Source organism: Bacillus sp. MYb78 (assembly GCF_002975115.1).
Taxonomy (GTDB): domain Bacteria; phylum Bacillota; class Bacilli; order Bacillales; family Bacillaceae_G; genus Bacillus_A; species Bacillus_A cereus.
In genome coordinates, this window is record NZ_PCOB01000009.1 from 1 (window position 1) to 57,671 (window position 57,671).

Genomic DNA, 57,671 nt, shown 5'->3' on the forward strand with positions numbered 1-57,671 from the left:
ACCTTTGACAACTTTAAACTTTGTTATTTCTCAGTTGACATACTACCGCAGGTCTTTATACTGCATACTCGCTTCTATTCATTCAAATGTAAAGCCTCAAGTTTGTAGACTGAAGGTGATGGGGCAGCAAATCCGTTTTCCAAGATTTCAATATTCGTTACCGCTTCTTCGTCTTTCACAAGTTTTGGTGCACCATTTACAATTGTGTCATAAGCTGCATCATAGAAACGACCATAATCACCAAGCGGTGTTTTAATTTGTTTTTCAATCCAGTCACCATTTGCATTACGATACTTAGCAACTCCATAGTACATCGGTGAATCTTCACCAAACCCTGCACTCTCAGGCATAATCCCCGCTTTCAAATCATTTTCTTGCTGATCTTCACCGTATTTAATAAATGATCCATTTGTTCCATGAACGATAAAGCGTGGATAATCTTTCGCTACGATATGGTTCGTTTTCAGCTTAATCTTCAACTGATTTCCATAATGTAGACCAACATCGAAATAGTTATCAACCGCACCTTCCATTTCATTATTACGAATATCGTATGTCACTGTATTTGGACGGCCGAATAGTGAAATCATGCGGTCCATCGTATGAATACCTAAACTGTAAAATGAACCTTCTTCTTTTGGAGCTTCATGAGTGATTGAACCAGGACGGAAATAATCAATATGTGATTCAATCTCAATAATATCACCAAGGAATCCTTGTTCAACTACTTGCTTTACAGCTAAAAAATCACCATCAAAACGACGGTTTTGATAAGGCATAACGACTACACCTTTCTCTCGTCCTAAAGCTAATAATTCTTTCGCATGTTCTACTGTATCGCAAAATGGTTTTTCAACGATAACTGATTTTCCGGCTAGTATAACTTTTTTTGCTAATTCATAATGCGTATGTGCTGGCGTACAAATCGTCACTACTTGAATTTCTTTGTCATTCAACAATTCGTCCAAATCAGTAGTGAAGTAAACACCTTTTTCCTCATATGGAGCCGCTAATTCTTTATTTATTTGACGCACAAAAATCGTTTTTACTTTTATATTTTTACGTGTCTTCAGATAAGGTAGGTGATAACGGTTAGCTGATTTTCCAAATCCAATAAAGCCCATTGTTAATGTCATGTTCTTCAACTTCCTTGCTCATAAATTTTCGTTTCTACATTTATTATATATTTTTTCTTTAAAAGTATATAGTTTTGATTTTAAAATTATATATCAAAAAGTCGAGATAGAAATCATTTTCTGATCCCCATCTCGACTTTACGTTATAGACTTATGTCCTATCATCATTTTATTTACACTCGATGACTAGAGAGCTCCTTGGTTACATGCTCTTATTCATACATATAAGAACGTGTCATCGGAATTGTATCATTAATCCCTTTTGTAAATACAAATTGATGTAAATCAATATTACCTGTAAAGAATGAAGCTGCACATGCATTTAAATATAAACGCCACATGCGGATAAATCGCTCATCTTTCGTTTTGCGAACTTCCTCTAGTACGTTTTCAAAATTTTGAGCCCAATGTTGTAATGTATTCCCGTAATGTCTACGTAAGCTTTCCACATCAACAATGAAAAATTGTTCGTTTGTCATGTTCGTGATTAATTCGTTAACAGCAGGAACATACCCACCAGGGAATATATATTTTTCAATCCAACCATTCGTAGCACCACCATTAGCCGGAGAAGTAATACAATGCAGCAGAGAAATCCCGCCATCATTTAGTAGTTTGTTAACTGTTTCAAAGTATTGCGTAATGTTGTCTTTTCCTACATGTTCGATCATACCTACACTAACAATTTTATCAAATTTACGATTCCTAATATCGCGGTAATCAAGTAAAGATACTTCAACTAAATCCGTAAGTCCCTCTTGTTTAATTCGCTCGGAAGTCTTTGCAAATTGTTCCTCACTTAACGTTACTCCCATCGCTTTCACACCGTACTGCTTAGCGGCAGCTGTAATGAGCTCACCCCACCCGCAACCGATGTCTAATAGCGTATCACCTTTTTGAAGGTTCAACTTTTTCAAAATATGATTCACTTTATTATGTTGAGCTGTCGTTAAAGAATCTTGCTCATTTTGGAAATATGCACAAGAATATGTCATTGTTTCATCAAGCCATAATTTATAGAAATCGTTCCCAATATCATAATGATGAGCAATATCATCTTTATTTTTTTGTTTTGAGAAATTCCATTTACTTTTGAAATATTGCAACTTACTATCACCTAAAAAGCTATCCTGCCTTTTATAAATAGATTGAATTGCTTTTTCAAGGTTACCCTCTATTTCAAGGTCTCCATTCATATATGCTTCACCGAATGCAATAGAAGGATCCTTAGCAATTTCTTTTTTTGAGAGCGGCTTATGGAATGTTATATGAAATTGAGGTTCCCCTTCGCCATATTGTATTGTTTCTCCATTCCAAAGTGTAATTTGAACTGGATCTGAAAACAGATTTTTAAGTATTTTTTTATAAAAAAGTTCTTCAACCATAAAAACATCTCCTACTAAAAAATTGAACAAAAAACTATACTAGTTAATAAGTCTTTTTGAACATAGCTTAAAATCTTTATGACTTCTTGCTACGAGTGTCATTATAAAACGGTTATATTATGAAGCATAGTACGTACTTTAAAGTGATGTAGGCACTTTTAAGTACCCATGACTGAAACAGGTCCTCAAAAATTTTACTTTTCATCATAACAACTTTCTAAAGTTTTAAAACGAAAAACACCACCTCTTCATTAGGTGGTGTTTTCAATATTACATATAGAGATTTCACTTAACTTCTGTGTTTTTTCTATCTATGCATCGTTCTCCCCATGCGGTTAATTGATTTAATACATTTTGTAAAGACCACCCATAATCGGTTAGGGAGTATTCTACTCGAGGGGGAATTTCTTTGTAAATTTCACGTGTAATCACACCATCTTCTTCCAGCTCACGTAGTTGCTGCGTTAACATTCTCACAGAAATTTCAGGAATTAGACGTTGCAACTCACTCGTTCTCTTCGTCCCTTTCGTTAAGTGACATAAAATGACGACCTTCCACTTTCCACCGATAATTTCTAAAGTTGCTTCTATAGGTATATTATATTGTTTCACGCGATCTCCTCTCCTTTTTTATAAATTCCTTATCTATTGTTACGTAAAAATAAATAATTTTCTATACGGCACATTTTAGTTCCTACAGCACAAAAAAGTACCTATATTACAAAAAAGTAATTATGCTGCTTAAAAATCTCCCTCTATACAAAAAGAAAAAACGAACGTATTCTCGTTCGTTTTTTCTTTCTTTATTCAGCTGCGGTTATAAGCATAGACGTGTTACCATTCTTTTCAAGATGATTTTCTCCCCAGTTACAAAGAGTATCGAGTATAGAATCTAAAGAATGACCGTAATCAGTTAAAGAGTATTCTACTTTTGGTGGCACTTGGTTATACACTTTTCTCTCGATTACACCATCTTCTTCTAATTCACGTAATTGTTGCGTTAACATCTTTTGTGTAATACCAGACATTAATTGTTTTAATTCGCACGTTCTCTTTTTGTCTTTCTTTAAATGACAAAGGATAACTACTTTCCACTTTCCACCGATAACCTCTAAAGTTGCCTCTACAGGAATATTGTATGTTTTCATATAAAAATCTCCTTTAATAATTTTATAAGACAAATAAGCTAAAATATTTAAATATTACTTTTAAGTATCTATAGCACCTTAAAGTACGTACTTTTTATTGTGTTAAACATGTTTCATAATAGCATACGTAAACAGCAGATGAGTAGTACGGCACCAAAAAGTACCTGTATTACTTTTTAGTATCTATATCACTTTAAAGTACGTACTTTTCATTATGTAAAATACATTTCATAATAGCATTTGTAAGAGTTGAGTGAGTCATGCAGTGTTAGAAATTACCTGTTAGTACCTGTACTTTAAAGTGAGTATTTTTATCATACATTTTGTCAGACGATGAAATGACATGTTTTCATTTTCACATCCATTCACAATGAATAAATAATTTTCAAATACATTTTAGGAGGATATCTATAATGAGTAAATTACTAAAAGAAAAAATCGGGTTTGGTACAGCACCACTAGGAAATATGTACCGTAATATCCCAGAGGAAGAAGCAATCGCTACAGTGGATGCTGCTTGGGAGAATGGCGTTCGTTACTTTGATACAGCTCCACTTTATGGATCTGGATTAGCGGAAATCCGTCTTGGTGAAGCACTGTCAAAAAGAAATCGTGATGATTACTTTTTAAGCACCAAAGTAGGTCGAACGATTTCAGATGAACTAGAAGATCCATCTGCACGTGATTTAGGTGAAAAAGGCGGACTTTTCGAATTTGGTCGCAAAAATAAAATGATCAATGACTATAGCGCAGATGCAACACTTCGTTCTATCGAGCAAAGTTTGAAACGTTTAAAAACAGATCGTCTAGACTTTGTTTTCATTCATGATTTAGCACAAGACTTTTATGGTGATGAGTGGATTTCACAATTTGAAACAGCTCGAACAGGAGCATTCCGTGCGCTAACACGTTTACGTGAAGAAGGAGTTATTAAGGGCTGGGGGCTTGGAGTAAACAAAGTAGAATCAATTGAACTTATGCTTGATTTAGAAGAAGCGAAACCAAATATATCCTTACTAGCTGGTCGCTATTCATTATTAGACCACGAACGTGCATTGCAACGAGTAATGCCTGCAGCTGTAAAGCATAATATGGATATTGTTGTTGGTGGCCCATATAGCTCAGGTATTCTTGCTGGCGGCGCTCACTTCGAATATCAAAAAGCATCGCCAGAAATTATTGCAAAAGTTGAGAAAATCAAAGCTCTTGCAGATCGTCACGACATCAGCATCAAAGCTGCTGCATTACAATTTTCACTAGCAAATCCAGCAGTTGCTGCCGTTGTTCCTGGTGCAAGTAAACCGGAACGAATTGTAGAAGACCAAAACGCCTTAAATACAGTAATTCCAGCAGCATTCTGGGAAGAAATGCGCGAACAAAAACTAGTAGCACCTAATGCACCACTACCAATCAACGTAAAATAATAATGAAACTTTAATCAGTGGGAGCATCCCCCACTGATTATTTACCCGTAAATACCGGGATGAAAAGGAGCGTAATGAATATGGCACATACTACTACATCTATGGAAATTTTCGGTTCACCTGAACAAGTATGGCAATTAATCGGAGGTTTCAACTCCCTTCCAGACTGGTTACCTTATATACCTAGCAGTAAATTAACGGAAGGCGGTCGTGTACGTCATCTAGCTAATCCAGATGGTGATACAATTATAGAACACTTAGAAATATTCAATGCTAAAGAACGCTACTACACGTATTCAATCATGAATGCACCGTTCCCAGTCACTAATTATTTATCTACAATCCAGGTGAAAGAAGGTACTGAAAGTAATACATCGTTAGTAGAGTGGTCTGGTACATTCACTCCTGTTGAGGTTAGTGATGAAGAGGCAATAAATCTGTTTCATGGTATTTACAGCGATGGACTGAAAGCATTACAGCAAGCATTTCTAGATTAATTCATGTAATTGATTGAGACGAAAAAGTAAATTAACAGTCAAATATTCGATTTTTTTAGTTAAATTCATTATGAAAGATAAACAAATACAAATTTCATGCCTGCTTGTTATTGACAAGAAATAAAAAATACTACCTCCAAATGGAAGGTAGTATTTTTTTATTAATCAGGAAAAACAATTAATCCCTCTTCTTTTTCCTCCTGTTTTAAATCTTCTTCTGGAAAGGTTACAGTTGAATTTTTATCACCTGTTCTTTTTGTTTCTTCACCTGGAAATACGAAAGTTGAATTTTCTTTTCCTTCATTTTTTTCTACGTTATCTGGAAATACCATAGGATCATTGGTAGTCAAATCATTATGAAATCCAAGGTTAGACAAAATCGCTTTTAAATCTGGTAAAACCCCTATTTTATCAGATGATGGGTTATTAGTCTTTGTGCCTGTATTAGGATTACTTAAAATTGCTCTCAATTCTTTTGGTGTATATGCCTTACCTAAATGTTCTTTAGCAATGCCTTGAATCGATACAGCAGCCCCAGCAATTATAGGCGAAGCGCTAGAAGTACCACGAAAATTAGAAGTATAACGATTAATTATGTTCTGATCTGTAACTTTTTGTCCTTTACTATTTTGATTTTGATATGTATCTAATGTATCAACATATTCTCCCCAACCATATACATCAATTCTACTACCATAGTTAGAGAAAGCTAAACGTTTATGAGGAACTCTTGCAGTAGATGCTCCAACTATAATAGCTCCTGAATCTTTAAAGTCTTGACTATTTCGATTTAAAATCTGTTTACCATTACGGTCTTTAAATTCATCTAAATCAATCCCACCATTACCAGCTGCTTCTACAATAATAATGCCTTTATCTGTACCTTTGCGAATTGCATTAAATATACTCGGGTATACTTCTACTGGTAAAGGGTCATCTCCATATCCATCATATTTAAAGGACTCTTCTATTAATAAAACATCTCCAGCCTGTAAAGAATCTACGGCACTTAAAATAGCATCTCTTACATCAATTCTCCCATTATCTCGGATTACTGAAATTACTTTTGCCTTTGCTTTTGGTGCAATTCCAATGTTCCCAATCCCATTTTCAGCTGCAGAAACAACACCTAGAACTGAAGTACCGTGAGAAAGATCATTACTCATTTTTCCAGACATAAATTCAATATTTTGACCGACTAAATCTTCATGATTTAATAACCAGCCTTCTTCCAAATCTACAAAAGTTGCTCCCTGACCATTTCCTCCTTTAATTCCCCAAGCATAAGGAGCATTAATTCCTAAAGGTGCCTCTTCAAGATATCCCTGTCTCGAAAATCTAGGTTCATCATAAGGATTGACTGATAGTACAGGCAATCTCGAGCCAGTTGTTGTATTTATACTCTTATTAGAACGAACTTGTATTTTACTAGAATCGTTATTAGCAGCATATACTGTATTTGTTACAAATGTCGTACCTACCCCAGCAAAAGCTGTAATTGCAAGTGATGATATTAACATACCTTTAAAATTTTTCATTTTTCCACCTCTAGTTTTCTATTAGAAATAACATATTTAATAATGTGTATGAACCAAAAGCACTTTATCTTATTATAAAAATCAATAGATTTTATAGCTTTTTGATTTACATAAAAACTCCCTTCATTCTTGTAATTCAATATGTACATCTCAAAACAACAAACTTACTGTAACTATTATAGTTACACCTTTATTAATTTTCAACTACGAAATATAAATTTTTAAAAATAAATTTATATTACTTTAAAACAGCACTAACCTTTTACCCACATAAAGTGAAACTTTAATCAGTGGGGTTTTGTTCATCCCCCACTGATTATTAGCCCTCACCAATCGGGCATTTACGGGCAGTTAATGCGGGATAAAAATGCCAAATATCTATCCAAATTACAGCAATCAATAAGTTTATGGACTACGAAAGAAATACGAAAAAGCAAAGCACTAAGTGCTTTGCTCCTTATAAAATCCCTTTTAACTTTTCACCAATTAACTTCGCTACATACTCATAACCTTCTGGCCCAAAGTGTAATCCATCTTTTTCATCATTTTCTACAAATCTTTTATAATCCCGTTCTTGAATCATTTCAGCGAATACGTTTAGAAAATAACTTCCTGTTTCCCTCGCCACTTTCTCCACCACGTCTGCATACTGACTAAGCACTCTATTTGTTCTATTACGCTGTCTTTCTTCATCAACTGGTGCAGGACTAATCAGTAGTACTTTATCTGATGAAACTTGGTTCACAATCTTCTCTAAGTTTTCTTTATATGCTTGTAATGACACTTGAGAAAAAGAAACTGCATCATTCGTACCAAGAAAAACTGTTACGAAATCTGGTTTATATGATATTACATCTTCTTCAATCCTATTTAACGCATCGAATGTATTATCACCTGGAACACCTGCATTCACTACTTTCCAGTTCGGAAACATCTCTTGCAAACGTGGTGTTAATCTCGGCATTCCATCAAAAAATGTTTCATCAGCTGTAATACTATCTCCAAAACATACTAACGTTTTCATTAAGCTACTCTCCTTTTACGTATGAAACAACTTTCCTTCTATTGCTTTTATATATCTGTCAGCAGAACGTTCAACTGCCTCATTTGCATTTTCTTTTACTACTCGATGAAAAGCGTTGTATAAACGATTAAACTGTAACGGCTTCACTCGATTCACCATTTCTTCCACTTTTCTCGCTGGTAGTGGAATTAAGTTTGGATAGCTGTACATGAAGCTTACCCACCGCTCATCTGCTACAACTTGAATAATATCACCTGTTAACAAAATCCCTTTTCCGTCATTACCTTCTTCCCAATGTAAGACAGATCCACCACTAAAATGTCCTCCAAGACGATGCACAGTAATCCCATCCGCTAATTGTAAAGACTCACCAGACCAGTAAATAATACGACTACTCGGACGCATCACCCACTCTTTATCATCTTCGTGTATATAAATTGGTACATCAAATGTCTCTGCCCATTCTACTTGCGTTGAATAATAATGAGGATGAGACAACGCAATCGCATCTAATCCGCCAAGCTCTTTTATTTTCATAATTGTCGTTTCATCTAAATACGTAATACAGTCCCACAGTAAACGATATGACTCTGTTTTCACCACAAATGCCGTTTGACCGATCGCAAATCCTGGTTTTGTCGTAATACTATAAAGTCCATTTTCCTCTTTGATTATTTCATTTTTATATGTATCATCTGTTTGCAAATTTTCTAAAGTCGTCCAAGACTGCCCTTTCGGATTCACATACTGCCTTTCTTCATCACAAATATGACAACTCACCGGTTCTTCTACACTCGCTGCATACTGCACGCCACACGTTGTACAAACGAAATTTTTCATCATAATTTCCCCTATTCCTATATTTTTATTAAGCTGACTTTTGTTGATAATGATCTGCTTTTTTATTTTCAATTAATAAACTTATAAAAGTAAGTAAATAGACAACTGTAACCGATAACGGAATTACAGTAAATCCTTTTTCTGCAAAAAGAATCCCGCAAACTGACGTTACAAATACAGTCCCTACTGACAATAAACCATAACTTTTACTTTCATAAATCCATACGTACGGAATAAAATGAACACCTATTAACATCGCTACTACAAAAGGTAACCATTCTGGAAATTGAAAATAGGCAAGTAATACAAGTGGAATATTCAATACATTTATTCCACCAATTAAGCCTGCCAAAATCCCTAACGGATTTCCTTTCGCAAACATATCAATCTTCAATATAGCAGCTATCATTAAGCCAAAAGGAAACACACAGCCCATACCGATTAAATATACCCACACCACTTGTTTTTCAGAAAGAACAAATCCCGTTATACTCATAACTACCCAAAATAAAACGCCGGCTAATATAATCGGTAAGCCTCTCTTCGTTTTTATTGCTAAATCCTTTTTCGCTTCTGCAACATTCATCTCACTATCTCCCCAAAAATATTTGTACTATAAAGTCACCTCAACCTCACCCATCCAATAACGCCAAGCTTCTAAATAATCTTCTAAATCTTTCGGGTGGTGCCGTAAACATGTATCTATACGCAAATATAATCCTATGACTATTTCTTCATATAAATCACGGTCATTTTTATGAAATACACATTGTTTCATCGCATAACCAATCGTTTCTTTTGTTAAATCTTCCGGAGTTGAACAGAACGCATAAATTAAATCATATATAGGATCTCCTAACACTGGTAAAGGATCAATTACACCGTGCAGCTCATTCTCTTTAAATATAAAGTTATGAAATCCAAGATCACCATGCAATAAAAACGGCTGATTTATTCCAGCGTCCCTATTCGCTAACTTAAGAACCGTTCTATACCCTTCTTCACTTATGTAACGCCTTACATTTTCATGAGCTTCTATCACATTTGTTGTTAAAAATCCACTCCAAGATTGAACCGGATTTTCTTTCCATCCCCAGCCATCAACCTCTGTAGCTACTTCATACTCATTGATAACTTCTTTTACAAGTTTACAAAGAACACTCCGTTTATAGCCTAGTTTGCAAGAATTTGTGCCCTCAAGGAATGAGTAAACAATATAGCGATTTAAAGGTTCCTTATATAAAAGCTTTGGAAATAATTCGTCCTTTTTATAAAACTGAAGAAAATAAGCTTCTTCACGTATGACATCCGATTCATTCAACTTTACAACGTATTGTTCATCTAACAAATATATAGTACTTGTCGTACCCCCGTTTAATGCTTTTACGCTATTTGGATAATGTGAAATAACTTTTTCCTTAACTAGTTGTGCAGTGATTATTGAAATGTCCATTCTCCCACCCTTTAACTCCGAATATTCCCTCAATTCAAAAGGCAGCTTTACTATTATTTGACAAACGCAAGGGAAATCCTCTCATCCATCCTAATATAACAAACAATAATTTTATTTTATTACAATGGCTTTCTTCAATATTCCATTTATGGTAATGTGATTTTATCACTCTAAATGCTCTTCATATACTCTAATAATTTCTATTGCAGGGTCTCTGTCTTGTAATTTATGAGCCAAACTTTCTACACCAAACACTTCTGTAAACGTATGACTGCCTACAATTAAATTAATCCCTTTAAATTTCGCATGTTGAACTGTATATAATGTTTTTTCACCTGTTATGTACGTGTCACACCCTTTTTCTAATGCACGTTCAATCAAATTTGTATTGTTTCCTGCACCGGTTAAAATCGCAATCCGTTTTACTGGTTTATCGTGATTTCTCCAGCTCTTCACTTTCTCTTCCATTTTTTCTTCAAGTTTTCCAACTAAGTTTGAAAAAGGAATCGCTTCTTTATATTCTCCTATTCCCGGTAGTTCTTCTTCCTCATACGTGGAATATTCCAGTATTGTATCTATCCCAATTCCGTTAAATAACGATGTACACGTGCCAAACTTTACAAAATCTAACGGCAAATGAACCCAAAAATGATTCATTTCATATTGCTTCAATTTCTCAATACAAGCCTCTTCCATACCAAATAAAAAACTCCACGGCGCATGATGTGTAACTATCATATCGACTCCATTTCTATACGCTTCTTCAATAGTTTCTACTGTTAAATTTGTTGTGTAACCGATTTTGTGAAATTCATCTTTACTTATATGAGTAAAACCATATTCATCATCGCCGTATTTATGAAGATGCTCTCCAAATAATGATGTTATATGTTCGTTAAACTGCTTTATATTCATTTTATTTCTCCTTTCATTTACTTTTATATTTCAAAAATAAGGAAATACTAAATAAAAACGTTACATACATATAGGAGGACACCATGAAACCTGAATTTTTAAAAGCTATACATGATGCCATTGGAAATGTTGAACACATTCATATAGAGGAAAACGGTGCTGACAGCTTACTTATCCATCATGATGATGCACAGCAATTACAACAAGTCGCTAAAACGCTAGAAAATAACAATTTTCGCTCTGCTTTAAGAACAACTGGAGATGCTTCGTATATTGAAGTGTTGAACAGATAATGAAAGTCCGGATGTATGCCGGGCTTTCTTTTTTATATTAAAACTTCAAACTCTTTCACATACACCGCTGTTCCAGCAATATCTATTTGTAACTTTTCGTTTTCTATCCCTTTCGTTACATAAACAGTTACACGACCATCTTTATTTATTTCCTGTCCTTGCTCAACGATTAAGTCCAATTCATGTTCAAAATCTTTCTCTAAATACTCCGCATAATACGCTCCCATTACACCTGAAGCTGTTCCTGTCACTGGATCTTCAATCGTCCCAGCATAAGCTGATGAGAAATGACGGCCATGCATTTGTGCTAGTTCATCATAAGTTTCTAGACAAATTGGGTGAATAGAAGCATTAGGTATTTCTTTTAATACTGACGGAAATGCAGCATTATTAGGTTTCATTCTCTCACACGCATCTAGATTTTTAATCGGTACAATTACAGTCCAATTCCCTGTACTTCCATATACTATCGGTAAACTTACATCTAAATCATTTACTTCTAAACCAATACTATGAGCTAATTCTTCTTTTGAACCTGCAAAATCTTTAAACTGAGGTGCTGTCTGCCTCATTTTAATAAAGGTTTCTCCATTTTCATTTACACCTATTTGTATTGGTAAAATCCCTGCCTTCGTTTCAATCGTAAGGTTACTTTTCTCTTCTAATAAACCTTTTTCGCGCAAGGCATATATCGTCCCTACTGTCCCATGACCACATAAATCCATTTCAAAACCAGGTGTAAAATAGCGCATTCTTATATCTCCTACTTCTGAGGAAAGAACAAAAGTTGTTTCGTTATATCCAATTTTTTCAGCAATAATTTGCATTTCCTCTTCCGTTAATCCATCTGCTTCTAATACAATACCTGCTGGATTTCCCTTATTTGGTTTATTCGTAAATGCATCGTAATGAAATACGTTTATAGTCTTCATCTTCTTTTCTCCTAATCTACTTTAAAAATTTTATAATAAAGCTCTGTCTTCGTTTTCATCGAACAATTATTTCTCCAAAATATCCTCTGCATCTTTTCATTTGAAGTATGCGTGCTTCCGATGTAATAAGTAGCCCCCATTTCCTTTAACATATGTAAAGATTGAAGATGCATATGAGAAGCAACTCCTTTCCCGCGATAATAAGGCATTACTCCAAAGTAAAATAATCGTCCTTCACTTTCTGTTCCAGTTTCTATATGCGGTATGGACAGACCAATTGGCTCAGTTTTATCATAAAAAACAATACATGACTTTTCCCACCCCTTACCTAACTCTGTTTGCACGGAATAAAAATGTTCATCGATAGTTAAAATTGAAGTTTGATTCCCTGAACCCGACATACATTGTTCCCAAATATATTTAAATTCTTTTTCCGATAACGTTCCTTCTGCTATTGATCGATATGTATATTGTCTTTCAAGCTCTTCTACATTGTTCAATTCTCTACATACTTCTATCTTTGCGGCATACAAAGAAAAACCGACATCAAGTAACACTTTCACACTTGAGTTATAACTACTAAACCTTTTGTTTAATACAATACTTGCTCTTTTTAACTCCCAATTAAAACAAACCTCTTCAAATCTACTTATCTTTTCTTTATATGTTTGTACGTTATACAAAACATCTTCTTCTATTTCTTCAATCGTTACTGCATTTGGTAAGCCATTTAATACTTTTTTAGAAGGGCCAAATAGATTCTGAATGATTGCAAGATCGTATATCACCACTTCAATTCCCCTACACCAGGCTCAATAAACTTCCCTGAAATATCCTCATTTGAATCTATTACCCAATCATATATATTTTTTGCTCCTTCAGCCGGAGTCATATTCGCATCAAAGGCACCAATATCAGTTTTTAATTTTCCTGGGTGAATGGCAGTTACACGAATTCTTTTATTCTCAAACTCTTGTTGTAAGCAGAGTGTTAACATATTTTGTGCAGCTTTAGCAATTCGATATGAATATGAGAACTGACCTTGCGGAAACTCTTTGTTCGCCATTTTATGTAATGATCCTAATCGAGAGGACACATTTATTATTCTCGGATGATCCGATTTAGCTAACGCCACATATGTACCTTTTACAGCCCGAATTACACCTAAGCAATGAATATTAAATAAGTCTGTTAATTCTTCTGAATTTGTATGTAAAATCTCAGTCTCCTTCCCAGTAATGCCAGCGTTATTTATAACTAGATCAACATACTCTGTATATTCCTCAAGCTGCTTCTTAATTTGCTCCGTACTCTCATCAGCCGATAAGTCTGCCAATATAGGAAAACATCTACCACTAAACATTTGCTTCAATTGCGTTACCGCAACCTCAGTTCTAACTAACGGATAAACAATATGCCCATTTTCATGAAATACTTTTACTAACTGTAACCCTAAACCGCGGCTGCCACCTGTAATAAACACTCTCATATATTCATCTCCTTATTTTTATAATAAATAAGAAAATCCATCCACTTACCATTCTCTAATGAAAACGCCTCTCTCTTGCATTCAAATGAAAAGCCTGCGCTTTCCGCAAGACGCACTGATGGCTCATTATCAACATGTATATGTAATTCGATTCTATGAAAATTAAGGCTATTAAAAAATAACGATAACGTAGCGTTTACACTTTCTACCCCATATCCATTTTTCCAATATTGATTATGAATAGAGTAGCCCATCATTGCCCACTGATAATCCATACGTAAAATTTTTATTAGCTCTAGCTTTCCAATATTAGCTCCGTCTTCTTTACGAAAAATACCTAATACATACATCTCATCTCGATGTGCTGCTTCATCAAAGCCTCTTATCCATTCCGTGAACCATTCTTTTGTTGACGATGCCATAACTTGATAGCCATCGTCATATTTATACTGCGATGGCAGTCTCTTATTAAATCCATCTAACCAACTTTCGTAATCATCTTTTTGAAATGGACGGATAATGAGTCTATCCGTCTCTACTTCTAATAACGGTAGCTTCATTTAATTTCATCCCTCGAATTATTAATTGAATATTCTTTATTATCTTACACAAAATACAAAATCTAGTAAATTATTATGTTTTTGATACATAAAAACCCAGTCATGCTTTATACATAACTGGGTTCTCCATCGTTTCATAATTTTCTATTTCACAAGAACTACATCTCGTAATTCCCTCTTCAACACTTTTCCTAAAGCATTTTTCGGTAACTCATCTATGAATACCACTTCTGGTATTTTGTAACTGGCTAATTTCTGTTTACAATACTGAGTAATACTTTCTTCTGTTAATATTGTTTCGCTATCCTTCACAATGAAAGCTCTTGGAACCTCTCCCCAAAAGTCATCTAGAACTCCAACTACTGCAACTTCTAAAACACCATGTATTTCATGAATAACATCTTCTACTTGATCTGGATATACATTGTCACCACCGCGTATAATAACGTCTTTATATCTTCCCATAATATGCAGGAATCCGTCGTCATCTATCATGCCAGCATCACCCATGTTAAACCAGTTATCTTTTACTACCTTCTTTGTCGCCTTTTCATTATTCCAATACCCTTTAAACATGTATGGACTTTTCACATGAATCTCTCCAACTTCATTTGTTGTTAGTTCATGTCCTGTTTCCGGATGAACAATTTTCACCTCTACATTTTTTAAGGTTTTTCCTACAGAAGACATCTTTTCTTTTCCCATCATTGGATGCCATGAGGTTACAACCCAACCTTCTGTACTACCATAACCTTGCACCATATATATTCCTTTTTCCATATATTTTTGAATGAGTATTTCTGGCACTTTTGTACCACCGCTTTGTGCTACTTTAAAGGTTGAAATATTACGTTCTTTTTTATTTAATTCATCAAGCATGTAACTATAAACAGCAGGGAACGCAAGCATCGTAGTAATTTTCTCTTCTTCAATCTTATCCCAAATAATAGCAGGATTCGAATCAGCTAAGAAAATCATCGTAACGCCATGATAAATACAATTTAAAATAGAAAGCACGCCACTCATATGGAACAATGGATGCACAGATAAAAAGCGTTCACCTGCTGGGATTTCTCTTTGTCCCGCAATTTCAGCAAAATAGTGATGTAAGTTTTTATGTCCAATTACACATGCTTTCGCCTGTCCAGTCGTTCCTGAAGTAAATAAGTAAATGGCGTCGTCTTCTTCATGAACTTCTACGTTCGGTTCTGTCGTTGGCTGTTTTTGCAGCTCTAATTCAAATGAACCAAAACCTTCTTTTGTCGTTTGAATTACATAAGGAATTTCTTTAACAGCATCAACATTTAATAACACTTCACTAAATTCTTCATCAATAACTAACACTTTTAATTTCGCTTCTTTTACAATCGTTTCTAATTCATATACAGTAAGCTGATGATTTAGCGGAATAAATACCGCTCCAATTTTTAAACTTGCCATCATAACACTTGGAAATGGGTGATTATTTTTGCATAGTATTCCTATACGATCTCCTCTTTGCACACCATTATGTAACAAATAATGTGCAAGCTGATTTACTCGTTCATTATATTGCTGAAACGAATATCTTTTCTTCCCTCCTACAAGCGCTTCCAAATTTGGTGACTGCATTGCTCTCTTTTGTAATAATTGTCGCATCGTTCTCAAGTAAAACTCCCCTTTATATATGTTAGGTTTTTTATTTTACCAGATTAACTATTAATTTACTAAAGATTAAACTTAGTGAATATAAGAAGAATATAAAATAGCCATTTACTTCACAAGTAAATGGCTATTTTTCATTATATATTAGAATACTTCTTGTTCATTACATATTGCACATACTCAGGTGCACTTTTATCAATCTCTTCATCACTTAGTTTATATTCTGCACCATATAAATAAAAGGAAGGTATAAATTCCATACCTGTATATAGGCATGTAGCTTGGAATGGTTTCGTCAACTCATCCATTGTAATCCCACTATTTTCATAATCTTTTTCTAATCCACCTATAGAAATAGCTACACCAAATTCTTTCCCCTTCACTTTATCTCCTTGTGATCCGTACGCAAATCCATATGTTAATACATCATCGAACCATTTTTTTAATAATGGTGGTGAGCTGTACCAGTAAAGCGGAAATTGAAATATATATCTGTCATGTTCTACTAATAACTTTTGCTCTTGTTCAATATTAAACTCCCAATTTGGTGCCACCTTATATAATTCATGCACCGTAATTTCATCTGAATGTTTCTCAAGTTCTTCTATCCATCTTTTATTAATTTTTGATTTTTCAATATGAGGGTGTGCTACAATTACAAGTGTTCTCATCATTTTCCAGCCCCTTTATAAATTAATCAATCCTTTACGTATTAGTATGAATGAGTTACATATAATTGAAAAGTACGTACTTTCAGGTACTATAGGAACCTTGAAGTACCTTTGGAGGTGTTATATGAATCAAAATGATGATTGCCCAATTGCAACAACACTCGATGTAATCGGTGGAAAATGGAAAGTTCATATTTTATGTATTTTGTCGGATGGAAAAATGCGAACAAATGAAATTAAACGAGAAATCCCAAACATTACACAAAAGGTTCTTACACAACAACTTCGGCAACTTGAAGCTGATGGGATTATCTATCGTACCGTATATCAAGAAGTACCACCAAAGGTTGAGTACACCATAAGTGAATACGGAAAATCTTTAATGCAAATAATGAATGATCTGTTTGAATGGGGAAAAGATCATCAGATTAAAAGATTACATGACTAAAAAAGCACTATATACTTTGTTTAATCCTCTACGTTCATATTTTTTATTTCTATAAAGTTTATTTTCATCATTTTTTAGCTAACTTGTTTTCTTAGATTGATGGACGTGACCCCACATCCATCAATCTAAAAAGATACAATTAGAAAAATGAGATTTCTATAAAGTTTCGCATATAAACACTACTTCCGCCTCATTAAGCGCTCGCTCTACTTTTTCTAATCTCAATTGTACGTAAGCTATAAAGAAGCACCCCTAAACCGAGAATTTTTTCATTATTAGACGCATTAGAATCTAAGGTAATAGTAGGTACATTTAAACCCATAAACCTTTCACTCCATTCTATAGGCATATAAAAAGATACTCCTTAAAAATAAAAAACGCTATTCTCTCTGTAAAATCATAGAAAAGAATAGCGTTTTTTATTTTGAAATAGAAGTATGTATTTAAACTAAACATGCTAATATTGATTTTGTACGATTGTCAGTTACCTCATAATAAATTTCTAATCCTTTCCGAGTACCTGTAACCATTTTAGCAGCTTTTAGTTTAGATAAATGTTGACTAATTGTACTTTGAGGCATTTGTAAATCCCCATACATTGTTGTTACATTAGTAGGACCTTTTGCAAGCATTATTTTTACTAAAGATAGACGAACTGGATGCGCCAATACCTTTAACACCTCAGCGATTTCTTGAAACATTTCTTTTTTTTCTTTCATCTTATTTCTCCCCTTTTATATACATATTTATGTTATCCATATATATAATTCGAAGGTATATGCGTTTTTGTGTCCGTCATTTTAAAAAAATATAAAAAAACTTTAATCCGAAACTAAAGGATTAGCTTAACATAATGTCTCACTATTAATGGTGAATAGGAATTTCGTTATAGAAGCAGCAGTTTTTATGCTACAACTCTACATTCAACTAACTAAAATCAATGAAAAAAAGAGCAGATAGTCCGCTCTTTTATGATGCCTCCTTATGTTCCGTGGAATGTTTAACACTCCCCAGTCTCTTTAGTTTATTCCACCCTACCGCTACTCCTCGAAGCGATGAGAATATAGATTTAATGACAACATAAGTCATAAATTGACGATAAATAAAACGTTGTAAAATTAACCATACTAATGGTTTCGGATTTTCTTCCTCTAATTTAAATGCGAACAGAGAAGCGAGAAGATCCATTAAAAAGAATACAAAATAAAATCCTAAAACTTTTAGCGGATTACTACTAAATAGTCCTATAATCATTAATATATCTGCAAAAGGAGCAATGAATTGCAGAACATATTGGAATAACCACATGTTAGGCAGTGCAATAAACCCTAACGTTTTATGTTTTGAATTACACAACGCTTTTCGATGTTTCCAAAGACATTGAAGTGTACCATATGACCAACGATATCGCTGTTTAATGAGACTTTTCACATCCTCAGGTGATTCCGTAAAAGCATGCGCTTTTTCTTCATATACAATTCTATGCCCTTGACGTAAAAATGTAATAGTAAGATCGGTATCTTCTGCTAATGTATCTTCGCTTAAATATCCAGATTCAACTACATTCTTCTTGCGCCACGCCCCAATAGCTCCTGGAACTACTGTAATACAATTTAACTCATCAAAAGCTCTACGTTCTAAATTAAACCCTGTAATATACTCAACATGTTGCCAAGTAGTTAACAAATTCCGTCTATTCCCCACTTTGACATTACCTGAAACTGCAGCTACATTCTGATCTTCAAAGTGTCTAACCATTAAAGAAATAGCGTCTTGCGCAATAATAGTATCCGCATCTAAAGTGACAATGATTTCTCCTCGCGATTGTTGAAACCCTAGGTTCATTGCCGATGATTTCCCGCCATTTTCTTTCTGAATGAAACGAACTTTAGGGTGTTTATAAAATGTTTCTTTCATTACTTTTGACGTACCATCTGTCGATCCGTCATCCACAACAATAACTTCAAATTCTCTATAATTACTATTCAAAATTGAGTGAATCGTCTTGGCTATCACCTTTTCTTCATTATATGCTGCTATGACAACACTAACAAAAGGTTGATAGGACGAATTAATATAGCGAGATAACGTTTTTCTTTTCTGCTTCCAGGCAAAATAAATTAAGAATAAAAATCGAAAAATCCCTAATCCAATAGCAATATAAAAAATAGTTGTTAATATATGCTTAAAATATCCAGCTCCTGAAAAGACAGCTTTATTGTAAAGTAAATATTGCTTCCCCTCAGAAGAAACAGGAGGCATAATTTCATCTCGTTCTTTATTCATTAAATCTGAAATTGTTACAAAACTATATCCATGCTTTTTTAGGTCTTTAATAATGATTGGGAGCGCCTCTACTGTATGTGTACGATTCCCTCCCGCATCATGGAGAAGAATAATATTTCCCTCTCCCTTATAAATGGGATTAAGAGCACGCTTTACTAATTCATTTGTTGATGGTGTTGCCCAGTCTTCGGGATCAACTTTTTCCGCTACCATTGTATAGTTCATATTTTGTGCACGTAAAATAGGCAATATTTCATTTGATGAATCCGGGTTAGCATCCGCTTCATATGGCGGTCTAAATAAAACCGTAGAATGTCCAGTTACTTCCTGAATTAAACGTTGCGTCGTATTAAGTTCTACTTTCGTTCGTAGTAAAGACGTATCAGCTATGTTAGGATGCTTGAAAGTATGATTGCCAATTTCATGCCCTTCATCGTATATTCTTTTTACAATACTAGTATTTAGTTGTGCGTTTTCACCAAGTACAAAAAAAGCAGCTTTTATTTGATTCTCTTTTAATATATCTAAAATTTCTGGCGTATATTTCGGGTCTGGTCCATCATCAAATGTTAATACTACTTGTTTCCCATTTGGTTTTCCATATCGTTGCACTTCATATGCAGATGGTAAGGATTGATATACTTCATCTGTAAGGTAACCATCTTTGCCTACTTTAAAATCTCTCAATCCATTTTTTCTTTCATTCTCAATCTGTAAAATTTCACCTTGTCCAGAATAATTTACTTCATCTAAACTATTGATTTTATGTAATACATTAGGATTTTTTTGTGCCTCAATCGGATTTTTTAAAACTTTCCATATTGTAGGGTCTTCTGCTCCTAGTCTCCATAACGCAAATCCCTTTGCATTATTGTCCATTGCGATTTTCACTTGATTATAAAGAGTTACACCGTCTAAGAACCAAGCAGTATGTTCTTTCCCTTCTGTTTTATACCTAAAATAAGGGTTTCCACTCATTTTATCCCATTGAATTTTCATATTTGAATCATGAGCCATTGCCATAACTTCTGAGAAAGTTAAAGACTTCGCAGCTTCTTTACTATTTACTTGCCAATCATATCCATAGTTACCGAAAGCAACTATAAGCTTATTAGACGGAATATTCAGTTCTTTCAATGTATGTTGGAACCATTTATTTGAAGCAATTGGTCCTGGTTCCCCGGCTCCATAGTGCTCATCGTACATCATTACAATCATTCGATCTATTATTTTTGCTAACGCACTATAATCAAAAGCCTTATCATTAGCTGGAACATCTTGTGTAACGAGCAAATCATGTTGATGAAATTCCGTAGTAAGTTCTTTCATAAAATTTGTTAAGTTTTCTCTATCACTTTCAGGTACGGCCTCAAAGTCAATATTAATTCCTGAAAAATGATTCTTTTTAACTTGGCTTACTAAATCATTAATAAACTTTGTCTTTACATCATTTGAGGAATTCAGTAACTTATGAATTAGCCCACTATCAGGACCAGAAGCTTCCTCAGTATAGTTAGTAAGCAAAGGCATAATCTTCACTTGATTTTTTTCTGCCAACTTTACTATCTCAGGTTTGATCTCACTTCTAATCGTTAAATCTGCTTTTAAATGATACCACTCTGGTACTAACGTAGTTAAGGAATCGATATTTTCTTTTAAAGAAGCGGTACTATTTTCATCCCAGTTTACATAAAAACCATACACTTCTTTAGGTTGTTTACTATCCTTCGGCGGATTCACTAAATTTTCATTATCCTTCGTTTCGGTATTTGGGTTAAATTCTTCCTTCTTTAACTGCTGATCACTAAGTTTTTGATTAATTGGTACAAGTTTAGTATCTTGTTGTACAGCGGTATTCATATTTGGAATTTCTGGTGTTGAAAAAATACTTTGAAAGAAAAAATAAAATACAACACTTACACTAACTATTGAGATACATAGAAACGAAATAAAGGCTATGTTTCTCCTTCCTTTCGGATCATAAAAAACAGGTTTTTCTTTATCTTTCTCTTGTTGAATGTTTTTCTCCATTATATTTTTCACATACTCCTTCTTAATAGAACTATAAAATAATAAAGTGTAACTTTAATCAGCTCTCATCAATTGGACATTTACAAGCAGCCCAACTCCCACCTAACTTCTTTGCCCCAGCCAAATTTTGAGATGGGAGTTTTACTGCCCACAATAGCGAGAGAAATCCTTTTAGCTTTAAAATGAATCTCTCACTTCCATATTCTATTGATTCTTCTTTTCATTCCCTTGCTGGTGGCCTCTATTTTCTTGTTGAGACCCCCTACCATTATTCCCTTGCTCGTTTCCGTCATTTTCTTTCTGGGATCCTCTTCCATTGTTCCCTTGCTGATTCCCATTATTTCCTTGTTGAGATTCTCTTCCGTTGTTCCCTTGCTGATTCCCATTATTTCCTTGTTGAGGATCTCTTCCATTGTTCCCTTGCCCATTTCCATTATTCCCTTGTTGTGACCCTCTTCCGTTGTTCCCTTGCTCGTTCCCATTATTTCCTTGTTGTGATCCTCTTCCGTTGTTCCCTTGCTCGTTCCCATTATTCCCTTGTTGTGATCCTCTTCCGTTGTTCCCTTGCCCATTTCCATTATTCCCTTGTTGTGATCCTCTTCCGTTGTTCCCTTGCCCATTTCCATTATTCCCTTGTTGTGATCCTCTTCCGTTGTTCCCTTGCCCATTTCCATTATTCCCTTGTTGTGATCCTCTTCCGTTGTTCCCTTGCCCATTTCCATTATTCCCTTGTTGTGATCCTCTTCCATTGTTCCCTTGCTGATTCCCATTATTTCCTTGTTGAGATTCTCTACTTTTATTCTCCTGTTGATTCCCTCTATTTTCTTGCTGAGATCCTCTTCCATTGTTTTCTTTTATTTGCTTCGATGGCTGTTCCTCTGTTTTCTTTTGTTCTTTCTGCTCTTGCTTTTCATATTTTTTTTCTTTTACAGGAGACAAATCCAGTGATGCATCATGAGATGACTCCGGCTGTGATTGCACCTCTTCTTCGTTTTCCACCGGATTAGACGGCGTGGCAGGAGGAGTAAGCGATTTGTTCTTCTCATTCTCTTGCTTTATATAAACACCTGTGCCAATTCCAGCTTTTCTAGCATTCTCTCGTACTTGCATCGTGCTACTTTGATATTCAACTGTAATATGTTTTAGCTCATATTCTTTCTTTAATTCTTTCATTGCCTTTTCCAAAAGTGGTTCTAGTGCCTTGTCCTTTGCAACTGCTGTTAGCATAACTTGCTTATCATTCGTTAAATACTTATCCTCTTGACTTTGCTTTATAATAGTACGTATTACTTCTTGTAATTGTTTATTTTCCCATTGCTTCAATTCTTTTAAAATACGCCTTCCATCATCATTACAAGCCTGTAAATCTATAACACGAAAATCCTTCGTTACGCTCACCTCTAAACTTGGATTTATATCAACTGAGACGTAAGCAAATACTTTTTCTTCTGGTTGGTTGTAGAAAAACAGCACTGCAAATAGAAAACAAGCAACAAGTATTGATGCAGGTTTTAAAAAGGAAGGGATCGAAAAATGCGATGCTTTTTTTTCTTGCTCATCAAATGAGATTTCCTCCCCGATCATGCAAGAATCCCCTTTTCTTTTACACGTAATAAACTCTCCATTTGGTGTTAAAACAACTACGCTATGCTTTTTTATATCCATCACAATTCCTTTATTCATCATGCTTTTCCCCTCTTATGTAATCCAGAATATATGTATAGTTGTTTGCAAAAATAATACACATTGCAATAATGTATTTTCTATGTCGTTCCAACGTTTTACGACTTACCCTAACACGCGGTTCAATATGTTTAAGCGGTAACTTTTTCTTTCGGAACAGCTCTTCCATCATTTCCTCTTCTTTTATAATAATTTTTACAATTTCTATTAAGTGCTCACGCGTATCACGATGCTTAGGAGATTCTTTAGCAAGCTCTGAGAATGTGATTTTAAACTCAGCTAGCACACTTTGAAAATGAAGAATTTCCTCCTTACGGTTACTATTTTCCATCTCTTTCATATACTCCGTAAGCGACACTTGCATTTCTAACATTTCCTCTTGCTCATCTTCTTTTAAAAAGACAAAGTTATGTTTAGACTCCTTACGTATATAGTCAATTACATCTCTTTTTATAAGAAGATCAGCAAACGCTAAAAAGGATTTTCCTTTTGTATAGGAATACTGTTCAATTGCTTCGTTAAACGCAAACAATCCAATGCTATATTCATCATCCTGTTCTGTAATATATCGGCGGCAGACAGATGAGATTGATTTTCTAATAAAAGGCTGATACTGTACGATAAACGCTTCTTTATCTTCTTCGTTGTTTTGTATGTTACATACGATATCTTCTATTTTCGGTTTTCTTAAGATCTTCATTACTAAACTCAACACTTGTAATCTCCCAGCCTCCTTCAAATAGCAAAATGGCCACTACACAAGTGACCATTTAACCAGATTTTCTTGGTACTTTTCTTCGGTCTTGTTTTCTTGCTGTTAGTTATATTTTTAGAGTCTAACGTTTTCTTAATGATTTTTCCTTTTCTCTCGGCACTACAGTTAAGTTTGTATTTTTATCTACTTTCTTATTTTCTACCGTTCGTTTTGCTTATTCTCTTTCTATTTTATCTGCAATCCTTGAATAACTCTCCTCTATATAATTGGTAATTTCATCCTTTTACTTTGGATGCCCACTTAATCTAGTAATTTTATTAATGCTTCTATATTCTTTCATAGTCATTTTTCTTCTATTTATTTTCTTCACTATACATATTCGGAGGAATACATAGTTTTATGGGGGTCAAAAAATATTTTCATAAAAAAATACATATTTATTTCAAAAATAAAAACCATCAATTTGAAAAAAGATAATCAAATTGATGGTTTTCTTATAATATCTATTAAATTAAGTTGGATTCTCATTATATCTAAAAAAGTACTAGCTATCCTCTTCTGATTTTCTCCATTTTTATCTTTCTTGGTTATCATAATATGTCTTATCTGCGTATTTTCTATCATTTCCTTTTAGATAAGCTAAAATTACTTTTGGATTTTTAAGTAAAGTCCAGTCTCCATATGTATCAAATCTTCTGCATGAAGTTATCATTCCATTTTTAATAGTACCGAATTTCTTATTATTTTTCTTTCCCCACTCTTTTAAACGTTTAGCGAAATCTGCATCTTCTGCCATAAGCATGTTTTCATTAAATCCGTTGATTGCCATAAAATCTTTTCTATAGCACCAAAAAATCCCTACAGATATAGCTCCGTACTTAAAAAGTAAGGGGATTATGATTAACATTGCGGAGAGAAATATTCCTAAAGATATTCTTTCAAACTTACCATTCACCCCACCACCAATGTATGTACCTGAAGCTAAATATTTATCTACATTAAACAACATAGACTCTGTCATTATGGTATCAGCGTCTATAGTAACGATTATTTCTCCACTAGCTATTTTAGCCCCTGCATTTCGAATTTTAGATAAGTTTTTATCGTTATTTTTCAATGTAACACAATTATAAGATTTTGCTATTTCCTCTGTTTTATCTGTACAACGATTTAAAACAACTATAACTTCCGTTTGCTCTTTATATGCCTCTGATGCCTTTGCAATTGAATCTAAACATTTTCTAATGTACTTTTCTTCATTATGCGCAGGAATTATAATAGAAAACTTCACATCTTTTTTCAAATTAACTCCTGAAGATTCGTTTGTCTCAGTCATAATATTCCCCCCTTATTTTATAAGGTAAATATCTACTATACATAAATTATATTAATATTTATTAGGTTATATTATAGAAACTGACGGTAAAGAGGCTCTTACTGTCGACGTTCAAAAGCAAGACGTACAGCAAGCCCCGTTAAAACACTTGCCATAAGCCAACGCTGTACTCGTAGCCACGTCGGGCGTGTGCCAAACCATTTTGCAATTCTACTTGCTGTACATACAATTACAAGGTTAACTATAAAGCTAACAGTGATTTGCGTAAGCCCCAAAACTGCACCTTGAAAAAGCAACGATCCCTTCTCTGGATCTTCAAATTGAGGTAGAAGTGATACATACAAAATAGCAATCTTTGGATTCAGAAGATTCGTCATGAGTCCCATCAGAAATAATTTCCTTGGTGGCTCATTAGAAATCATACGAGGTTCCATAATAGATGTAGCACCCGGTTTAATCGAATTCCAGGCGAGCCAGAGCAAGTAAGCAGCACCTGCCCACTTTACTGCTTCATATACAGCGGGAACAGCAACGAATAGAACTGTAAGTCCAAACATAGTTGCGATTATATAGATTACAAATCCGAGCATGATGCCCAATAAAGAAATAAATCCCGCCATACGTCCTTGCGTAATGGAACGGGAAATGAGGTAAATCATATTAGGCCCAGGTGAACAAACCATGCTAAGCGAGACAATTGCAAAAGCTACCAATGTACTCAAGCTGACCATAAACCTTCCCCCTTTATTTTACATAAAATTTCCTATTGTACATTTTATCATAATTGAGGAGAGAAAAGATTAATATAAAACGATGCAGCTAAGTAATAGTATCGGATCGAATGTATTGTAATCACATACTTCTCATTCTCTTAAGTAAGGATCTAAGAGTACCCTGTCCATAGAGCTACTAAAACCACTACAAATAAAGCTAAACAACATGTGATATTTCGAATCCACTTTTGTATATCACCAAAATACCTTTCTATATATAGCGTTGATAGTAAGCATAAGAAATAAAACAAAGAAAGGCAGCGAGGCATAGGTCCATTTTTATCTTCATGGCTGGAATTATACCCCTTACCAAACTTCTAAATAAAATGTATAGCTGAGTAGTTACCTTATTTCCCCAAAAAAATTCTGATTATTTCTTTTTCACTTCTTCTACAAATTCCCATGTCTCTCCGTTATCTTTTGATTGATAAAGTGCACTACTATCGCCATTGTAGTCTCCATCTGCCCCTTGTCCAACTAACATATTAAAAACCCCATCTTTCTCATATGGCATACTAGGTGAATCAAAAGGACTTATTGTGGACTGTGTATGATCTAATTTCACTTCATGCGGCGGATATTCTACCTTTTTGAAAGATACTCCCCCATCATCTGTGCGATATAACTCTCCTTCATTACCAGAAGGCCTAATTGCTCCTAAAAACCCAAGTTTATCATTTATAAAAGTGATTCCTGATACACTACCAATCCCCCCATTAAATGGATCTGGATTGATAACCTCCCATGTTTTCCCTTCATCACTAGTCTTGCTTAATGAATAAAAGGCGCTCCCTAATGCTTTATCTGTCATATTTAGTTGATAACCAACTTCTTTCGATAGGAAAAACTGTTCTTTTTCATTCTTTAAATCTTGTTGTTTCTTCTCTTTAAGCATATCTTCTTTTGGAGGCGTCTTTGATTTACTCCAACTTGCGTCACTTATTAAATTATATCTAGCAGGGACTAGCTCTTGCTCTTTTCCAGGGACAAATATAGATACAGTATATCCAATGATATCAGAAGCTGCTTTTTTAAGACTCTGCCCCTTACCATCCTCAGTAATATTAATAATTCCCTCTGTATTGGATCCCCAATTTCTTTTTCCATAATAAATCAACCCATACTTACTTTCATTCCATTTTCTAACCGTTTGCTTAACTGGAATCGCCTTAACCGTTTCAATTAAAGGTTCTACTAATTTATCATCATTATAATCAGGCTTTGCGTATCCGTCTCGTATTATAGTAATATCTTCTGACTTCTTCTTATTATAAGAGATTAAATAAGTTTCTTCTTTCCCATCATCATTTTTCCCATAAACAAATGTATCAAACGCTGTGATTGTTCCATCTGAATGAAATGTAAGATCAAAATCAGTTGCCATATACAATTTCTTTGGCAAAGGATATTTTTTATTTATATCTTCAAAAATACCTTCTACTCCAGACTTATATATATTATTATGTTTAAGTTTAACTGACCTTTCATGTTTTAACTTTTCTATAAACCATGCCAATTTACCATTGTAATTTATTGCACTTTTATAAATCTGCATCCCATAAAATGATGTAATTGCAACAATAATGATAATAGAAATGGATCTCCATGCTATTGAATTTGTTAATTTTTTAGATTCATATTCTCTATTTTTTATCACCCGCATTGTAGTAAATGTAGTTATGGATATAAAAAGTACTATACATAATAACAAAATGTAAATATTATAATTCATTCTTCCGTACTTACAGTATAAGGCCAACTCATAACAAAAAATCCCATATACAATTATTAGTATTGGATTTGTTACTAATGACAGAAGTATCCTTTTTGTATTTTCTCTAAATATAGAAACCACCCCTAATTACATGAATTACTGATATTAAGTATACTTTATTGTAAAGTAACAAAAAAGCTATTTAATCTTGCCGCAAAAAATACAATAGACATCTTTCTATTAAAGCCGTTTACAAATCTAGTTGTTTCATAGACAATGGATTTTTGAGTGAATACTAAAGTTGCTTCATTTATATGAATTACAAATCCAAGCATGATGCTCAATAAAAAAAATAAATCCTGCCATACGCCCCTACGTAATGGAATGAGAAATAAGATAAATCAAAATAGGCTCACCATACTAAGTGAAACAAGCGCAAAAGCTAGCAAAGTACTCAGGCTCACCATAAACCTTCCTTCTTTATCTTACATAAAATTTCCTATTGTACATTTTATCCTGATTGGGGAGAGAAAAAATTAATATAAACCGATGCAACTAAGTAATAGTATCGAATCGAATGTAGTGTAATCACATATTTCTCATTCTCTTAGGTAAGGACTAAAAATAACCTATCCATAGAGCTACTAAAACCACTACGAATAAAGCAAAGCAACATGTAATATTTCGAATCCACTTTTGTATATCATCAAAATACTTTTCTATAAATGCAGTGTAAATAGAAAGCATAAGAAGTAGCACAATGAAAGTAAAAGATCCCAATTTATCGTTAAATTTTTCATTAGTAAATGTACTTACATGAAGGAATAGAAAAACAAACGTTACTATGAATAGCTCAAATAATATTTTTTTATTCAATCCGCCACCACCTTACAGGAATTCCCTTTTATTCCATTTTATCAGAACATACTGTGTAGCAGTATATGAATATTATATTCATTTCAAAAAGGCCAACAATACAAGATCGTTAGCCTCTAATTTCCATATTCGCACCTTTTATCACTTTACTTCCTAACAACCGGAATCCACATTTCACCAAATACTAAGCCATTTCTCTGCCCCATCTCAACCGTTGTATTCGGTCCACCAACATAGGCAAAATCCTTTGCTTCTGGTAAAGCTTGACCGAAGGCGATGCCAGTAAGCTTATTACTTAGCTCTTCAGCCGTTTGGTCTTCCCCTTTCACTACTAAGTATTCTCCCCTCGGAAACTGAATCACTCTAGATTCTTCTTCTATTTGTGCTTCTGTCATGACACCCGCATAATACATCATTTTGTTATTCACCGCTTCGCTCACGGAAAAAATGTATTCATTTGTAGCTAAAGCTTTTAAAGTGTCCAGCCTTCCATCTTCTTTAACAGCCGACCAAAAGTCTTCCTTTTCTTTATTTATTCCAGCAAAGTCTGTGTATTCACTCTTAATTTCAGTTCCAATACCTAACACTATAAAGCTATCTTTTTCTTCTATAGTATAATTTTTCATGTTCAAAACCTGCCTCTTTTTTTATTAATCAAACGATTTATCTTTTCATCTGATACGTTTATAATACCTTTAAACCATGTCAAAAAATGATACTGTTTAGGAGACTAAAATGAAAAAAGTTGAACGGATTAATACAATTATGCGGTATATCAACAACCGCTCTCACTTTACAATTTCTGAAATTATACAAGAATTTAACATATCACGGTCGACAGCTATTAGAGACATTAGAGAAATTGAAGCTATGGGAATGCCACTTGTCACTGAAGTTGGGAGGACTGGGGGATATTTTGTTATGCACAACTCTATCCTGCCCGTTGTTCGCTTTACTGATAATGAAGTGAAAGCTCTTTTTATTGCCTTTATGGCTACGAGGAATCAACAACTTCCCTACCTAAAGAGTCGTCAATCTTTAGCCGAAAAACTACTAGGACTCATCTCAGAAACCCAGCAAGATGATCTCGTTCTTTTAAATCAACTCTTGCTTTTCCAAGGGACTAACCCTCATAATCCCGATCTACTTGAGCTTTCTGATCTCCCCCATCCTATGTTAGAAAAACTCATTCAAATCCTTCTTTTGGATAACCATTTATTGATTACTATGAAAGAAGATGAAGAAATCAAGTCTTATCCAATTTATCTATTGCACCTTTATCAAGAAAAAAGCCATTGGATCATTGAAGGATTTGACTTAAAAAAAGAAAAGAAGATGATGTTTCCTGTCGATGATCTCATTAATATTGAACCATACACGACGAACAAAAGGCTAAATAAGAAAAAGATTTTAGAAAAACTAAGTAAGAAGGACGAAATAATCAACTTGGTACTTGAACTTGGACCAAAAGCAATTGCCCAGTTCAAAAAATACCATCCTTTAAAAATTTCAATATCTTATACTAATCCTTACCAATCTACAGCCATTTTAAAAACTTTTATCAATGTTAACAATCCCGATGAAGTGACGGAAATAATAAATTGGCTGCTTTTTCTAGGGAAGGATATTAAAATCAAAGAAATACCCGATGAAGTATTAGCAGATTTACAAAAACGAGTGTGCTTATACATTCCATAAGCAGTGAGCCTCAAATATTAAGCTTTATCACTGGATAATTATCCTATTTTTAAATACCATTTCATTTACTACAATGAGAGCATGATAAATAATAAAAGCACGGAAAATCTCCCGTGCTTTTCTAAATATATATTATTCCTGAAGGTTTCGTTTATCACGTTTCTTACCCTAACTGACGTTTAAATGCTTTACTGGCGAAAAAGTAAGAGATGACCATTATACCTACGCACCAAGCGAGCGCAATCCAAATATCGTTTCCAACAGTTCCTTCATATAAAAGAGCACGAATCGCATTCACGATTGAAGTTACAGGCTGATTCTCTGCAAACGCACGAACAATTTTTGGCATCGTTTCGGTAGGCACAAAGGCCGAACTAATAAATGGAAGAAAAACTAGCGGGTACGAGTAAGCAGTCGCCCCTTCCATAGACCTCGCTTTCAATCCTGGAATGATAGCTAGCCATGTTAGCGCCAGCGTAAACATCCCAAGTATCCCAGCCACCGCGAGCCAATCTAGAATATTAGCACTGGAACGGAAACCCATTAAGAGTGCAACAAGAATAACCACCACGATAGTAAGTACATTAGCAACCAGAGAGGTTAGAACGTGAGCCCACAATATCGATGAGCGCTTAATAGGCATCGTAATGAAACGTGCCATCAGCCCACTCTTTACATCCGTAAAGAGTCGCACGGAAGTGTAAGCTACACCGGATGCGATAGCCATTAGCAAAATTCCCGGCAATAAATAATTAACGTAGTTTTCCGTTCCAGTTTTTATTGCGCCGCCAAACACGTAGACAAATAATAGCATCATCATAATCGGTGTAATCGCTACTGTAATAATTGTATCCGGACTGCGCATAATGTTACGCATTAAACGACCTAGTAATACACCTGTTTTACTTTTCATTTACATCTCCTCCTTTTTGCCAATGATCGCAAGGAATATTTCTTCCAATGTCGGTTGCTTCTCGATATACTCCACTTTTGCTGGCGGGAACATCTCTTTTAGTTCAGCAAGAGTACCTGTCGTAATAATTTTTCCGCCATGCAAAATAGCGATACGGTCTGCCAGTTGTTCTGCTTCCTCCAAGTACTGAGTCGTAAGCAAAATAGTTGTACCGCTACCAGCAAGTTCCTTGACTGTATCCCACACTTCGATTCGCGCTTCAGGATCAAGTCCAGTCGTTGGTTCGTCAAGAAAAATAACTGCTGGCGCCCCAATCAAACTCATCGCGATATCAAGCCGGCGCTTCATCCCGCCTGAATACTGATCTGCCCTTTGGTTTGCCGCATCAGTCAGGCTAAATCTTGCAAGTAGATTGTCAGCAACTTGAGCGGGATTGGAAACACCACGTAATTTGGCGATCATTATCAAGTTTTCCCTCCCTGTCAGCATACCGTCTAAAGCTGCGAACTGCCCTGTCAAACTGATACTTTGACGAACATGGTCTGGTTGACGCTGTACATCAAATCCGCAAATACTTACTTCACCGCTATCTTGCTTCATTAGCGTCGAAAGGATGTTAACCGTTGTCGTCTTTCCAGCTCCATTTGAGCCTAGCAGCGCGAAAATTTCTCCACGCTGCACCTCAAAATCTACCCCTTTTAAAACTTCCTTGTCTTTAAAGGATTTTTTCAAGCCTTTTACAGAAATCGCTGCATGACTCATACTTTTTTCCTCCCTATAAAAATGTTTTGCGAAGACTATTTATTTACCTCTATCTATTTAGTATCACTGATATTCTGTATTACTTAGTACCAAGTTAAAAATATAACTGAATAGCTATGATGGCAATTCATATGTGTAACCAGCTAATCAGTCGGTACTACTTATTCCATTTATTTTTTTCTCAATTTCTTCATAATACTTTCATTCAAATCTTCACGATACTTGGAGACGTAAGTTTTAGCATTTGCCACTAGTTCGTCAGCAAAGGAAGCCACGTCATCCCCAGTAATGTCAAGCACTTGTCTTCCTTCCGCTGCACCCGCTTCGAACAAATCGATTAATTCATACTGTATGTGTAACATATCCATCCCGTTACCCGCTGAAAAATTCCACATGTAGTTTTGAATTTTCTTAAATACAAATTGGTAGTCCTCTGGCAGAGCCTCAACTCGTGCCATCATCATTTTGTACTCTTTTTTATCACCAATTAACTTTTTGAACATTTCTAACATCTTATTTTCCTCCTTTTTTATAAAACCGAACAAGAAATTCTCAAAATATCGGCCGGAACATTTTATCTTATGAACCTATTTTGACTTCAAGACGTTAATTTTTGACGATACAAAATCCCATTTTTTCCAAAACAATTCAAGCTCCTGGCGGCCTTCTTCATTTAATGAATAAAACTTACGAGGCGGTCCCATATCTGATGGTTTCTTTTCAATATTCACAAGCTTTTTCTTCTCTAATCGTACGAGGATGGTATACACCGTACCTTCCACAACTTCGGTAAACCCAAGATCATTCAGGTGGCGGGTAATCTCATAGCCATACGTTTCACGGCGACTAATGATTTCCAGTACACACCCTTCCAGTGAACCTTTCAGCATTTCAGTTAAATTTTCCATGTCCTGATCCTCCTTTACCCCCTATTCTGTCTGACTTATATTCAGTATCACAGAGTACTAAGGCGAATTTTTTACTGAACAGTTTTTGTGAATCCAAACTATTCAGTATCACTTATTACATCTACATTGTATGACTAAGTAGTTATGGATGTCAACTGATTTTTAAATTTTTTCTAAAATCCGCTATTACCTATTGTCTACTGAAAATATTTTGAGAAGCAACACTACTCAGTATTGCTTATTACAAGTACATCGTATGACTAAGTAGTGATGGATGTCAACTCGATTTTTAATATTTTTTCTAAAATCAACTATTACCTATTCGATACAGCCTATTTTCTTTTTTTATTTTGCCCCATACCTATCCCACTAAGAAAAGAAAATACCCCAAAACAAAAATTCTACATTTTTATTTTGGGGCGCTATACTATACCAAAGTTAATGAATATGGCTAGCTCTTCTTATTAATAAGACAGATCATTTTTTATTACGATAACATCATAGCCATATCTTCTGCTGCATTTGTAATTAGTTTTAAACCAAATGTTTCTTGTAATACATCAAGCACGCCAGGTGAAATAAATTCAGGAGCCTTTGGACCGATGCGAATATCTTGAATCCCAAGACTAAATAGCCCTAGTAAAATGGCAACCGCTTTTTGTTCAAACCATGATAGTACAATACTTACTGGCAATTCATTCACTTCACATTGAAAAGCATCAGCTAAAGCAGCCGCTATTTTCACTGTAGAAATTGAATTATTGCACTGTCCTAAATCAATGTAACGCGGAATTTCCGTACCAGGTACAACACCGTAATCCACATCATTAAAGCGGAATTTCCCGCAAGAAGTTGTTAAAATAACCGTTTCTGGCGGAAGTGACGTTGCTAATTCACGATAATATTCTCCGCCTTTTCCCGGTGCATCACAACCGGCGATAACAAAGAAACGCTTTATCTTCCCCTCTTTTACTGCATCAATAATTTCTGGAGCTAATGATAATACTGTATTATGATGAAACCCTGTCACTAACTGTTCATCCGACTCCATATGTACTTCTGGAAGTTCTAGTGCTTTTTGAATCAATGGTGTAAAATCATCATTTTCAATTTTTTGTACACCTTCTAAACCTGCAATGTCATATGAAAAGAATCGATCAGAGTACGAGCCTTTAATTGGCATAACACAGTTCGTTGTAGCTAATATGGCACCAGTAAATTTTTCAAAAAGGCGTCTTTGATCATACCATGCCTTACCGATGTTTCCTTTTAAATGTTTATATTTTTTCAGCTGCGGGTATCCGTGTGCTGGTAGCATTTCAGAATGCGTATAAATATTAATGTCTTTTCCTTCTGTTTGCTTTAATAGTTCTTCTAATGCAAATAAATTATGGCCCGTAACTACAATTGCTTTACCTTCTACACGATTTTGTGTAATTTGTACAGGCTCTGGCACACCAAAATGATTCGTATGTGCCTCATCCAATAACTCCATCACCCGTAAAGCTGATTTCCCAACTTTCATAGCCATATCAATATGCTCTTGTTCGTTAAAGTTAGAATTTGTTAATGTCATATATAAAGCTTCTTGTGTTGTAGCATCTACAAATGCATCCGTATACCCTAGCTGAGCAGCATGTGTGCGATAAGCTGCAATTCCTTTTAGCCCAAACACAATCGTATCTTGTAAACTCGCAATCGTTTCATTCTTGCCACAAACACCCATTACTTTACATCCGCCTGTTGGCGTTTGTTCACATTGATAACAAAACATATCATCCCACCCTCTCCCAATCATTCATTACACCTTAAGCATAATACCCATTGAAAAAAAGTGATGTGATATCAATCACAATAATATATAAAGATTTGTGACAGTTCATATTGTTGACATAATACTTTTATTGACATCCAAAAAATATACATTAGTGTGCACACATCTTTCGATACTTTTAAATAGCTAAATAATTAATTTGGAGAAATATATACAACGAAAAAATTTTTTTGAATCCCTTATACAAATAATTGCAATTCATCTCATATGAAAATAGCGTATTTTTTATTTTAAGGAACTATCATTTTTTTATTAAAGCCTTCATTGTAAACCTCTTTATTTACAATACATTTACACTATCTTAACATTACTTACATTATTTATATGATATATTTATATAGAAGCTACTTAAGAAATTTCATATACATTTTATCTTTATGATCTCTAATCTAATCAATAAAAAGATCATGTTATATTTTTATAACAGGGGTGAATTACGATGACTGAAACTTTAAAAACACTTATAATGCTTGATGCTACTTACGTTGTTATTGCAATTATGACAGTACTAGTATTTGTATACTTGGAATTAAAATCTCAGTAATATACGCTGACGTAATCGACAGATTCAGCATTTAAATATAGTTAGAAGAAAGAGAGGAGAAAATTATTTCTCCTTTCTTTTGTATTTCTACAATTTCTTATTTTAATAAATCCAATGTATGTAAAAGTAATCCCTTGTCTCCTACTTCTCCATGACCAGGTACTACCGAATTTATATTTCCATATCGCTTCAGCACATTCTCAATCGATGTAGACCATTCATTTACATACGCATCCGCAACATTTCCTAAATCTTTAGCTTCCGCAGATTTTACTAAACAGCCTCCAGCTAAAATTTGATATTGTGGCAACCAAACAACAATATTATCTTCTGTATGTCCTTTCCCTGGATAGAACGTTTCTACTTTTGTATTGCCAAACTTCAAACTCGTAATTGTTTGTAAATCTCCAAGCGGCTCTTCATATCCACTGTTCTTTGCTAGTTCTGCGGTTAATGCTGTACTATGCGCTTTAATGCCTCTTTCTTTCAACGCTGTTATTCCGCCAATTCGATCAGCGTGCGCATGTGTAATAATGACATCTGTTACGCGCTTCTGAAATTTCTTTTCTACCATTTCTATTAGTTCCTTCGTTAATTTGTTATCCCAAGAAGAATCAACAAGTACTAACCCTTTAGAAGTATTAAGAACTAGACCGTTCGAAGGAACTGCTTCTCCATTAAAATAACCTAACTCCGTATGAACCCATACATTCTTGTTTAACTGAGATATTGAAATGGTTCCCGTCTCATTTTTGATTACTATTTGCTCTACCTTTTGTGATGCTTGTGCAGAAGAAATCGTGCTAACAAATTGAGTTGTTCCTAGTAAACTTACACATAATCCTACTTTTAACAACGTATTCTTTTTCATGTTATCAACCCTTTCTTTCAAGCTAAATAGTTATTACCTATATTAGACAATTCATCTCAAATGTTTGTTCCATCTTCATTTGCATACTTTTATGTAATTAACAAAAAAGCGTACAAAATTTTGTACGCTTTAAAACTTAATCTTCCATTCCATAATTCTCAAACTCTTCCTCATTCCCATAAAATACATTCAAATCAATATACTTTTCTTTTCCATTATAACCGCTTAATCTCCCGCGGTTCGTGTATTGCCAAAACGTCCATTTTCTCTCATCAGATAAACTCGGTTTTGTAAGAACACTACGAATCCATATATCACATTTTGGATACGCATCCTTTATATATAAATCATACGCCTCTTGCGTTGCATACAATATTACTTTCTTATCGTAATGTTTTTCTAGCATTTCAATCATGACCGCCAACTCTTTCGTAACATCTTCACGCTTAGGCGGATTATCTTTTTTGTTAGCGTAAAACTCAACATCAATCACGGGTGGCAGTGCTTGTTTATATTTTGGAACAGTTCGTATAAATTGCTCTGCTTGTGTTTCACCCTTACTATCGAAACTAAAAAAATGATACGCTCCGATGCGCATATCTGTCTTATTCGCATTCCTCCAATTTTTCGAAAAGTACTCATCCACAAACGAACTTCCTTCAGTCGCCTTTATAAACGCAAACTTCATATTTTGCTTTTCCAACTCTCTCCAATCTATATCCCCTTGATACGACGCAACATCTGCACCTTTTATTTCATACTTATCCGCACTTATTTGATTCGGAATGAATATACCCTGAAAAACTAAGTAAGCGACAACACTCATTACACTAATTAAGGTAAAGATTCCTCCTATAAAAAGCTTCCTTTTCACTCGTATCCCCCTTCTTTACACATTAATATTCCACTTACCATTCACGTTTTTTATTTATCCTCATTTTTTCTTCAAATGCCTTCTCCAAATCAATTTCTAACTTATTTGCTAAATCACATACATTCCAAATGACATCAAACATTTCTAAACCAATCTCTCTTTTCGAATCTTGTATTTTATCACGCTTTAATATAACTTCTGCTAATTCACCTAATTCCGCCATCGTATATATCGTACGCTCTTCAATTGTTGTATCTTGAAATCCTTTTTCTTTACTGAAATTTGATACATACCTCTGAAACTCCACAATATTCATACTTAATCTCCCCTCATTACCAATACTCCATTTTTCTATTACACTTAAAACCAAAATTATATTTTGTTAAATTATAACATTCGGACTATAATTTATTTATAGCCCATTAACGGAGGTGTTTGCAATGACTCTCTTCGCTTCACCAACATTATTTATAGTAGTAATTATTTCATTTGCACTAGCTTATTTCATCGGAGTAAAGCAGTACACTTGGCTCTTATCAGGATTCAACGAACGCCGCGTACCTGATAAAGTGAAACTATCAAAAATAGTAGGTCTTTATAATTTAATTGCTGGTGTCATTGCGACAATCGGCAGTGTCTTCACTACGCCTAATGTCACAATCGTTATTCCTATCACTCTAATTGGACACTTTATAATCGCGGCTTATGTAAATACACGCATGGTGCAGTGAAAAAGATTACCCAAATGGATGATCTTTTTTATAATTTATCAACATATTGCTTCGCTTCTAGTAAGGAAAAACCAAAAGCTTCTCTTACTCTCTTAACTGCTGTAATTTTTTTGCCTTCTTCTACAAGCTGGCGTAGTTCTTTATTAATTTCAGGTTCTCTTTCTATAATTCCCATTTCTTTCGTAATTAATTGTAATCTATCTTCAATTCTCTTTAAACGCGCATCATTTTTCTTTTCAATTGTAGTTAATTTTTCAGCGATATAAATGAAACCAAAGGCTACTATCAGTATAACCATCCAGAATTCCATGAATGTTCCCCCTTACTAACTTTCATTTGCTTTATCCCACTAACTTATGTAAATTTTACCACATTAAACATTTAATGTATAATATCACTATATCAAACTGTTAATAAAACCTATTATTTTAGGGGGACACTTTATGAAAAGATTTTTAAATACGTTACTTCAATTTGTAGTTCTTTCAATCGTGCTACATTTGTTATTTGATATAGTTGGTTGGCTTGTTTTCAATGCACCAATTAAAAACAAACAAACAAATCATCATTTCTTTAATAACAATCTCATGGGTTATGTACATGTACCGAGACAAATTTTTTCAAAAGTTCACTTCAAACTAACTAAAAAAGAAAACACTTCATTGGTGAATGACGAAGTGTTTTCTTTTTTTTACTACTGTATAATAAAAATACTACTCTGTCTTTAAAGAAAGGAGTCACCATGAACTTAAAAAGTAGCAATATATACGAGAAAATGAACCAATATTCCGTTGCAGGTTTAAGCCTCGCTGTTATATGTAATGGCAAACTAGATGAAGCGACTGCCTTTGGAACACTTGAAGCTGGAACAACTAGAGCTGTTACTACAAATTCTCTCTTTAATTCTTGTTCTATCAGCAAATTCATCACTACAATGCTCGTACTAATGTTATCAGATCAAGAAATCTTGCATTTAGACGAAGACGTAAATGATAAACTCACATCTTGGAACATTCCTACTAATCTATTTACTTCACAAAAAAGCATCACTTTGAGAAACTTATTAAGCCATCAATCTGGACTCATTGATCCACCTAATAGTTTTGAACATTATACACCTGCAAAAGGCTTACCTAATATGTCTGAGCTCCTTTCCGGTAAAACACTATATTGCCCCGTACCTATAGAGGTAACTTATAAACCAGAAAGTGAATTTCACTACTCAGACGCAAACTTTTGTATAATCGAACTACTACTAGAAGATATTACAGGAAGATCATTTAGTCAGTTATTAGAAGAACACATCTTCCATCCATTACAAATGAAAAATAGTACACTTTTTTCTCCAAAAGACATAGATAAAACCGATGTTTTTGCTTGCGGACATAATAAAGATAGAACTGTAACAAATGAGAAGTATCCATTTTATCCATTCGCAGCTGCTTCAGGTATTTGGACAACACCAACTGACTTATCAGCTTTAGTTATTGAAATCATTCATTCCTTACAAGGAAAGGGCAAACTAAAACTTTCTCAAAAATTAGTAATAGACATGATTTCTCCTCAAGGTTGCTCAAAATGGACTGGATTAGGTGTTTTTCTAGATGATTCTAATGAAGAATTACAGATTTATTCACTCGGATGGGGCGTTGGATTTCAATGTATGATGGTTTGTTATCCATACTGCGGGAATGGTGCTGTTATTATGACCAATTCCGATTTAGGTGTTCATCAAATGGAAGGGATCATTGGTGAGGTTGTAAAAACGTTATCCTTATAATGAAAATAAAAAAGCTGTTCCTTCCAGCTTCTTTATCTATATAACATTTTTCGCAACAATTTTTATATGTTCTGGTGCGATAATCTCCGTTATACTTTCTTGGAAATCTTCCCGCAACATTTCTTCCAAATGTTCTAACTGCACTTCAACATGAGTGCATTCTAAATTATGTATATTTAACAGTGCATAATGATCTTTCTTCTTAATTACTAAATATTGATTTTCCTCTGTCACAAGTACAGAACCTAATCGGACTCCTAGTAAGCGTTGATCATCAAACTTCATAATTACTTCTCCTTTCTGCTTTAAAAATGTAATGACTACAAAAACCAATTTAAGGAAATAAATCCTATATTGACTATATCACACTTTAGTAAAATATAAATATCATATTTCCTTTTACTAAAAACCCCCTATTCTTTCATATATTTCGATACAAAAAACTTTCTCAACATAAAATTAGAATTTTCAGTTTTTATTCTTATGAAAATCAATTATAATAAAGTTAATAAATGTTTGACCTCTCCTAATTCATGTACATATGGATGATCAGTAGTCGCTGCTACTGATCTATTTTTTTGATTTCAGAAAGCAAATATGCTGCATCCTTTCCTACACCACAAATAAGTGCAGAACCCCTTTGAGACTGCCACGGCAATCCGATATAATACAATCCTTTTACTGGACTTATTCCCTTTATATGATTAGGAAATCCTTTCTCATTCACTGCTTGTTCAATTTCAATCCAATTATAATTTTGAACAAAACCAGTTGACCATATAACGCTTTCTGCACTATATGTTTCACCGTTCTGAAACATAATGTTATTTTCTGATGCACTTACTACTTTTTCCTGTAGTTGTATTGCTCCATTACGAATGAGTTCCTTACCTTCAAATCCAAAAATAGGATCCTTTCTCTTTTGAAACCATTTCCCCCTCTTTGTATTTACTTCGGCGTACAATAAACCCAATTCTTCTAACCAATTGAAAATACTTTTTCTAAAAAGATGTAACGGTAAATACGTTAAAGGATGACTAATAGACATTGTAACTTCATGAGTCTTTGCAAGTTCTACTACAATTTGCATTCCCGAATTCCCTCCACCTACTACTAGTACTTTTCCCTTAGGAATTTGTGATGGTGATTTATATTGTGATGAATGTATTTGATAAACATGCGATGAAAGATGTTGTGAAAATGAGGGGATGTACGGTTGCTGAAAACCACCTGATGCGATAATAACTTTTTTCGATTGTAAAATTTCTGTAGGAGTGTGCAATTCAAATATTTCTTCCTCCTTTCTTATTTTTATAACTTCCGTTTTCAATTGTACCGGTAATTGAAAATGTCTTGCATATTCTTCTAAATAAGTTGCAATTTCATCTTTATATGGAAATTCATTTTTTTCACCTATTAACGCCATACCCGGCAAGCTACTGTAAGACCTTGGGGTAAAAAGCTGCAAAGAATCATATCGATTTCTCCATGAATCACCAACTCGTTTTCCTGCCTCAAGTAATAAAAAATTATACCCTTCTTGCTTCAAGTAATATCCCATTGTTAATCCAGCTTGACCCGCCCCAATAATAATTAGATCTTTCATTCTAATCCCTCCTCTTCTTAAACGTATGAATACTTGTTCATATATTCATACGTTTCCATAATCATAACATTTTCTTTTTATATGATTCAATATCTACTCAAAATAAAAAAGAGCAGTTCACTGCTCTATGAACTACTCTTCATTCCATTTCTACAATTTTTCCTCGTATAGTGTAATTCTATTTGAAAACGGATCAATTACAGTTAATTCAATTGTACCCCAAGGTGTTTTTTCTATATTCGGCTTCGAATAAGCATATTCTTTACTTAATACTACAGAATGATAATCCTTTACATCATCTATTTTGATCCGAATCGCACCACCTGGTGAGGCATCACCATGATGTTCTGATAAATGTATCACAGCATCCTGTAACGAAATTTGCAAATATAATGGCATATTTTCCTCATACCGATGTTCCCAATCCAGTTTAAATCCTAAAAAACCTAAGTAAAATAGTTTTGCTTTTTCAATATCAAAAATTCTAAATATAGGTGTTATCATTTATACTCTCCTCCTATTTATAAACATCTGCTGCCAATTCTCTCAAAACTTCCACGTTTACTACTTCAAAACAACCATCATTCTTCTTTATTATCTCTTTATCACAAAAAACATTTAATGTGCGCAACAAATGCCGATAGCTCGTTCCTAACAATTCCGCTGTTTCCGTTAAATTCCCACTAAATACAATTCTATTTTCATGCTGAACTGCTCGTTCCCCTGCTGCTAACATGTAACTCGCTAGTCTATTTTCAAGTGGATACAATAAATTAATTGTACTGTTTTTGGAAAGTCGGTTTAATTTATGTGCTAATGATCCGCAAATACATCTTAAAAATTTCGCATCATGAAATAGCTTATTTCTCACTTTTCCTAAAGGTAACCCCACACAATACGAATCTGCCATCACTTGTACGTTTGAAGTGATTCTTTGAGAATGAATTAACTCCACATCTCCAAGTAACTGCAAACTATCGTAAAAACATAATAATACCGATTTTCCGTTACTTAATGTGTTAAACGCTTTCGCTTTTCCTTCAACAAAGAAATATAAATAATCTATCTCTTCATTTTCTCTACAAATAAACTCATTCTTCTTAAAAAATATAAGCTCCATATATGGTTTCATATTATTAGTAAAAAATGAATCAATGTTATTTTGCTTTATATACTCTGCCAATTTAATTGAATTACATATTTTCTTCATAGTCCCCCACCTTTACAACTCATCCCCATTGTAATCAAAATTTTCTTCTTCCACTATGACATATGTCATAACAATACACAATTTCAGCATGATACATTCATTACAAATATGAAATATAAAGGGGATATTACATTGTATAACTTTCTTTCTGTCTTTATTGGTGTGCTCATCGCCGTTATGCTTCCATTGAATGGAATTTTATCCGAGTTAATTGGGAAGTATACAGCCAGTGTTGTCATTCACCTTGTCGGTTTAATTGCAGTTATCTTCATTTTAATCATAAACAAAAACAAAATTCGTTTCGATAAAAGTATTCCACTTTTTTTATATAGCGCTGGAGCGATTGGAGTATTCACTGTTCTTTTTAACAATATAAGTTTCTCCGTCCTTGGTGCTTCTATTACGATCGCATTAAGTTTACTCGGTCAATCCATTGCTTCCATAGTTATTGATCATTTCGGTTTATTAGGAATGAAAGTTGCAAAGTTTGAAAAGAAAAAACTAGTTGGATTAGCATTCATCTCTTCTGGGATTATTATCATGACAATATATTAATGGGGGGCAAAAATATGTTATATATTACGATCGCTATTTTAGCTGGTGTTTCTATCGTTGTTGCTAGAATTATTAACGCGAATTTAGCAAAGGAAATTGGAAACTGGGAAGGCACGTTTTTCAATTATATTACTGGATTATTTTTCTCTATGTTATTTTTAATTTTCAGTTCAGATTCATTGTATATCCCTATTCATAAGTTGCAGTCTATTCCTATCGCCGTATACTTAGGCGGATTAGTAGGCGTTATCGTTATTTCATTATCCAACTATATTACTCCTAAAATATCAGCCTTTTATTTAACATTACTCATCTTTATCGGACAATTATTTGCGGGGACTATTATTGATTTCTTCCTGACAAATGAACTCTCAATTGGTAAAGTTATCGGTGGCATTTTCGTATTAATTGGGCTCACTTACAATTTACTCATAGATCGCCCGATAAAAACTGTGAAGCATAACCAAGTTCAACTATAATACTTTACGCTTACCTATCATATATTAATAGAAAAGCTCTTCACACGAAGTAATAGAGAGGAGAAAATCCTATTAAAAAAATTATTTTATTGCTAGGTAGCATATTAATTATTTCTGGAATTGCATGGTTTATAAACTCGGGAAAATCTATTCAAGATCTCTATACTGCAAATAAACCGAAAAAGAAAGCTACTATTATTTCAAGCTCGCGAGATCCAAATGAGCCCCCTGTTTTTTTAGGAAAACAGGAAATAAAAGATATACATGTAGAATCAATTAAAACAAAACAGGATATCTTTCTCACAAAAACAGATGAATTAAAAACGTTTATTAACAGTATGAATACCGCAAAAAAAGGTAAATTAACATTAGATGAAGAAGGATCAGACTTAATAGATTGTGATATGTGGATTACTTTCGAGGATGGAACTTATAAAAAATATTTCATATGGGTAGTTGATCATCACAGCAGCGAAGTGATGATTGCTCAGCAAGATACTCCTGATGATGTAAACCTTACGTACTATCAGTTAAACGAAGATAGTTCAAAAAAAGTTTATAATTTATTTAAAAAAATTTTTTAAACGAAAAAGTCATGAGCACGTAAGCTCATGACTTTTTGCATTATATATATTCAGGGAACACTTTACATCCCTTTTCCTGTTCTATATCATGACCAAAGAAAATAATTGGCTTCTCTTTCATCACAACTTCTTTTAAACGTTTAATTGAAGATAAAGCTAATTCCGAATCAAATCCCGCGAACGGCACTTCATCTTCAAAATTTTCTTTCGTATAAGATGCATCAATCGTTAATAATACAGGACCGGATTTTTCTGTCTCAATTAATAGCGACTGATGGCCTGGAGAATGACCTGGCGTATACAATAATTGAACACCTGGTACCACTTCATAATCCCCTTCAATAATTTTATAGTTCAAATGCGGTAATATACATTCTTTCATATATTCTTCTCTATGAAGTGCTGCCTCATATTCCGTTCGTTGCACAATAATCGGTGTATTTGTAAAAGCACCGTTTCCTCCTGCATGATCAAAATGTAAGTGAGAACTAATAATATATAAAAGGTCGTCCGGCTCATACCCTACACGCTTTAATATATTCACGATTCTATCTTCTTCAGTCATTTTCGGTAAAATCTGTCCTTCAACAAATGTACCGTTAAAAAGCCCTTCATTATTAACTGCACTTTCTGGCATACCTGTATCTACTAAAATAGGCCCCTCTTCTGTCTCCAAAAGATAACACCATACAGGTAAGTTCAATAAATTCCCCGGCGCGAGTGTACTATTAACAGAAGAATGATCTAACATACAACGACCTGCTGGGATGAAATAAAGCTTCTTTACTGTCATTATGTATCCACCTTTACATTTAGTTTTGGATAAAGTAATACAGTAAAAAATTCTTCTTTTTAGAAATAAACTCCTTCTAGACTATCAGTACAGCTTACATAAAAATGAAACATTAACACCGATTAACGCTGAAAACTTAAAGAAAGCACATGCACTACTTGAAAGCGGGCACACCATTGGAAAAATCGTATTAGAGAAATTTTAATCATGATAGTGACAGATAGTATGTAAAATTATATTAACGATTTTTCGAATATATCTATCATAACGTACAATATATCAACGATTTTTCAAATATATCTATCACAAATCAAATTATATCAACGATTCGTCAAGGTATATCGATTTATCGACAAATAGCAACAATAAGAAAAGGCTGTTCCAGATGAACAGCCTTTTCTTTATTTACTTGAAATCTCTTGATTATTTTTAACGTCTAACGGAGCTCGCTTCCCTATTCCGAAAGCATAGAAACTAATTGTAACGATAGCTAAGAAAACAATACCTACAACTAGTGAAATGCGCGTATCGTCGTTAAACCACATACCGATTAATACCATAATTAAAAAGGCAATTGTTAAATAGTTTGTAACAGGAGCAAATGGCATTTTGAACGGATGATCTTTCATCTCTGCCTCTTTTTCTTTTCTAAAATTAATTTGACTAATTAAAATGACGAACCATGGTACCATACCAGGAAGTACACTCGCGCTATATACATATACGAATAAGTTTTTCGGTGCGATATAACTTAAAACAACACCGACCGCTAAACCGATAATTACACCAACTGTACCGAATAAAGGTACACCATTTCCAGAAAGTTTCGTGAAATATTTCGGTGCTTGTCCATTTACACCTAACGTATAAAGCATACGTCCAGCACTATAAATACCACTATTACAACCAGACATTGCCGCTGTAATTACAACGAAGTTAATAAGTCCAGCTGCTGCCGTAATACCAACTTTCGCAAAAGTCGCTACGAACGGGCTACCAATTGTACTTAATTGATCCCACGGATATACAGTTACAATAACAAAAATAGCACCAATATAGAATATTAAAATACGCCAAATTGTACTTTGAATCGCTCTTGTAAGTGTCTTCTTCGGATTTTTCGCTTCGCCAGCAGTAATTCCGATTAATTCCACACCTTGATACGCTCCAACTACAAGTGATAATGCAAAGAAGAATCCTGAAAAACCACCTGTAAAGAAACCGCCATTTGACCAAAGATTAGATATGCCAATCGCTTCTCCGCCGTTACCAATTCCGAAGAAAATAAGACCAAATCCCGCAATAATCATTAATAGAATCGTAATGATTTTAATCATCGCAAACCAAAATTCAAATTCACCAAATGACTTAACAGAAATTAAGTTAGCTGCGCCAAGAATGACCATTGCGATTATACCTGGTATCCAAGCTGGTAAGTCCGGGAACCAATATTGCATATACGCTCCAACCGCGATAATTTCTGACATCCCAACGATAACCCACTGGAACCAGTTACTCCAAGCTGTCATATAACCAGCTAGCGGATGAATATACTTATGACCGAACGTCGCAAATGAGCCTGTACTTGGCTCCATATACAACATTTCTCCCATGGCACGCATGATGAAGAAGATGAAAATACCTGCAATTGCATAAGCAAGCATTACTGACGGACCTGTCCATTTAATTGTGCTGGCTGACCCCATAAACAAACCAACACCAATCGTTCCGCCTAAAGCAATCATTTGAATATGACGTGCTTCTAAACCTCTTTTCAATTCTTTGTTTGCCACTTCACTTCCCCCCTCTTAGATGATTCATAGCCGCATTTTAAAACAAGATGCTTTCCCCTAATTCCTTTCGGCTCTGAAAATGATGAAGCAAACGTCATTTTACACTAGCTTTAAAGCTATCCTAAAATCGTTTTGTGCTCCTAATAAAATTCTCAAAACCTTTCATCTTCCAATATTCTATAAATCTTAAAATTACTTACCTTATATTAATTCATTAATCTGAAAAATTCAATTATTTTTTCAATAAATTATTATACATAAGTCTGATTAATTTTTAACTAAATTAACAATAAAATACATCTATTCAATATGATTCCGGCATGTATATTATTACAATATAAATAACAGAGGAGAGCATTTCTTCCTCGGTTTCATATGTCAAATACTTCAACCTTTATAGTTGATAACGTAATTTCCCACACATTCGATTTATATATCAATGAGAAATTTAATATATTAATAAACTACCAACTTCTTTACCCCAGCCAAAATATAAAAGAGCCTCATTTAAAAATGAGACTCTTTTACGATTTCATATTTAAACCGATTTCAAAGTTTGCTTACCAAAAATAAACACTCTAGTAAACACTGACATTACAACTACTATAGCCAGAAAATAAAGTGGCATCACCATTAATGAACCCGTATGAAGTTGGCTCATTCCCCAAATTGTCATCGTTACTACTATATAGTACCCTAAGCTAAACAACGCTCCAGCTGTACCAATGACATCTTGAAAATCTACTAACGCTAAACTTAAACAATTAGGTAACGCTACTCCAATTCCTAATAGCAATATAAACATCGCTATTAAAAATCCAATCATATATATTATGTTTTGGTTTGATCCCAATGCTGTAATAACAGTTAAAAGGATAGCTCCCACTGTCATTACAAGACAACCAATATATATAATTTTCTCTGGTCTATACGTGGCAAGCAATCGTTTCGAAACTTTCGCTCCAACAATAGAAGCAGACGCTACAACAATTCCTAGAAATCCATACATACTAGGCGATAATTGAAAGTATTCAATAAAGATAAACGGCGCTTCTGCATAATAGCTAAATAAAACACCATTTGCTCCTCCAATTAATAGCCCATACGTTACTACTTTCGGATTTGTAATTAACTTCTTAAAGACTGAAAACACATTTATTTTATTCGTTACTGAGTCCGTCTTTGTTTCAGGAAGAGAAACAAATGTATACAGAAAAATCCCGACACTCATAACTACTAAACTTAAAAATACTATTTTAAATCCAAACATTTGATCAAGAAAGCCACCAATTAACGGTCCTATCGCTGGTGTAAAAGCAATGACTGCCGAGATTTGAGCAAACATAACATGCCGCTTATGCCCTTCTACACTTTCCCGAAGAATCGTTTGTGTAACCACGGATCCTGCACTTACTCCAAACGCTTGAATAAAACGACTTACCAATAAAACTTCAATGGAATTTGCAATATAGCATAAGAAACTCCCAGCGCCATATATTACAATTCCAAATAACATTGCTGGGCGACGGCCAATTATATCTGATAGCCATCCAATAAAAAATACACCTAAAGCAAATCCAGCAAAATACACACTAAGCGTTAACTGCACCTCATTATTACTTACATGTAACGCCTTTGAAATGTCCGGTAAAGACGGTGTGTAAATCGTTTCACTAATTTGCGGAAATGCGACAAGAACAATCATTAACAAAAGTGATGGTACTGAGACTTTTTTCATTTTTCATACCCTCCTATAACTTTGAAAATCCCAGAAATAAAAAGACTTTCCTTAGCTACGGAACAGGAGGGGCCATTATAGAAATCCGGTCATAAAACAACAAAGAAAACACCTCAATTACGTATGTTAATACTTATAGGAGGGTAATATTAACATCGATTTTTAAATATACTTTTTCAATTATATTACATATTACTTTTATTTTTCTAGTATTAACGTTCAAATGTTCTTTTTATATTAGTGAACAACTAATACACACCATAGAAGATAACTACTTGATATAACCACCTTATTATGGAATAATTAGAAATAGTTTGAATCTATAAACCTAATTATAAAATGATATACTCATATATTCCTAATGTCATAAAGCTGAACAAGTAGGAGGACTTTCGTAATGATTGAAATTTTAAGGACAGTAGTCAACTTTCTAATTTCTCTATTCTCAGGAGAATTACCATTTGTATATTATGTATGGATTATTACCCTATTCCTAATTCAAATAACCCAATCTACTCTAAACTATAAACTCTTTGACAAGAAAAACAATTTAAGCACTTATATATCGGAAGGATTACTTGCTTTTATTATTTTATTGTTTGGAGGAATATTAGTATCTAAGTTACTTGCTTACATAATAGACGATCCTACTATTAGTATGACGAATTTAACACATTATTTTGTTTCTCTTATCATATTAACTATATTTGTCGTAATAACCTGTGTTAAAGACTTTATAGAGACATCTATAAAGAATAAAAATATATCTCTTTTGAGCTTTTTAGTAATTTCCTTCATAACAAGTATACTTTCATTCAAGTTTTTATCACCTTTAATTGAAGGTTCTTTTTCTCTTTCTAAATCTTTTATCACCACTTTAATCATTCTTGTAACTATATCAATCCCTCTATTAATTTCCTTAGAGGATAAGTATGCAGACGAAAAGGAAACGGAAAATTTATAGTTTCTCATTTACATAAAAGAAAGAGGAAGCTCCCCTCTTTCTTTTAAATCATCCCTTTTAATATCAATCCTAAAACTGACATTATTATCGCACTAATAATAATTCGCAAAATCCAAGTAGTGTTTGTACTTATTTTTTCTAATTGCTTATTGATTGTTGCTATATCTTTCTCATTAATAGTAGTACGCGTTTCTAAATTTCGAATGTCTCTCATCATTTCTTTTTGCTCCGCCTTGAGACTGTCAATTTTAGCGTAAACATCTTCCATATATTCACACCCTCTGTTCATCTTAATAGAAAAATCTATATATATTATGAGACAACCCTCTTACCTGTGAATACATTGCGTATATCCGCGTACCAAATTTTTTGTACAATCTAATTGAATTACTCACATGTTTCCATTCTTCTATTTATAAATTAGCGTTAAGATAGATTAAAATTTAAAAAGGGACCCCTTGCTTATTTAACAACAAACAAAATGCAATCCAACATTCGGGAGCACATACGATAATTTCTATTGTTTTCATCACCATTTTCATATTTACAACGTAATATAAATCCACTTTTTGAACTGTTTAAAGTATACTAATATGAATACGAAATAGCTGTATTGATAAACTCTCTAGAACAATAAATATACTGGCTGAAACGGATCTATATCCGATATTTTTTCCAGTAACATGTATGGTTATTTCTGATAAATGCGTTTGTACATCATTGTTTTCAAAAATTTCATCCTTAACCTTTACAATATCTGCTTCACAATCTACTTCTTTAAAAGTTTTCAATAATTTTGTTTCCAATAAACTACAATCAAAATTCTCATCTTTTATTACGGCAAATTTAACCTTCATATCGATTTCCCCATTTTTAACAAACTAAAATCATTAAATCAATATAAATATATATTATCCTATTAAATAATTCAAAATATACGCTTCTTATGTACATTATTAAAAATCAGTTCTAAAGAATTAAATTCAAAAAGAAATTACATAGTAGGCGTTCCACTAATCTTTGGTATAATTCGTCTCTTACTTATTTTGCTCATTGCACTTTTTTATTTTCCTCACTATTTCAACTGAACTTTCTGTAATAATACATATTTCAAATAAATTATTTCCTTTCACTCATACTTTTATCATTGAGTTTTTATTCACAAATTCGTAACACATACATATGAGTTATCATGCTAAAATTAGTTTATTCACAAGAAGAAGTTATTCTTAATAAATCAATAATTTTTAATACCCTGTTTAAAGCCTTGCCCCCCTGCAAGGCTTTTTCCTATTTAACTAGAGTAGTAGTTTTCGTTATGCTTCTCTCCCCCCTTGTTCCTTACCCTACAAATAATACTGCATGTTTATTTTAATTTTTCAGCATCCGTACTCGCTCTGTTCGAGAGCTCTTTACCAAATATTCAATCTAATGATAAAATTGACCAAATTAATATTTTCGTCCATAACTGTATCAAAAAGTACACTAAAGAAAAATGGCACTCTCACGATTAAGTAAACGCGAGCTTTTTCTTCTATCTACTTACTATTTAAGGTTAATAGTTTAGTAACAAGATTTAAAAATTCGACTTAAATTCATTGATGAATGGAGAGGTTTATATGAAATTAAAAGACAAAGTAGCAATCATAACTGGTGGTGCAAGTGGAATTGGCGAATCTACTGTTCGTCTTTTTATCGAAGAAGGTGCAAAAGTAGTTATTGCTGACTTTTCTGAACGTGGAAAAGAACTATCAGATGAATTGAATGCACATGGATATGATACGTTATTTATTAAAACCGATGTAACAAAAGAGGCAGATATTAAACAGCTAATTCATGAGACAGTAAGTACATACGGTAAATTAGATATTATGTATGCAAATGCCGGCGTTGCTGATGATGCACCGGCAAACGAATTATCCTATGAAAAGTGGAAAAGAACTATTGATATTAATTTGTCTGGGGTATTCCTTTCTGATAAATATTCGATTGAACAATTTCTTAAACAAGGTACAGGTGGTGTCATCGTTAACGCTGGTTCGATTCATAGTTTTGTTTCATTACCTACCCCAACAGCGTACTCCTCTGCAAAAGGTGGTGTGAAACTATTAACTCAAAATTTATGTACTGCCTACGCTAAATATGGAATACGTATTAATGCGGTGTGCCCTGGTTATATTGACACCCCTTTACTTGGTAGTGTTAATCCTCAACAAAAAGAATATTTAGCTTCACTTCATCCACAAGGCAGACTTGGAACACCAGAAGAAGTTGCTAAAGCTGTCTTATTTTTAGCAAGTGATGATGCTAGTTTTGTTAACGGTACAACACTTCTTGTTGATGGAGGCTATACTGCACGTTAATTTTAAAATTTTGAAGCACCCTAAGAAATATATAGTCTTCAACAAGAAAAAGCGCCATCACAAGTGACGGCGCTTTTTCTATGTAAGAGCAACTAGAAGATATCCTTCTAGCCTACTCCCATTTATAAGTCCAAAACTGTTCAAGTTGCAGCCATTTTAATGTTGCTGCATCTTTGTTTTTTATTTTTGCATGCGTGTCTTCAAGCATTGCTTCTGTTTGTGAACGGTGCGCACCTAGTGCCGTTAATTTATGATCAAATACTTCACTAATGTTATTTACAACATCCGGTTCTCCTAATACTGCCTCACGATTTTTCGTAATCGCAACAGCATGGATAACTGGGCGCTCTTCTTTTGGCATACGTGATACAGCGCGAACGACAGCGCGGCCAAATGCATTATGATCTGGATGTACACCGTGCTCTGGATAAAATGTAATAATTCGAGATGGATTTACTTCTTGAATGATTGCTTCAATTTTGTCAGCAACGAAATCAACATCTTCAAATTCTAACGTTTTATCATGGAAGCCAAGCATTCTTAAATCTTTAATGCCCATCGCTTCACAAGCATCTTTCAATTCTTTCTCACGGATATTTGGGATCGTTTCACGGTTAGCGAATACGTTCTTACCCATGTTACGTCCCATTTGTCCTAGAGTACCACATGCATATGTTACAGGTACTCCTTGATCTGTTAATAAGCGAATTGTTCCTCCCGCAGCATATGCTTCATCATCTGGATGCGGAAATACAACAAGTACATGTCTCTCCATAAGTTTCCCTCCTTCTTACTTAAATGGTGTTAAGCTTAACTCAAGTGCAACTGCTAGACGACCTAAATTATCATGTCCAGCTAGTAATAAACGCTCTTGACCATCTACTTCCCAGTGCGTAATACCCTCAGCATATACCCAACCATGATCCATTTTTAGACCAACTCGGTATGGATTTGTTCCAGTTATCTTCCCGCGTTCAAAACGGATAATTGCATTTCGAATGAAAGCACCAACTGTCATCATCTTTTCATTTATGTGTGATGCATACGCTCCGTTTGTCGTTTCTAAATGAATATATACATCTTTATTTACAAAACGTTCAATTTCATTTTGAATAAGAGAACTATCTTTTACTATTTCCATCGGAATTCACCTCTTTAAACCATTTTACGCAAAAATAATGTAAATTGCTATCTCTATATTAGAGGACAACGCTCACTTTTCCTAATAATTTGCACTGTGTTTTTTATATTTTTTATATGATATGTAAAAAATACATTTTTTCCTTCACTTTGTTAAATAGTTTTCTTTCTTTTTTGAATTTGCTACAATATATTCTATCCCGCATTATTGCAGTGAGATACATTTCGACAATTGAATACATAATTTAAAGAAGGTGACATGATTGGAACAATCAGCACATGAAGTAGCAAATTGGCAATATTATTTTGCAATTGCCGTATTTTTAATCACGTACGGATTTATTATTTCTGAGAAATTGAATCGTGCTGTAATCGCACTATTCGGTGCTGCTATTATGATTATTTTTGGAGTTGTAGATTTACATACTGCTTTCACATCACATATTCAATGGGAAACGATTACCCTTTTAATTGGGATGATGATTCTCGTACATATTACGAGTCAATCAGGCGTCTTTGAATTTGTGGCCATTAAAGCGGCAAAAGCGGCTGGCGGAAAACCGATTCGCATTTTATTATTACTATCCCTATTAACTGCTGTCGGATCAGCATTTTTGGACAATGTAACGACTGTTTTATTAATCGTTCCTGTTACATTATCCATTACACGTATTTTAAAAGTAAATCCTGTGCCTTATTTGATTTCAGAAGTGCTGTTTTCAAATATAGGCGGAACAGCAACATTAATCGGTGATCCACCTAATATTATGATTGGATCAGCAAACAAGCATTTAGACTTTAACGCCTTTTTACTTAACTTAGCTCCAATCGTAATTATTATTTCTATCGTGACACTTGGCATTATTTACTTTATGTATCGTAACAAACTAAAAACAACACCTGAACAAATCGAAAAACTAATGGCATTAAACGAAAAAGATTACATTAAAGATCAACGCCTCCTTTTAAAATCTATTTCGATTTTAGGACTAACTATTTTAGGCTTCGTACTTCATTCGATTATTCATGTAGACGCTGCTGTTATCGCGATGACAGGCGCTACACTTCTTATGTTAATCGGCGTGAAAGAACATGATATTGAAGATGTATTTGCCCACGTTGAATGGGTAACCATTTTCTTCTTCGCCGGACTATTTGTTCTCGTTGGCGGGTTAATTGATATCGGACTTATCTCTTCACTTGCAAAAGAAGTAATCGGCGTAACAAACGGTGACATCGGATTCGCAGCTATACTTATTTTATGGGTATCTGGCATCGCATCTGCGACAATCGACAACATCCCATTTGTCGCTACGATGATTCCTCTTATTCAAGACTTAGCTACAGGACTCGGACTATCTGTCGATTCTCCGCAAATAGAAGTACTATGGTGGGCGTTATCTCTTGGAGCTTGCTTAGGAGGAAATGGAACGCTAATCGGAGCATCTGCAAACGTAGTCGTTGCTGGTATTGCAAAACGTGAAGGACATGCTTTCTCTTATATGGACTTCTTAAAAATTGGTTTACCATTAACTATTGTTGCACTCTTGTTATCACATGCTTATATATATTTACGTTATTTAATGTAAAAGTTGTATTGCATGAAATTATATCGTCAAATCCAAAAGGTTTGCAGCATCGTGCTGCAAACCTTTTTTCATCACCAAAATATACCGATAATTGCTAACCCACCTAAAATCATACCACCAATTTGTCCGACAATTGTTGGTGATAATTGAACACCTTTTCTCACTTCAACAACTGGTCTTTCGTGCCTTAGTTGTTGCACTTCGCTTTGCAGTTGATGTACACTTCCGTGTAACTCTTTAATTAGTTCCTTTAATTCAGCGACCTCTTCATTTACTGGTTTTGCTTTTTCTAAATTCATTTTACATAACTCCTTATAAATTCAATCAGTTCACTGTAAATTTTCGCCAATTATCATTATATCTCCTGCATACTACATATATAATATTGAATGTATTCGCTAATCTTGCAACCCTATCCATTCATCCCGCAATATCCCCATAATGATACGATCAAAACACTTCCCATCTCTTTGAACCGCTTCTCTCATACACCCTTCCATCTGAAAACCTATCTTTTTATACAACGCAATGGCTGCTTTATTATAAGAAATCACATCCAGACCGACGCGGTGTAAATTCAATTCATAGAAAGCATATTTTAAGATAAGATGGATTGCTTCTCTTCCATATCCCTTTCCTCTATCATTTGCATCTCCTATACCAATGGCTAATAAACCCGTTCTGTTATTCCACTCTATGCCATGAATTGCAACAAAACCAATTAAGCAATCATCTTGAACTGTCCTTAACATGAAAGAAACACTATTCGATCTCCGTCCCTTTAATAGCCCATCACTTGCTATTTCTTGTATCGATTGCGGGAATGCTACATCTGTATCTACATTCCTTAAATACTCACTATCTTCTTGCCACATAGCCATTACTTCAGCATCTGCTTCTCTAATAGCTGATAATTTAATCGTTTTATTTAAAAAAAGATTCATTGTCATTTCAAACTCCCCCTTTTTTAATGACAGGGATAATTATTAGCCTATTTATCCCCTTATTCTATAAACTGCTTTATACACGGGATACTTACAATAAGCGCTGACATTGGCACATCTCCTCTACACGAAATTAACTTCATTGTATAATTTTTCGTTTATTCTAACAATAATAAAAAGCCCTCCAAATTTAGAGGGCCTTTCCTAATAGCGAAACTATATTATTTCGTAAACATTTTCTCCGCTTCATCCATTGCCATTTTGTTACCTAAAGCAGAATAGTCAAGCCATGGTTGGTCATTAATAATGTATACGTGCTTACCTTTAACAGCTTTTAAGTCTTTCCAAATTGGTGTTTCTTGAAGTTGTTTAAATGCAGCTTTCGCTTTATCATCTCTATTAACGACAACGAAAATAGCATCTGCATCAAAGTCAGGTAATACTTCTTGTGAAATGACTTCGAAAGGACGGTTTCCATCAATTTTCTCTACACCATTTGCAGGTTGTAATCCTAAGTCTTGGAATAAAATTGGTCCCATCGGTCTTTTCGTACTAAATACTCGTAATTCTTTTGCAGTAACACGAATTGCCATTACTTTTTCGTTATTACCTAATTCTTTATCTATTAAATTTTTTACTCGTTTTGATTGCTCTTCGTAATCTTGAATATATTTATCCGCTTCTTTCTCACGGTTTACAAGTTTACCAACTTGTTGTAACTGATCTCTCCACGTGCCTTCATCTAAGTTGAAAGAATGTGTTTTTGCAATTTTTTCGTATTTCGCTACATCTTTACCAGCATATTTTTCATCAACATAAATGTCAGTTGGCTTCAATTGAAGTAACGCTTCCATATTCGGATCTGTTACAACACCAAGTTTCTTCGTATCTTTCAACTGCTCTTTTGCGTGCGGTAAGAAATCTTTTAAATCTCCGCCAATAACAGAACCTACTGGTGTAATTCCTAATGCAAGTAAATTATTTGTTAAATGAATGGACATAGAGGCGATTTTTGGATCATTACTTTTTTCCGTTTTTTTCGTTGCCTCTTCATTAGCTTTAGTTTGACCACATGCTGCTAATACTAAAATACACATCATGCTAAATAAAATAGTAAGTTTCTTTTTCATATGTTCTCCTCTTTGAAGTATTTATTTTGTTTTTGTAAGTAAATAAAGAAAATACGGTGCTCCTAATGCCGCCACTACTACACCAGCTGGAATAGAGTTTGGCTCAAATATAGAACGACCTATCGTATCTGCTAGCACTAAAATAATCATTCCGATAATGCCAGCTAAAGGAAGAAAGTGTTGATATGTAGTACCTACTAACTTCCTTGCGATATGCGGAGCAACTAAACCGATAAAACCAATCCCTCCTGCCATCGATACACTTGCGCAAGATAATCCAACCGCTGTAGCTAAAAGTAATAACCGTTCTTTTTGAACAGAAACCCCAAGTCCTGCCGCTACACTATCACCTAGTGACAATGCATTTAACGCTTTAGATTTTAGCCACGCATAAGGGGTTAGTATGAAAATCCAAGGTAATAATGCAAGGACATGAATCCAATCCCTTCCCCACACGTTACCAACTAGCCATCTAGAAGCGAATGTATACGTCTCATCATTTAACTTGAGAGAGAAAAATAACGAAATTGCACTAAAACCAGCTGAAACTGCAATACCAACGAGAATAAGTCTAATGGGAAGTAAACCATTTGACCGATCACTCGCAAGTAAAATAATAAGAAATGCAGCTAATACTCCTCCGCCAAATGTAAATAACGGTATTAAAATAGATGCACTTTCATTAATAGAATGAAAGAATGTAACGAATATAATTAGCCCGAAAGATGCACCTGAATGCAGTCCAAGAATACCAGGGTCTGCAAGTGCATTACGGGATAATCCTTGCAAAATCGCACCGGAAATCCCAAGGCCAATACCAGCTAACATTGTGATTATAATTCTTGGCATACGATAATCATATAGCACGGTTGCGCTCTCAAAATCACCATAACCAAAAAGTGTTTGAATTACTTTAAGTGGCTCTATACTCAGTGTCCCTGTATTTAGACTGATTAAAATTACAGCGATACTTACACATCCGAATATTGTAGTTACAGTAATAGCTCTCTTTTTATCCGTGTTAAAAAGATCTTTCACTTATAACTCCCTCCCAACT

At 34.2% G+C, this 57,671-nt stretch carries 64 protein-coding genes and 2 pseudogenes (1 of these 66 running past the window's edge); 14 read left to right on the forward strand and 52 right to left on the reverse strand.

Going from position 1 to position 57,671, the window contains the following annotated elements; translation table 11 throughout:
* Positions 1-74: 74 nt before the first annotated feature.
* The 4 genes from CQ064_RS17800 to CQ064_RS17815 form a co-directional block, all read right to left on the reverse strand.
* Positions 75-1,136, reverse strand: a complete 1,062-nt coding sequence (locus tag CQ064_RS17800; RefSeq protein ID WP_000176598.1) for an oxidoreductase — start codon at positions 1,134-1,136, stop codon at positions 75-77.
* A gap of 212 nt (positions 1,137-1,348) precedes the next feature.
* Positions 1,349-2,521, reverse strand: a complete 1,173-nt coding sequence (locus CQ064_RS17805; RefSeq protein WP_000229035.1) for a cyclopropane-fatty-acyl-phospholipid synthase — start codon at positions 2,519-2,521, stop codon at positions 1,349-1,351.
* Positions 2,522-2,806: 285 nt separating this feature from the next.
* Complete coding sequence (locus CQ064_RS17810; protein WP_000816339.1) at positions 2,807-3,133, reverse strand: winged helix-turn-helix transcriptional regulator; 327 nt, start codon at positions 3,131-3,133, stop codon at positions 2,807-2,809.
* 191 nt (positions 3,134-3,324) lie between these two features.
* Complete coding sequence (locus CQ064_RS17815) at positions 3,325-3,669, reverse strand: winged helix-turn-helix transcriptional regulator (protein WP_000860820.1); 345 nt, start codon at positions 3,667-3,669, stop codon at positions 3,325-3,327.
* A 413-nt stretch (positions 3,670-4,082) separates the two neighbouring features.
* On the opposite strand from CQ064_RS17815, the gene CQ064_RS17820 reads away from it, so the two are divergent.
* A complete protein-coding gene (locus CQ064_RS17820; protein ID WP_000040529.1) occupies positions 4,083-5,093 on the forward strand; it encodes an aldo/keto reductase in 1,011 nt (336 codons plus the stop codon).
* An 80-nt stretch (positions 5,094-5,173) separates the two neighbouring features.
* Positions 5,174-5,590, forward strand: coding sequence for an SRPBCC family protein (locus tag CQ064_RS17825; protein ID WP_000951518.1), 417 nt, complete (start codon positions 5,174-5,176; stop codon positions 5,588-5,590).
* Positions 5,591-5,751: 161 nt separating this feature from the next.
* Here CQ064_RS17825 and CQ064_RS17830 read toward each other — a convergent pair whose 3' ends face one another.
* From CQ064_RS17830 to CQ064_RS17855, 6 genes are all read right to left on the reverse strand, one after another.
* Positions 5,752-7,128, reverse strand: a complete 1,377-nt coding sequence (locus CQ064_RS17830; RefSeq protein ID WP_000787681.1) for a S8 family peptidase — start codon at positions 7,126-7,128, stop codon at positions 5,752-5,754.
* Between the two features lie 457 nt (positions 7,129-7,585).
* On the reverse strand, positions 7,586-8,152 hold the full coding sequence (locus CQ064_RS17835) for an SGNH/GDSL hydrolase family protein (RefSeq protein WP_000855207.1): 567 nt from the start codon (positions 8,150-8,152) through the stop codon (positions 7,586-7,588).
* A 15-nt stretch (positions 8,153-8,167) separates the two neighbouring features.
* Positions 8,168-8,995: an MBL fold metallo-hydrolase gene (locus tag CQ064_RS17840; protein ID WP_003271122.1), complete on the reverse strand. Its 828-nt coding sequence runs from the start codon at positions 8,993-8,995 to the stop codon at positions 8,168-8,170.
* 25 nt (positions 8,996-9,020) lie between these two features.
* The gene (locus CQ064_RS17845; RefSeq protein WP_001099749.1) at positions 9,021-9,578 is read right to left on the reverse strand and encodes a DUF7010 family protein; all 558 of its coding nucleotides are present in this window, start codon (positions 9,576-9,578) and stop codon (positions 9,021-9,023) included.
* A 27-nt stretch (positions 9,579-9,605) separates the two neighbouring features.
* Positions 9,606-10,445, reverse strand: a complete 840-nt coding sequence (locus tag CQ064_RS17850; protein ID WP_000355256.1) for an aminoglycoside phosphotransferase family protein — start codon at positions 10,443-10,445, stop codon at positions 9,606-9,608.
* Positions 10,446-10,610: 165 nt separating this feature from the next.
* On the reverse strand, positions 10,611-11,360 hold the full coding sequence (locus tag CQ064_RS17855; RefSeq protein ID WP_001022444.1) for a Nif3-like dinuclear metal center hexameric protein: 750 nt from the start codon (positions 11,358-11,360) through the stop codon (positions 10,611-10,613).
* An 83-nt stretch (positions 11,361-11,443) separates the two neighbouring features.
* Here CQ064_RS17855 and CQ064_RS17860 point away from each other — a divergent pair, with 83 nt between their 5' ends.
* A complete protein-coding gene (locus CQ064_RS17860; RefSeq protein ID WP_000801636.1) occupies positions 11,444-11,653 on the forward strand; it encodes a hypothetical protein in 210 nt (69 codons plus the stop codon).
* A 32-nt stretch (positions 11,654-11,685) separates the two neighbouring features.
* On the opposite strand, the gene CQ064_RS17865 is transcribed toward CQ064_RS17860, so the two are convergent.
* The 6 genes from CQ064_RS17865 to CQ064_RS17890 all read right to left on the reverse strand — a co-directional run bounded on the left by CQ064_RS17865 (position 11,686) and on the right by CQ064_RS17890 (position 16,949).
* A complete protein-coding gene (locus tag CQ064_RS17865) occupies positions 11,686-12,585 on the reverse strand; it encodes a PhzF family phenazine biosynthesis isomerase (RefSeq protein ID WP_000849312.1) in 900 nt (299 codons plus the stop codon).
* Positions 12,586-12,596: 11 nt separating this feature from the next.
* Entirely contained in the window at positions 12,597-13,373 is a 777-nt protein-coding gene (locus CQ064_RS17870; RefSeq protein ID WP_000638686.1) for a GNAT family N-acetyltransferase, read from the reverse strand.
* On the reverse strand, positions 13,370-14,074 hold the full coding sequence (locus tag CQ064_RS17875) for an SDR family NAD(P)-dependent oxidoreductase (RefSeq protein WP_001263474.1): 705 nt from the start codon (positions 14,072-14,074) through the stop codon (positions 13,370-13,372). The genes CQ064_RS17870 and CQ064_RS17875 overlap by 4 nt, the downstream gene beginning before the upstream one ends.
* Positions 14,071-14,634 (reverse strand): GNAT family N-acetyltransferase, encoded by a 564-nt coding sequence (locus CQ064_RS17880; RefSeq protein WP_000775343.1) that lies wholly within the window; start codon positions 14,632-14,634, stop codon positions 14,071-14,073. Before CQ064_RS17880 ends, CQ064_RS17875 begins: the two co-directional genes overlap by 4 nt.
* Before the next feature lie 144 nt (positions 14,635-14,778).
* A complete protein-coding gene (locus tag CQ064_RS17885) occupies positions 14,779-16,272 on the reverse strand; it encodes a class I adenylate-forming enzyme family protein (protein ID WP_003271117.1) in 1,494 nt (497 codons plus the stop codon).
* Between the two features lie 143 nt (positions 16,273-16,415).
* Positions 16,416-16,949, reverse strand: coding sequence for an NAD(P)H-dependent oxidoreductase (locus CQ064_RS17890; RefSeq protein ID WP_002164479.1), 534 nt, complete (start codon positions 16,947-16,949; stop codon positions 16,416-16,418).
* Positions 16,950-17,073: 124 nt separating this feature from the next.
* Between CQ064_RS17890 and CQ064_RS17895 the strand changes: the two genes are divergently transcribed.
* The gene (locus tag CQ064_RS17895; protein ID WP_001072958.1) at positions 17,074-17,397 is read left to right on the forward strand and encodes a winged helix-turn-helix transcriptional regulator; all 324 of its coding nucleotides are present in this window, start codon (positions 17,074-17,076) and stop codon (positions 17,395-17,397) included.
* Between the two features lie 193 nt (positions 17,398-17,590).
* Here the strand turns inward: CQ064_RS17895 and CQ064_RS33645 are convergent, their stop codons facing one another.
* The 11 genes and pseudogenes from CQ064_RS33645 to CQ064_RS17950 all read right to left on the reverse strand — a co-directional run bounded on the left by CQ064_RS33645 (position 17,591) and on the right by CQ064_RS17950 (position 29,437).
* The gene (locus tag CQ064_RS33645; protein WP_014482089.1) at positions 17,591-17,746 is read right to left on the reverse strand and encodes a hypothetical protein; all 156 of its coding nucleotides are present in this window, start codon (positions 17,744-17,746) and stop codon (positions 17,591-17,593) included.
* A gap of 94 nt (positions 17,747-17,840) precedes the next feature.
* A complete protein-coding gene (locus CQ064_RS17900; RefSeq protein WP_000660066.1) occupies positions 17,841-18,116 on the reverse strand; it encodes an ArsR/SmtB family transcription factor in 276 nt (91 codons plus the stop codon).
* Between the two features lie 250 nt (positions 18,117-18,366).
* Positions 18,367-21,714 (reverse strand): trifunctional glycoside hydrolase family 18/polysaccharide deacetylase/glycosyltransferase family 2 protein, encoded by a 3,348-nt coding sequence (locus CQ064_RS17905; protein ID WP_000414287.1) that lies wholly within the window; start codon positions 21,712-21,714, stop codon positions 18,367-18,369.
* A gap of 204 nt (positions 21,715-21,918) precedes the next feature.
* A complete protein-coding gene (locus CQ064_RS17910; RefSeq protein ID WP_105559680.1) occupies positions 21,919-23,400 on the reverse strand; it encodes an anti-sigma factor domain-containing protein in 1,482 nt (493 codons plus the stop codon).
* Positions 23,390-24,112 (reverse strand): RNA polymerase sigma factor SigI, encoded by a 723-nt coding sequence (gene sigI / locus CQ064_RS17915; RefSeq protein ID WP_002082432.1) that lies wholly within the window; start codon positions 24,110-24,112, stop codon positions 23,390-23,392. Before sigI ends, CQ064_RS17910 begins: the two co-directional genes overlap by 11 nt.
* A gap of 574 nt (positions 24,113-24,686) precedes the next feature.
* Positions 24,687-25,448: a glycosyltransferase family 2 protein gene (locus tag CQ064_RS17920; protein ID WP_000141007.1), complete on the reverse strand. Its 762-nt coding sequence runs from the start codon at positions 25,446-25,448 to the stop codon at positions 24,687-24,689.
* A 98-nt stretch (positions 25,449-25,546) separates the two neighbouring features.
* Positions 25,547-26,179 carry a LysE family translocator gene (locus CQ064_RS17925; RefSeq protein WP_000254113.1) on the reverse strand — a complete coding sequence of 211 codons (633 nt, stop codon included), beginning with the start codon at positions 26,177-26,179 and terminating at the stop codon, positions 25,547-25,549.
* A gap of 152 nt (positions 26,180-26,331) precedes the next feature.
* Positions 26,332-26,485, reverse strand: a pseudogene (locus CQ064_RS17930) (DUF3963 domain-containing protein); the annotation flags it as partial.
* A 106-nt stretch (positions 26,486-26,591) separates the two neighbouring features.
* A complete protein-coding gene (locus tag CQ064_RS17935) occupies positions 26,592-28,076 on the reverse strand; it encodes a WD40/YVTN/BNR-like repeat-containing protein (protein WP_080546067.1) in 1,485 nt (494 codons plus the stop codon).
* 477 nt (positions 28,077-28,553) lie between these two features.
* Positions 28,554-28,811, reverse strand: a complete 258-nt coding sequence (locus tag CQ064_RS17945) for a DUF3963 domain-containing protein (RefSeq protein WP_001035058.1) — start codon at positions 28,809-28,811, stop codon at positions 28,554-28,556.
* A gap of 146 nt (positions 28,812-28,957) precedes the next feature.
* The gene (locus tag CQ064_RS17950) at positions 28,958-29,437 is read right to left on the reverse strand and encodes a GyrI-like domain-containing protein (RefSeq protein WP_000801042.1); all 480 of its coding nucleotides are present in this window, start codon (positions 29,435-29,437) and stop codon (positions 28,958-28,960) included.
* A 109-nt stretch (positions 29,438-29,546) separates the two neighbouring features.
* Here CQ064_RS17950 and CQ064_RS17955 point away from each other — a divergent pair, with 109 nt between their 5' ends.
* Positions 29,547-30,509, forward strand: coding sequence for a helix-turn-helix transcriptional regulator (locus CQ064_RS17955; protein WP_000755025.1), 963 nt, complete (start codon positions 29,547-29,549; stop codon positions 30,507-30,509).
* Positions 30,510-30,672: 163 nt separating this feature from the next.
* Here the strand turns inward: CQ064_RS17955 and CQ064_RS17960 are convergent, their stop codons facing one another.
* The 8 genes from CQ064_RS17960 to CQ064_RS18000 all read right to left on the reverse strand — a co-directional run bounded on the left by CQ064_RS17960 (position 30,673) and on the right by CQ064_RS18000 (position 37,531).
* Positions 30,673-31,422 (reverse strand): ABC transporter permease, encoded by a 750-nt coding sequence (locus CQ064_RS17960; RefSeq protein ID WP_000837816.1) that lies wholly within the window; start codon positions 31,420-31,422, stop codon positions 30,673-30,675.
* Entirely contained in the window at positions 31,423-32,184 is a 762-nt protein-coding gene (locus tag CQ064_RS17965) for an ABC transporter ATP-binding protein (RefSeq protein WP_000017471.1), read from the reverse strand. It lies immediately after the preceding gene.
* A gap of 170 nt (positions 32,185-32,354) precedes the next feature.
* Positions 32,355-32,696 (reverse strand): DUF1048 domain-containing protein, encoded by a 342-nt coding sequence (locus tag CQ064_RS17970; RefSeq protein WP_000891986.1) that lies wholly within the window; start codon positions 32,694-32,696, stop codon positions 32,355-32,357.
* Positions 32,697-32,771: 75 nt separating this feature from the next.
* The gene (locus tag CQ064_RS17975; RefSeq protein WP_000429488.1) at positions 32,772-33,092 is read right to left on the reverse strand and encodes a PadR family transcriptional regulator; all 321 of its coding nucleotides are present in this window, start codon (positions 33,090-33,092) and stop codon (positions 32,772-32,774) included.
* A gap of 487 nt (positions 33,093-33,579) precedes the next feature.
* Entirely contained in the window at positions 33,580-34,866 is a 1,287-nt protein-coding gene (gene hcp / locus CQ064_RS17980) for a hydroxylamine reductase (protein WP_002094103.1), read from the reverse strand.
* 701 nt (positions 34,867-35,567) lie between these two features.
* On the reverse strand, positions 35,568-36,341 hold the full coding sequence (gene bla2, locus CQ064_RS17990) for a BcII family subclass B1 metallo-beta-lactamase (RefSeq protein WP_000742481.1): 774 nt from the start codon (positions 36,339-36,341) through the stop codon (positions 35,568-35,570).
* A gap of 136 nt (positions 36,342-36,477) precedes the next feature.
* Entirely contained in the window at positions 36,478-37,215 is a 738-nt protein-coding gene (locus CQ064_RS17995) for a glycoside hydrolase family 25 protein (RefSeq protein ID WP_000823593.1), read from the reverse strand.
* A 34-nt stretch (positions 37,216-37,249) separates the two neighbouring features.
* Positions 37,250-37,531 carry a MazG nucleotide pyrophosphohydrolase domain-containing protein gene (locus CQ064_RS18000; protein ID WP_001028130.1) on the reverse strand — a complete coding sequence of 94 codons (282 nt, stop codon included), beginning with the start codon at positions 37,529-37,531 and terminating at the stop codon, positions 37,250-37,252.
* 124 nt (positions 37,532-37,655) lie between these two features.
* Here CQ064_RS18000 and CQ064_RS18005 point away from each other — a divergent pair, with 124 nt between their 5' ends.
* Positions 37,656-37,946 carry a DUF3784 domain-containing protein gene (locus CQ064_RS18005; protein WP_000171776.1) on the forward strand — a complete coding sequence of 97 codons (291 nt, stop codon included), beginning with the start codon at positions 37,656-37,658 and terminating at the stop codon, positions 37,944-37,946.
* A 28-nt stretch (positions 37,947-37,974) separates the two neighbouring features.
* Here the strand turns inward: CQ064_RS18005 and CQ064_RS18010 are convergent, their stop codons facing one another.
* Complete coding sequence (locus CQ064_RS18010; RefSeq protein WP_000397721.1) at positions 37,975-38,256, reverse strand: hypothetical protein; 282 nt, start codon at positions 38,254-38,256, stop codon at positions 37,975-37,977.
* 133 nt (positions 38,257-38,389) lie between these two features.
* On the opposite strand from CQ064_RS18010, the pseudogene CQ064_RS18015 reads away from it, so the two are divergent.
* A pseudogene (locus tag CQ064_RS18015) lies at positions 38,390-38,588 on the forward strand (hypothetical protein).
* A 100-nt stretch (positions 38,589-38,688) separates the two neighbouring features.
* Positions 38,689-39,726: a serine hydrolase domain-containing protein gene (locus CQ064_RS18020; protein WP_001050185.1), complete on the forward strand. Its 1,038-nt coding sequence runs from the start codon at positions 38,689-38,691 to the stop codon at positions 39,724-39,726.
* Positions 39,727-39,762: 36 nt separating this feature from the next.
* On the opposite strand, the gene CQ064_RS18025 is transcribed toward CQ064_RS18020, so the two are convergent.
* The 4 genes from CQ064_RS18025 to CQ064_RS18040 form a co-directional block, all read right to left on the reverse strand.
* Positions 39,763-40,011, reverse strand: a complete 249-nt coding sequence (locus tag CQ064_RS18025) for a hypothetical protein (protein WP_000666948.1) — start codon at positions 40,009-40,011, stop codon at positions 39,763-39,765.
* 277 nt (positions 40,012-40,288) lie between these two features.
* Entirely contained in the window at positions 40,289-41,332 is a 1,044-nt protein-coding gene (locus CQ064_RS18030) for a flavin-containing monooxygenase (RefSeq protein WP_000653865.1), read from the reverse strand.
* Between the two features lie 150 nt (positions 41,333-41,482).
* A complete protein-coding gene (locus CQ064_RS18035) occupies positions 41,483-41,836 on the reverse strand; it encodes a glyoxalase superfamily protein (RefSeq protein ID WP_000632406.1) in 354 nt (117 codons plus the stop codon).
* 13 nt (positions 41,837-41,849) lie between these two features.
* Positions 41,850-42,542, reverse strand: a complete 693-nt coding sequence (locus tag CQ064_RS18040; protein WP_000717647.1) for a cyclic nucleotide-binding domain-containing protein — start codon at positions 42,540-42,542, stop codon at positions 41,850-41,852.
* Positions 42,543-42,650: 108 nt separating this feature from the next.
* Between CQ064_RS18040 and CQ064_RS18045 the strand changes: the two genes are divergently transcribed.
* The 3 genes from CQ064_RS18045 (at position 42,651) to CQ064_RS18055 (ending at position 44,160) form a co-directional block, all read left to right on the forward strand.
* Complete coding sequence (locus tag CQ064_RS18045; protein WP_003271105.1) at positions 42,651-43,097, forward strand: DMT family transporter; 447 nt, start codon at positions 42,651-42,653, stop codon at positions 43,095-43,097.
* 14 nt (positions 43,098-43,111) lie between these two features.
* A complete protein-coding gene (locus CQ064_RS18050; RefSeq protein WP_000965811.1) occupies positions 43,112-43,576 on the forward strand; it encodes a DMT family transporter in 465 nt (154 codons plus the stop codon).
* An 89-nt stretch (positions 43,577-43,665) separates the two neighbouring features.
* The gene (locus CQ064_RS18055) at positions 43,666-44,160 is read left to right on the forward strand and encodes a hypothetical protein (RefSeq protein ID WP_000901530.1); all 495 of its coding nucleotides are present in this window, start codon (positions 43,666-43,668) and stop codon (positions 44,158-44,160) included.
* Between the two features lie 40 nt (positions 44,161-44,200).
* Here CQ064_RS18055 and aiiA read toward each other — a convergent pair whose 3' ends face one another.
* The 3 genes from aiiA to CQ064_RS18075 all read right to left on the reverse strand — a co-directional run bounded on the left by aiiA (position 44,201) and on the right by CQ064_RS18075 (position 48,484).
* Positions 44,201-44,953 (reverse strand): quorum-quenching N-acyl homoserine lactonase AiiA, encoded by a 753-nt coding sequence (aiiA, locus tag CQ064_RS18060; protein ID WP_000216591.1) that lies wholly within the window; start codon positions 44,951-44,953, stop codon positions 44,201-44,203.
* Positions 44,954-45,354: 401 nt separating this feature from the next.
* Complete coding sequence (locus CQ064_RS18070; protein ID WP_001284402.1) at positions 45,355-46,746, reverse strand: amino acid permease; 1,392 nt, start codon at positions 46,744-46,746, stop codon at positions 45,355-45,357.
* Positions 46,747-47,284: 538 nt separating this feature from the next.
* A complete protein-coding gene (locus tag CQ064_RS18075) occupies positions 47,285-48,484 on the reverse strand; it encodes a multidrug effflux MFS transporter (RefSeq protein WP_000758010.1) in 1,200 nt (399 codons plus the stop codon).
* Positions 48,485-48,881: 397 nt separating this feature from the next.
* On the opposite strand from CQ064_RS18075, the gene CQ064_RS18080 reads away from it, so the two are divergent.
* Positions 48,882-49,448 carry a DUF5823 family protein gene (locus CQ064_RS18080; protein WP_000570038.1) on the forward strand — a complete coding sequence of 189 codons (567 nt, stop codon included), beginning with the start codon at positions 48,882-48,884 and terminating at the stop codon, positions 49,446-49,448.
* A 43-nt stretch (positions 49,449-49,491) separates the two neighbouring features.
* On the opposite strand, the gene CQ064_RS18085 is transcribed toward CQ064_RS18080, so the two are convergent.
* Positions 49,492-49,716, reverse strand: coding sequence for a hemolysin XhlA family protein (locus CQ064_RS18085; protein ID WP_000390469.1), 225 nt, complete (start codon positions 49,714-49,716; stop codon positions 49,492-49,494).
* Positions 49,717-50,026: 310 nt separating this feature from the next.
* Positions 50,027-50,305 carry a hypothetical protein gene (locus tag CQ064_RS18090; RefSeq protein ID WP_000865009.1) on the reverse strand — a complete coding sequence of 93 codons (279 nt, stop codon included), beginning with the start codon at positions 50,303-50,305 and terminating at the stop codon, positions 50,027-50,029.
* A gap of 762 nt (positions 50,306-51,067) precedes the next feature.
* Here CQ064_RS18090 and CQ064_RS18100 point away from each other — a divergent pair.
* Positions 51,068-51,811, forward strand: a complete 744-nt coding sequence (locus CQ064_RS18100; protein ID WP_000768013.1) for an SDR family NAD(P)-dependent oxidoreductase — start codon at positions 51,068-51,070, stop codon at positions 51,809-51,811.
* A gap of 112 nt (positions 51,812-51,923) precedes the next feature.
* Here CQ064_RS18100 and bshB2 read toward each other — a convergent pair whose 3' ends face one another.
* Both bshB2 and CQ064_RS18110 read right to left on the reverse strand, forming a co-directional pair.
* Entirely contained in the window at positions 51,924-52,586 is a 663-nt protein-coding gene (bshB2, locus tag CQ064_RS18105; protein WP_000439487.1) for a bacillithiol biosynthesis deacetylase BshB2, read from the reverse strand.
* Between the two features lie 15 nt (positions 52,587-52,601).
* Positions 52,602-52,952 carry a YojF family protein gene (locus tag CQ064_RS18110; protein ID WP_000407046.1) on the reverse strand — a complete coding sequence of 117 codons (351 nt, stop codon included), beginning with the start codon at positions 52,950-52,952 and terminating at the stop codon, positions 52,602-52,604.
* A 262-nt stretch (positions 52,953-53,214) separates the two neighbouring features.
* On the opposite strand from CQ064_RS18110, the gene CQ064_RS18115 reads away from it, so the two are divergent.
* Positions 53,215-54,540, forward strand: a complete 1,326-nt coding sequence (locus tag CQ064_RS18115; RefSeq protein WP_000437983.1) for an ArsB/NhaD family transporter — start codon at positions 53,215-53,217, stop codon at positions 54,538-54,540.
* Positions 54,541-54,611: 71 nt separating this feature from the next.
* Here CQ064_RS18115 and CQ064_RS18120 read toward each other — a convergent pair whose 3' ends face one another.
* From CQ064_RS18120 to CQ064_RS18140, 5 genes are all read right to left on the reverse strand, one after another.
* Complete coding sequence (locus CQ064_RS18120) at positions 54,612-54,839, reverse strand: coiled-coil domain-containing protein (protein ID WP_001047304.1); 228 nt, start codon at positions 54,837-54,839, stop codon at positions 54,612-54,614.
* 99 nt (positions 54,840-54,938) lie between these two features.
* Positions 54,939-55,490, reverse strand: coding sequence for a GNAT family N-acetyltransferase (locus CQ064_RS18125; RefSeq protein ID WP_000178465.1), 552 nt, complete (start codon positions 55,488-55,490; stop codon positions 54,939-54,941).
* Positions 55,491-55,705: 215 nt separating this feature from the next.
* A complete protein-coding gene (locus CQ064_RS18130; protein WP_000728226.1) occupies positions 55,706-56,614 on the reverse strand; it encodes an iron-hydroxamate ABC transporter substrate-binding protein in 909 nt (302 codons plus the stop codon).
* 21 nt (positions 56,615-56,635) lie between these two features.
* Positions 56,636-57,652 carry a FecCD family ABC transporter permease gene (locus CQ064_RS18135; protein ID WP_000653828.1) on the reverse strand — a complete coding sequence of 339 codons (1,017 nt, stop codon included), beginning with the start codon at positions 57,650-57,652 and terminating at the stop codon, positions 56,636-56,638.
* Positions 57,653-57,671, reverse strand: the 3' end of a protein-coding gene (locus tag CQ064_RS18140) for a FecCD family ABC transporter permease (RefSeq protein WP_000902728.1). The gene runs 1,016 nt beyond the window's last position; 19 of the gene's 1,035 nt are visible here — the last part of the coding sequence; its start codon lies off the right edge, out of view; the stop codon is at positions 57,653-57,655.

Coding starts and splice junctions, on each gene's coding strand:
- CQ064_RS18000 (WP_001028130.1), bottom strand. CDS start 37,531: ATGAATATTGTGGAGTTTCAGAGGTATGTATCAAATTTCAGTAAAGAA.
- CQ064_RS17825 (WP_000951518.1), top strand. CDS start 5,174: ATGGCACATACTACTACATCTATGGAAATTTTCGGTTCACCTGAACAA.
- CQ064_RS18050 (WP_000965811.1), top strand. CDS start 43,112: ATGTTATATATTACGATCGCTATTTTAGCTGGTGTTTCTATCGTTGTT.
- CQ064_RS18080 (WP_000570038.1), top strand. CDS start 48,882: ATGATTGAAATTTTAAGGACAGTAGTCAACTTTCTAATTTCTCTATTC.
- aiiA (WP_000216591.1), bottom strand. CDS start 44,953: ATGACAGTAAAGAAGCTTTATTTCATCCCAGCAGGTCGTTGTATGTTA.
- CQ064_RS17855 (WP_001022444.1), bottom strand. CDS start 11,360: ATGAATATAAAGCAGTTTAACGAACATATAACATCATTATTTGGAGAG.
- CQ064_RS18005 (WP_000171776.1), top strand. CDS start 37,656: ATGACTCTCTTCGCTTCACCAACATTATTTATAGTAGTAATTATTTCA.
- CQ064_RS18090 (WP_000865009.1), bottom strand. CDS start 50,305: ATGAAGGTTAAATTTGCCGTAATAAAAGATGAGAATTTTGATTGTAGT.
- CQ064_RS17850 (WP_000355256.1), bottom strand. CDS start 10,445: ATGGACATTTCAATAATCACTGCACAACTAGTTAAGGAAAAAGTTATT.
- CQ064_RS18040 (WP_000717647.1), bottom strand. CDS start 42,542: ATGAAGAAAATATGTAATTCAATTAAATTGGCAGAGTATATAAAGCAA.
- CQ064_RS17970 (WP_000891986.1), bottom strand. CDS start 32,696: ATGTTAGAAATGTTCAAAAAGTTAATTGGTGATAAAAAAGAGTACAAA.
- CQ064_RS17840 (WP_003271122.1), bottom strand. CDS start 8,995: ATGATGAAAAATTTCGTTTGTACAACGTGTGGCGTGCAGTATGCAGCG.
- CQ064_RS18025 (WP_000666948.1), bottom strand. CDS start 40,011: ATGAAGTTTGATGATCAACGCTTACTAGGAGTCCGATTAGGTTCTGTA.
- CQ064_RS17845 (WP_001099749.1), bottom strand. CDS start 9,578: ATGAATGTTGCAGAAGCGAAAAAGGATTTAGCAATAAAAACGAAGAGA.
- CQ064_RS17830 (WP_000787681.1), bottom strand. CDS start 7,128: ATGAAAAATTTTAAAGGTATGTTAATATCATCACTTGCAATTACAGCT.
- bshB2 (WP_000439487.1), bottom strand. CDS start 52,586: ATGGAGAGACATGTACTTGTTGTATTTCCGCATCCAGATGATGAAGCA.
- CQ064_RS17885 (WP_003271117.1), bottom strand. CDS start 16,272: ATGCGACAATTATTACAAAAGAGAGCAATGCAGTCACCAAATTTGGAA.
- CQ064_RS33645 (WP_014482089.1), bottom strand. CDS start 17,746: ATGCCTATAGAATGGAGTGAAAGGTTTATGGGTTTAAATGTACCTACT.
- CQ064_RS17890 (WP_002164479.1), bottom strand. CDS start 16,949: ATGAGAACACTTGTAATTGTAGCACACCCTCATATTGAAAAATCAAAA.
- CQ064_RS18100 (WP_000768013.1), top strand. CDS start 51,068: ATGAAATTAAAAGACAAAGTAGCAATCATAACTGGTGGTGCAAGTGGA.
- CQ064_RS17925 (WP_000254113.1), bottom strand. CDS start 26,179: ATGGTCAGCTTGAGTACATTGGTAGCTTTTGCAATTGTCTCGCTTAGC.
- CQ064_RS17805 (WP_000229035.1), bottom strand. CDS start 2,521: ATGGTTGAAGAACTTTTTTATAAAAAAATACTTAAAAATCTGTTTTCA.
- CQ064_RS17960 (WP_000837816.1), bottom strand. CDS start 31,422: ATGAAAAGTAAAACAGGTGTATTACTAGGTCGTTTAATGCGTAACATT.
- CQ064_RS17815 (WP_000860820.1), bottom strand. CDS start 3,669: ATGAAAACATACAATATTCCTGTAGAGGCAACTTTAGAGGTTATCGGT.
- CQ064_RS17975 (WP_000429488.1), bottom strand. CDS start 33,092: ATGGAAAATTTAACTGAAATGCTGAAAGGTTCACTGGAAGGGTGTGTA.
- CQ064_RS18085 (WP_000390469.1), bottom strand. CDS start 49,716: ATGGAAGATGTTTACGCTAAAATTGACAGTCTCAAGGCGGAGCAAAAA.
- CQ064_RS17880 (WP_000775343.1), bottom strand. CDS start 14,634: ATGAAGCTACCGTTATTAGAAGTAGAGACGGATAGACTCATTATCCGT.
- CQ064_RS18035 (WP_000632406.1), bottom strand. CDS start 41,836: ATGATAACACCTATATTTAGAATTTTTGATATTGAAAAAGCAAAACTA.
- CQ064_RS17895 (WP_001072958.1), top strand. CDS start 17,074: ATGAATCAAAATGATGATTGCCCAATTGCAACAACACTCGATGTAATC.
- CQ064_RS18010 (WP_000397721.1), bottom strand. CDS start 38,256: ATGGAATTCTGGATGGTTATACTGATAGTAGCCTTTGGTTTCATTTAT.
- CQ064_RS17910 (WP_105559680.1), bottom strand. CDS start 23,400: ATGATGAATAAAGGAATTGTGATGGATATAAAAAAGCATAGCGTAGTT.
- CQ064_RS18120 (WP_001047304.1), bottom strand. CDS start 54,839: ATGAATTTAGAAAAAGCAAAACCAGTAAATGAAGAGGTCGCTGAATTA.
- CQ064_RS18110 (WP_000407046.1), bottom strand. CDS start 52,952: ATGGAAATAGTAAAAGATAGTTCTCTTATTCAAAATGAAATTGAACGT.
- CQ064_RS17865 (WP_000849312.1), bottom strand. CDS start 12,585: ATGAAGACTATAAACGTATTTCATTACGATGCATTTACGAATAAACCA.
- CQ064_RS17900 (WP_000660066.1), bottom strand. CDS start 18,116: ATGAAAGAAAAAAAAGAAATGTTTCAAGAAATCGCTGAGGTGTTAAAG.
- CQ064_RS17875 (WP_001263474.1), bottom strand. CDS start 14,074: ATGAGAGTGTTTATTACAGGTGGCAGCCGCGGTTTAGGGTTACAGTTA.
- CQ064_RS18125 (WP_000178465.1), bottom strand. CDS start 55,490: ATGACAATGAATCTTTTTTTAAATAAAACGATTAAATTATCAGCTATT.
- CQ064_RS17905 (WP_000414287.1), bottom strand. CDS start 21,714: ATGGAGAAAAACATTCAACAAGAGAAAGATAAAGAAAAACCTGTTTTT.
- CQ064_RS18020 (WP_001050185.1), top strand. CDS start 38,689: ATGAACTTAAAAAGTAGCAATATATACGAGAAAATGAACCAATATTCC.
- CQ064_RS17800 (WP_000176598.1), bottom strand. CDS start 1,136: ATGACATTAACAATGGGCTTTATTGGATTTGGAAAATCAGCTAACCGT.
- CQ064_RS18075 (WP_000758010.1), bottom strand. CDS start 48,484: ATGAAAAAAGTCTCAGTACCATCACTTTTGTTAATGATTGTTCTTGTC.
- bla2 (WP_000742481.1), bottom strand. CDS start 36,341: ATGAAAAAGAATACGTTGTTAAAAGTAGGATTATGTGTAAGTTTACTA.
- CQ064_RS18130 (WP_000728226.1), bottom strand. CDS start 56,614: ATGAAAAAGAAACTTACTATTTTATTTAGCATGATGTGTATTTTAGTA.
- CQ064_RS18030 (WP_000653865.1), bottom strand. CDS start 41,332: ATGAAAGATCTAATTATTATTGGGGCGGGTCAAGCTGGATTAACAATG.
- CQ064_RS17955 (WP_000755025.1), top strand. CDS start 29,547: ATGAAAAAAGTTGAACGGATTAATACAATTATGCGGTATATCAACAAC.
- CQ064_RS17860 (WP_000801636.1), top strand. CDS start 11,444: ATGAAACCTGAATTTTTAAAAGCTATACATGATGCCATTGGAAATGTT.
- CQ064_RS17965 (WP_000017471.1), bottom strand. CDS start 32,184: ATGAGTCATGCAGCGATTTCTGTAAAAGGCTTGAAAAAATCCTTTAAA.
- CQ064_RS17835 (WP_000855207.1), bottom strand. CDS start 8,152: ATGAAAACGTTAGTATGTTTTGGAGATAGTATTACAGCTGATGAAACA.
- CQ064_RS17920 (WP_000141007.1), bottom strand. CDS start 25,448: ATGACTGAGACAAACGAATCTTCAGGAGTTAATTTGAAAAAAGATGTG.
- CQ064_RS17820 (WP_000040529.1), top strand. CDS start 4,083: ATGAGTAAATTACTAAAAGAAAAAATCGGGTTTGGTACAGCACCACTA.
- hcp (WP_002094103.1), bottom strand. CDS start 34,866: ATGTTTTGTTATCAATGTGAACAAACGCCAACAGGCGGATGTAAAGTA.
- CQ064_RS18045 (WP_003271105.1), top strand. CDS start 42,651: ATGAAATATAAAGGGGATATTACATTGTATAACTTTCTTTCTGTCTTT.
- CQ064_RS17950 (WP_000801042.1), bottom strand. CDS start 29,437: ATGAAAAATTATACTATAGAAGAAAAAGATAGCTTTATAGTGTTAGGT.